This window comes from Pseudomonas kitaguniensis, from assembly GCF_049199985.1.
Taxonomy (GTDB): domain Bacteria; phylum Pseudomonadota; class Gammaproteobacteria; order Pseudomonadales; family Pseudomonadaceae; genus Aquipseudomonas; species Aquipseudomonas kitaguniensis.
The window spans coordinates 1-57,671 of the sequence record NZ_JBLZPT010000009.1; the positions used below are offsets into that span (position 1 = coordinate 1).

Consider the following 57,671-nt stretch of genomic DNA (forward strand, 5'->3'; position numbering starts at 1 on the left):
GGCTTGCTCGCGATGGCATCAACCCGGCACGCCTGATGGTCCGAGCCGCACGCATCGCGAGCAAGCCCGCTCCCACAACAGCGCTTTTGATCCAATCCTTCGCGGCGGCTGACAACTAAAGATAACGCGCCATGATCTCGTCGATCACGCCGTCTTTGCGCAACCTGGCGGTGCTGGAGCGCGAGTTACCCAAGCTGGATTGATATTAAGTTGATGATCAGCGTGCGCAGTAATCAGGCCATGGCAAGAACGGTATTTACCGCTAAATCAAGACAACCAAGACCAATTACCTCATCGCAAACCGAACGCGGTCAACTGTGTGCGGGCTTGCTCGCGATGGCATCAACCCGGCACGCCTGATGGTCCGAGCCGCCCGCATCGCGAGCAAGCCCGCTCCCACAACAGCGCTTTTGATCCAGCCCTTCGTGGCGGCTGACAACTAAAGATAGCGCGCCATGATCTCGTCGATCACGCCGTCTTTACGCAACTGGTCCAGCGCGGCCTGAAGCTTGGCCACTTGTTCATCCGGCACATCCTTGTTCAGCGCCAGGTAAAGCTGGGCGCTGTTAAAGCGCAGCACGGTTTTGAGCCCGGTGACGCCAACCTGACGCGCCAGGTAACGCCCGGCAGGATCGCCGGTGGCCCACAGATCAATCTGGCCATCCACCAGCTTTTGCGCGTTGTCCTGGTCGCGTAACACCACCAGCGGGTTGAGGCCTTGTTTCTCGAGGGTCTCGGCGATGGCGTCGCCCTTGTAGGCGCCGATCTTGTAGCGGCGCGCTTGTTCAAGGTCGCTCAACTGGATCGTGCTGTCGGCTTTTGCCAACAGCACCCAATCGTCCGGGCCGATGGGGCCGACCCATTTGAACAGCGCTTCACGGTCCGGCAGCCGGGCCATCACGAACACGCCGTAACCGGGCTTTTCCAGGGCGAGTTTGTAGATTCGCGCCCAAGGAAAACGCAGGGTGAGGTTGTAGGAAATGCCTGCACGCTTGAAGGTCTCGCGCACGATGTCCACGGCGATGCCTTCGATGTTCTCGTCCTTGGCGAAGTTCTTGCCGTTTTTCGCCATGTTGTAGGGCGGGAAGTTTTCCGTCAGCAACACCAGTGACGCGTCGGACGGTTCTTCGGCATGCGCCGAACCTGCGAAAAGAATGGAGGCACTGGCGAACGCGAGCAGCAGGTGTTTGAACATGAAAGTTACCGGAGTCCATGGCAAGCGCAGAGAGTGCCGCGCGCCTGCCATGGTGTCCAGCAGCGTTTAGCGAACGACGATACCGCGCGCCGCCATGTAGGCCTTGGCTTCTGGAACGGTGTATTCGCCAAAGTGGAAAATACTCGCCGCCAGCACCGCGCTAGCGTGGCCTTCGATCACACCGTCGGCCAAGTGCTGCAGGTTACCGACACCGCCGGACGCGATCACCGGAATGCCCAGCGCGTCGCTGATGGCGCGGGTTACGCCCAGGTCGAAGCCGTTTTTCATGCCGTCCTGGTCCATGCTGGTCAGCAGAATTTCACCGGCGCCCAGGGCTTCCATCTTCATCGCCCATTCCACCGCGTCCAAGCCGGTCGGCTTGCGACCGCCGTGAGTAAAAATCTCCCAGCGCGGCGTTTCGCCGGGGCCGGAGACTTTTTTCGCGTCGATGGCGACCACGATGCATTGCGAACCGAAGTGCTGCGCAGCTTCGCCGACGAACTCGGGGTTGAACACGGCCGCGGTGTTGATCGAAACCTTGTCCGCGCCCGCGTTAAGCAGGTTGCGGATGTCTTGCACAGTGCGCACGCCACCGCCCACGGTCAGCGGGATAAACACCTGGCTGGCCATACGCTCGACGGTATGCAACGTGGTATCGCGGCCGTCGACGCTGGCAGTGATGTCGAGAAAGGTAATCTCGTCGGCACCTTGCTCATCGTAGCGCCGGGCGATTTCCACCGGGTCGCCGGCGTCGCGGATGTTCTCGAACTTGACGCCCTTGACCACGCGACCGTTGTCGACGTCCAGGCAAGGGATGATGCGTTTGGCTAACGCCATGGACTTAATCTCCGATTAATAGCGGCAAGCGGCAAGCTACAAGCCGCAAGCCGCAAGCCGCAAGTAGAAGCAAATCCGCATTTACTTGCAGCTTGTAGCTTGCCGCTTGCAGCTGTTACCTGCCGTAACTGTCGCAGTAAGCCTGAGCTTCGGCGACGTCCAGGGTGCCTTCGTAAATCGCGCGGCCGGTAATGGCGCCGATGATGCCGGGCGCCTTGGCGTCCAGCAGCGATTTGATGTCGCCCAGATTGTGGATACCGCCGGAAGCGATCACCGGAATCCTGGTGGCCGCCGCCAAAGCCGCGGTGAAGGGTACGTTGCAGCCCTGCATCATGCCGTCTTTGGCGATGTCGGTATAAACGATGGCAGACACGCCGTCGGCTTCGAACTGCTTGGCCAGGTCGATCACCTGAATGGTGCTGATTTCAGCCCAGCCGTCAGTCGCGACGAAACCGTCTTTAGCGTCCAGGCCGACGATGACTTTGCCCGGGAAGGCGCGGCAGGCTTCGGCGACGAACGCCGGGTCTTTGACCGCCTTGGTGCCGATGATCACGTAGCTCACGCCCGCTTTGACGTAGTGCTCGATGGTTTCCAGCGAGCGAATGCCGCCGCCGATCTGGATCGGCAGGTTCGGGTAGCGCTTGGCGATCGCGGTGACCACTTCGCCATTGACTGGCTGGCCTTCGAAGGCGCCGTTCAAGTCCACCAGATGCAGACGACGGCAGCCCCCTTCCACCCATTTGGCAGCCATGCTCACCGGGTCATCGGAGAACACGGTGGAGTCTTCCATGCGGCCTTGGCGCAGACGTACGCAGGCGCCGTCCTTGAGATCGATAGCGGGGATGATTAGCATGCTTTTCCTTCGTCAAAGAGCTGCAAGCTGCGAGCTATAAGCTGCAAGCAAGCACGCGTATTAAGTCTTGCAGCTTGAGGCTTTCAGCTGCTTTTTTCTAAAGCCCACAGGTCGCTTTCGAGGCTTTCGAACCTTTCTTTAAGGAGCGTCTGCGTGTCGAAAATCGCCCTGTTGTAATAGTGCGGCGCAACTTCGGTGGTGAACAGCTCAAGCAGCTCGGCGACCTCGAACGAGCCCAGCGTGAGCTCGAAGCGGTCCTGCATGAAGCGCTTGATCTTGAGCGTAGCCTCACGTTCCTGTTCGGGCGTGAGGCTCAAGATCGGCGGCTTCGGCTGCTTCGCCATTTACCAGCGGCCATCCCACGCGGCGAAGTTCTGCAGCAATTGCAGGCCATGGGTATGGCTCTTCTCCGGGTGAAACTGCACGGCAAAGCGCGAACCATCGGCCAGTGCAGCGGCGAAATCGACGCCGTAATGCCCGCCACCCACTACGTGGCGCGGGTTGCCGGCGGCGATGTAATAGCTGTGCACAAAGTAGAAGCGCGCCAGGTCCGGCACGTTGTGCCACAACGGGTGATCCACGCTCTGGCGCACCTCGTTCCAGCCCATGTGCGGGACTTTGAGGTGTTCACCGTCTTCATGCAGGCCCTTGCCGAAGAACTTCACCTGGCCAGGGAACACGCCGATGCAATCAACGCCGCCGTTCTCTTCACTGCTGTCGAGCAAGGCTTGCATGCCCACGCAGATGCCGAGAAACGGGCGGTCCTGGCTGACTTCACGCACAAGGCTGTCAAAGCCCAGACGGCGGATCTCGGCCATGCAATCGCGGATCGCGCCGACGCCCGGAAACACCACCCGGTCGGCTTCGCGAATCACCTTGGCATCGCTGGTGATCAGCACCTTGCCTGCACCTACGTGCTCAAGGGCCTTGGCCACCGAGTGCAGGTTACCCATGCCGTAATCGATAACCGCGACCGTCTGCATTACAGAACGCCCTTGGTCGACGGCATTTGCCCGGCCATGCGGTCATCCAGCTCCACGGCCATACGCAGCGCGCGGCCGAAGGCCTTGAACACGGTTTCGATCTGGTGATGAGTGTTGGTGCCGCGCAGGTTGTCGATGTGCAGGCTGACGAGTGCGTGGTTAACGAAGCCCTGGAAAAATTCCTGGAACAGGTCGACGTCGAAGCCGCCCACGGTGGCGCGGGTGTAGGGCACGTGCATCTGCAGGCCTGGGCGGCCAGAGAAGTCGATAACTACGCGCGACAGCGCTTCGTCCAGCGGGACATAGGCGTGGCCGTAGCGACGGATGCCTTTTTTGTCGCCGATGGCTTTGGCAAATGCCTGGCCGAGGGTAATGCCTACGTCTTCCACCGTGTGGTGGTCGTCGATATGCAGGTCGCCCTTGCTGACGATATCCAGGTCGATCAGCCCGTGACGGGCGATCTGGTCCAGCATGTGCTCAAGAAAAGGAACACCGATATCAAATCGGGCCTTTCCGGTGCCATCCAGGTTAATCGAGGCTTTGATCTGGGTTTCCAGAGTGTCGCGCTCGACGGACGCCTTACGTTCGGCCATCACCAGCTCCGCAAAATCATTGGGCGAAAAAGGCAGCCATTATAGGGGCGCGGGCGCTAAACAGAAACATCGAAGGGGATAAGACTGATGGAGTGTCGGCGATAGACATGTGCATACAACTGTGGGAGCGGGCTTGCTCGCGATGCAGGCACCTCGGTCAGTCATTTAGGCCGAGGTGATGCAATCGCGGGCAAGCCCGCTCCCACACTGGGTTTTGCAGTATTAGTGGAACAGCACTGCGGTTTTCTGCAGGGTCACCCACACACCCCACGCCAACGGAATACCCACCACCAGCCAGGCCGCAATCGCCAGCGGCTTGCTGCCGGGCGCTGCTTTCCACTCCAGCACAGTGCTGGCGTCGGCGCCTTTGTCATGGCCCAGCGCCTGTTCGGCAGCCAGCTCGGCATCGGTCATGAAGTACTTGTCGGCCACCGGGCGAACCAGCAGGTTGCAGATGAAACCCAGCACCAGCAGGCCCGCGAGGATGTACAAGGTGATGTCGTAGGCCGCAGCGCGGTCAACGCCGATGCTCAACTGATACTCACGCAGGTAGTTCACCAGCACCGGGCCCAACACGCCCGCCGCCGCCCATGCGGTCAGCAGACGACCATGGATCGCGCCGACCATCTGGGTGCCGAACAGGTCGGCCAGGTAAGCCGGAACCGTCGCAAAACCACCGCCGTACATCGACAGAATCACGCAGAACGCCGCCACAAACAGCGCCACGTTACCCAAGTGCCCCAGGTTCGGGATCAGCGCATACAGGGCAAAGCCCAATGCGAAGAACACGAAGTAGGTGTTTTTACGGCCCAGGTAGTCGGAAAACGACGCCCAGAAGAACCGCCCACCGATATTGAACAGGCTCAACAAACCAGTGAAGCCTGCCGCGATGGCCGCGATGGAGGCCAATTGCCCGGCATCCAGTTGGCCAAACGGCACATCAACACCCAGCAGCTTGCCGCCAAACACTTCCTGCAGCAGCGGCGAAGCCATGCCGAGGATGCCGATACCCGCAGACACGTTCAGGCACAGCACCAGCCATACCAGGCGGAATTGCGGGGTTTTCCACGCCACGTTCACGTGCACGTGACGATGAGTGATCATCGCGTTACTGGCTTTTTTCGCCGGTGCGGTCCAGCCCTCAGGCTTCCAACCGGTCGGCGGCACGCGGTAGGACAGTGCACCACCGATCATGAACACGAAGTAGATCGCGGCCATCACGGCAAAACTCTGCCACACGCCCACGCTGGTTGGCGAAGCAAAATGCCCCATCAGCGCTGCCGCCAAAGGTGCACCGACCATTGCGCCGCCACCAAAGCCCATGATCGCCATGCCGGTAGCCATGCCGCGCTTGTCCGGGAACCACTTGATCAGGGTCGACACCGGCGAAATGTAGCCAAGGCCAAGGCCGATACCGCCAATAACCCCGGAGCCGATCCACATCAGCCAGATCTGGTGGGTATAAATACCCAGCGCCGAGATCAACAGGCCGCCGCACCAGCACAGGGCCGATACAACACCCGCCTTACGCGGCCCGGCATGTTCCAGCCAACCACCCCAGATCGCTGCCGAGCAGCCCAGGAAGATGAAGAACAAGGTGTAGATCCAGCCCAGCATGGAGATGGGCCAGTCGCACTGGGAAGAAAAGACTTGCGAGATAAAACTCATGTCCGGCGCACAGGCAACCGGTTTGGTAATGCCCAATGCTTTGGACAGTGGTAACCAAAACACCGAGAAGCCGTAGGCCATACCGATGCAAAGGTGAATGGCCAGGGCGGCCGGTGGAACCAGCCAACGGTTGAACCCTGGCTTGGCGATAATGCGCTCCTTGGACAGGAACGCAGGCTGCGCGGCGGTAACGCTGGCCGCAGTGCTGGTGCTCATTGGTGTTTCCCCCAGTTATTAGTATGTGTCCGTCAGGCACTCTCTCCCTCGGCCTTGCACGCAAAGCGTTGGCCGTTAGTGTTGAGTAAAGCTCCATTCAAGCGCGACGATGTGTCGCATACGACAGACGAACATGCGCAGATTAGCACCAGTGGATGACAGAAAAACCAAACTGACATCACCTTTTTCAAGAAACCTGATTTGCTTGACGTCAAGATCCCGTTTTGCTGGTGCTGGATACAATGTAACGATGCATGAACTGACGCACGCCGTCGGGCGTTATACTCTGCGGCTAAATTTTGAAATCGACATACAAGGACTCGCCCATGAAAGCGTTCGGCAAAATCCTGGGTCTGGTACTTCTCGGGCTGTTGCTGATCATTGTGGCCTTGGGCTTTGCCCTGACCCACCTCTTCGATCCCAACGATTACAAAGACGAGATTCGCCAGATAGCCCGAGACAAGGCCCACATCGAGCTGACGCTCAATGGCGACATCGGCTGGAGCCTGTTCCCCTGGCTTGGCCTTGAGTTGCACGAAGCCACGGTCGCCACCATGACCAACCCGAGCCAGCCGTTTGCCGATTTGCAAATGCTCGGCCTGTCGGTGCGCGTGCTGCCGCTGCTGCGCCGCGAAGTGCAGATGAGCGACGTACGCGTCGAAGGCCTCAACCTGCGCCTCAACCGAGACATGCAAGGCCATGGCAACTGGGAAGATATTGGCAAGAACGTCACCGAAACGCCTGCCGGCACCCCCGCCGCCACTGCCGTGGAGCAGCCTGCCGAACCCGAACCGGAAAAACCGCCGAAGCCGATCCGCCTGGACATCGACAGCCTGACCATCAACAACGCCCGCGTTGAATACAACGATGAGCAGACCGGCAAGCAGTACAGCGCCGAAAGCATCCAGTTGAGCGCCGGTGCCGTACACGAAGGCGCGAGCATTCCGCTGAAACTCACCGCGTTCCTTGGCAGCAACCAGCCGCTGATGCGCGTCAAAACCGAGCTCAACGGCAACTTGCGCATTCAGCGTGCCCTCAAGCGCTATCAGTTCGAAGACATCAAGCTCAGCGGCGAAGCCACCGGCGAGCCGTTGCAAGGCAAGACCGTAACCTTCGCGACGCAAGGGCAATTGTTGGTGGATTTGGCGGCTAACATCGCCGAATTGACGAATATCAAGCTGTCGGCCAACCAACTGCGCGCCTTGGGCGAGCTGAAGGTCAACGACCTGAACAAAACCGCGCAACTGAGCGGCGCCGTGTCGATTGCCCAGTTTGACCTGGCCAAGTTTCTCGACAGCGTCGGCCACCCGCTGCCGCCTATGGCCGCGGGCAGCTTGAGCAAAGTCGAGCTGGTCAGCCGCCTCAAGGGCACACCGACCAGCGTGGCGCTGGAAGACCTGAACCTGAAACTCGATGGCAGCGCCTTCACCGGTCGCGTCGCCATCGACGATTTCGCCAAGCAATCGCTGCGCGTTCAGCTCAAGGGCGACACATTCAACGCCGACAACTACTTGCCGGCCAAATCCGAATCCGCCAAAGGTGTAGCGGCGGCACGTCAGGCCGAAGTGCAAAACAGCGAAGCGGGCGCCATGGCCGCCGGTGGCACCACGCCGTTGCCCGAAGCGCCGACCAAGGCCGCCTGGAGCACCGACAAGTTGCTGCCGCTGACGCGCCTGCGCACGCTGGACGTGGATGCCGACCTGGCCTTCGGCCAACTGACCCTGAGCAAGCTGCCGATTCAGAATGCCGTGCTCAAAGCGTCCGGCATCGATGGCCAACTCAAGCTCGACAGCCTCAGCGGCGGCCTCTACAACGGCACCTTCCAGGCTAACGGCACACTCGATGTGCGCCAGGACATTCCGCTGCTGGCGCTGCAAACCCGCATCAAGCAAGTGCCGGTTGAACGTATCCTGCAAGCCCAAGGGCAAACCCCGCCGGTGAGAGGCCAGGTCACCCTGGACAGCAACCTCAACGGCCGTGGTAACAGCCAAAAGGCGCTGATCGACAGCCTCAACGGCACCGCCAGTTTTGTGATCAATAACGGCGCGTTGCTCAACGCCAACATTGAGCAACAACTGTGCACCGGCATCGCCCTGCTCAACCGCAAAACCCTGAGCAACACGCCACAAGGCAAAGACACGCCGTTCCAGGAACTGCGCGGCAACCTGACCTTCGTGAACGGCGTGGCGAGCAACCCTGACCTGAAAGTGCGTACTCCGGGGCTGAGCGTCAACGGCAACGGTGATGTGGACCTGCGCGTGCTGGGCATGGATTACCGCGTTGGCATCGTAGTCGAAGGTGACCAGCGCGACGTGCCGGACCCGGCCTGCCAGGTCGGCAGCAACTTCCAGGGCATCGAAGTGCCGCTGCGCTGCCGTGGCCCGCTGGAACTGGGCGCCAAGGCATGCCGCCTGGACAAGGACGGCTTGAGCCAGGTCGCAATCAAAGCGGCCGGTAACAAGCTCGGCGAAAAACTTGAAGAGAAACTCGACAAGGTTAATCCACAATTGAAAGACGCTCTGAAGGGCCTGTTCAAGCGATGAGAAACGAGCAGTTTTCACAGGCGGTGCTGGACTGGTACGACCGCCACGGCCGCCATGACCTGCCCTGGCAACAGGGCATCACGCCTTACCGGGTGTGGGTGTCGGAGATCATGCTGCAACAGACCCAGGTCAGCACCGTGCTCAATTACTTCGACCGTTTCATGGCCTCCCTGCCAACGGTCGAAGCGCTGGCCGCCGCGCCGGAAGATGAAGTGCTGCACTTGTGGACCGGCCTGGGTTACTACACCCGCGCGCGCAACCTGCAAAAGACCGCGAAAATCGTCGTCGCCGAGTACGGCGGCGAGTTTCCCAAGGACGTCGAAAAACTGACCGAACTGCCCGGCATCGGCCTGTCCACCGCCGGTGCAATCGCCAGCCTGAGCATGGGCCTGCGCGCGCCGATCCTGGACGGCAACGTCAAACGCGTACTGGCGCGCTTTACTGCGCAAGAAGGCTACCCAGGCGAACCCAAGGTCGCCAAGCAGCTGTGGGCCACTGCAGAGCGCTTCACGCCCCACGACCGCGTCAACGCCTATACCCAAGCGATGATGGACATGGGCGCCACGCTCTGCACCCGCAGCAAACCCAGTTGCCTGCTGTGCCCGCTGGAAAAAGGCTGCGAAGCCCACATGCTCGGCCTGGAGACGCGTTACCCGATCCCCAAACCGCGCAAGACCATCCCGCAAAAACGTACGTTAATGCCGCTGCTGGCGAATGCCGAGTGCGCGATTCTGCTGTACCGCCGCCCTTCCACGGGCTTGTGGGGCGGTTTGTGGAGCCTGCCGGAACTCGACGACCTCGACGACCTGAAACACTTGGCCAACCAGCACGCACTGGAACTGGGCAAGCCACACGCCCTGCCGGGGCTGATCCACACCTTCAGTCACTTCCAACTGGCCATCGAGCCCTGGCTGGTGCACGTCGAGGAATCCGCCCATCACGTGGCCGAGGCCGACTGGCTCTGGTATAACCTCGCCACCCCGCCGCGCCTGGGCCTTGCCGCCCCCGTTAAAAAACTGCTGAAACGCGCAGCCGAAGTATTGAACGCAGGAGTTCCGTCATGACCCGCACCATCATCTGCCGCAAGTACCACGAAGAATTGCCCGCCCTGGAACGCGCACCGTTCCCCGGCGCCAAGGGCCAGGACATTTTCGATAACGTCTCCGCCCAAGCCTGGGCCGACTGGCAAAAACACCAGACCCTGCTGATCAACGAAAAGCGCCTGAACATGATGAACGCCGAAGACCGCAAATACCTGCAAGGCGAGATGGACAAGTTCTTTTCCGGCGAGGATTACGCCAAGGCCGACGGCTACGTGCCGCCTGCTGAATAATTGATCAAATTCCGGGGTTGGCCCGTAAGCGACGGTAATAATTAAATATTTTTTGAAAACTTGCTTGACGACCCCCTGAAAAACCAGTTTAATGCGCCCCGTTGCCCAGATAGCTCAGTCGGTAGAGCAGGGGATTGAAAATCCCCGTGTCGGCGGTTCGATTCCGTCTCTGGGCACCACTCATTAGTTTCAGGTGGTGCAAACGTCATCTGAAACACACAAAAAACCCGCCTGGTGCGGGTTTTTTGCTTTCTGCAGTTCCCAGCCGTTGCCTTCGTGGCCGATCGCCTCGTGACCGCGTCACGAGGCGCCTGGCTGTGGCTAGTTAAATCTTGAAACGCGCAACCATGCTCTGCAAATCACTGCCCAAGCGTGCCAGCTCGACAGTCGATGCGGCGCTCTGCTCGGTTGCGGAGGCGGACTGTTCAGCAATGTCACGCACGCTGAGCACGCTGCGATTGACTTCATCGGTCACGGCGCTCTGTTGCTCTGCAGCGGCGGAAATCTGGTGGCTCATCTGTTCAATCGTGCCGATGGACTGATTGATTTCAACCAATGCCTGCTCAGCCTGACGAGCCAACACCACGGTGCCCTCGGTGCGTTGCAGGCTGGCATCCATCAGCACTGATGCTGCGCCTGTACCCTGTTGCAGGGTCTGAATCAGCGCTTCGATTTCAGTCGTGGAGTTCTGGGTACGCTGGGCCAGCGAGCGCACTTCATCGGCCACTACGGCAAAACCGCGACCTTGCTCACCGGCGCGTGCTGCCTCGATGGCGGCGTTAAGCGCCAGCAGATTGGTCTGCTCAGCGACGGCCTTGATCACGTCAATCACGCTGCCTATTTTGCTGCTGTCTTCGGTCAGGCGCTGCATGGCGGCGCCCAACTGCTTCACTTCACCGGCCAACTGGCCAATTTCCCGCGTGGCGTGCTGCACCACACTGCTGCCATGCGCCGCACGTTCGCTGGCCTGGTTGGCAGCCTGCGAAGCGTCTTCGGTGTTACGCGCGACTTCCTGTACGGTCGAGGCCATTTGGTTCATGGCGGTGGCGACCTGGTCGACTTCGCTTTTTTGCAGGGTGACGCCCGCACTGGTCTGCTCGCTGACAGCCGACAACTGCTCGGCCGCTGTAGCGATCTGCGTGACACCGTTGCTGATGCCGCCAATCAAGCCGCGCAGGGAAACGGTCATGTGCTGCATGGTGTTCTGCAGCAATCCCAGTTCGTCCTGACGGGTCGTGAGGGTGTCCTGGGTCAGGTCACCGTCAGCAATTCGGCGCGCGGCAATGACCGTATCGTTCAATGGAAGGGTTATCTGGCGGGTGATAACGAACGCAGCAAAAATACCCATCAGCAAGACCACCAACGCGACACTCAACAACTGAACGACAGCGGTGTTCTGTTCTTTTTTGGCACTGACCATCTGCTGCGCCGCCAAATCATCGGCTATGACAGCGGTTGCAACGGATTGCTGTTGCAGTTTGCCGCGCACCTGATCGGCCTGCTGCAGCATTTCCGAGATCGACGCCATCAGCACCTTGTACTGTTTGAGCGCGTTCAGCGCGGTGTCTACCGCGGCGTTCGCCTGGCTTGGCAATTCGCTGCGAGCCGCCGCCACCTGTGCGATCAGCGCGTCGGCCGAGTTATAGGTCGCTTGACGGTTATCGGTTGACGGCACACTCAGATAGCGGCGAAACACCAACCGGAAGTTGGTCATGCCGTTACGCAAGTCGCCAGCGATCTTGACTTGCTTGATGCCGGCTTCATCCGGGGCACGCACGGTGTCGTCAATGGTCTTTTGCAGCAGGTTTTCGAACGTGGCACTGACCTCGTCCGAAACCTTGATCAAGGGCTTCAAGGCCTCATCGATTTTCTGATTGATGCTGACCAATTGATCGAACGTCTGCTTAAGGCCACCAACCTGCTCTTTGATGTCACGCAGCTTGGCCAGGTTGCTCGACACGGAGAACACCCCAATGCCTTCATCGACACTGCGGCCCAGCGTATCCAGCGCACCGCTGTAGGCTTGCACGCCAGCAGCACTCGGCCCGGTGGCGTAAGCCTGGGCGACGATGCGGGCATTCAGCACATGCGCCTTGATCTCGGAGACCTTGCCACTCTTGCCAAGGCGCTCGATCAGCAGGTTGGTGCTGGAGTAACCGATGGCGGTGACGGTCAGCACACCCAGCAAAATAGCGGCGAAGCCCAGCCCGAGCTTCTTGCTGACGTTCAAATTATCCAACCACTTTGCGCTCATTACGTGTGTGCCTTTGATTTTTCGGGATGCCCGTGAATCGGCGCTTAATCGATTAACTTGATAGTTAGTGCGATAAAAATAAGCGCGCAAGTTAATGGTAAAAACCAACGAAACCCCGTATTAACGGGGCTTCAGCCCTCATTAGTGGTTATTTGGCTTTGCTCCGCGCCCCTTTTTCCCGATGACCGGCGCCCCGAGGCATGATGTCGAGACACTGAGCCAACTGCTTACTTGAGTAGAAACACCATCAGCGGATTGTCGTTCAGCCGCCCTTCAAAGCGTGGCGCCTGCTGCTCCATCGGCGTGCCCTTCAGCAGCGCAGTCTCCTTGCGCGACACAATCACCCAGGACGGCCGTGGCAACGTGTCCAATTTCTCCAGCTCACTGCCCGTAACAAACAGCGGCTGTTCATCGTGGTCCAGGTTCATCATGTAGCGCACCGCCCAGGTGTCACGGCCGAGGTTGACGAACACCAGCGGCCCTGGCTGCGAGTCACGCAGCGCCTCCACTTGGCTGACGAACTTGCGCGTGTCGAATTGCAGGTCTTTGGCCGGCTCGATCACCGTCACCAGCAACAGCCATTGCGCCGCCAGTGCGATCAGGCTGAGCCATACCAGGCGCAGCGTATTGCGCCAGGCGATCAACGCCGCGACTTGCAACACCAGAAGCGCGCCGATCAGCAGCGGCAATGAAACCTCGGGCCAGTAGCCGTGTTTCTGCCAGGTGTGTCGGCAGATAAACAGCACCACCACGCACAATGCCGGTAGCGCTGCCACAAGCCATTCGTAACATCTGCGCACGCCGACAAGCCAGCTTTGCGCCTGGAGCAGCCCATAGGCGGCGACAGCAGCAAACATCGGCACCATGGGCAGAATGTAATAAGCGCGTTTGAAGTGCGGCACCGACAGGCCGAGCAAAATCATCAGCCCGCAGGCGCCGAGCCGAGCCAGCAGTTGCACGTCGTCATCGACCCAACGCTGCGACCAGCGATGGCGCAGCGCAACCATCGTCGCCAGCGCCAACGGCACCACGGGGAAGTAACGGTACAAACTCAGCTGGAAGTAGAAGTAAAACGGCTCGCCGGACTCATCGAGGCGCCCGCCGACCTGCATCTTGAACACTTCATCGGCAAACGCATCGCCGCCGCTGATTCGCGCCAACTTCATCAAGACCCACCAGCACGCCGCGAGCAACACCAATCCCGCGAAACCATGGATCAACACCTGCTTGACCCGCTCACCTGGCCGACCCAGCGCCCAATACACGCACACCACGCCGCACACCTCAATCAGCCCCAATGGCCCACGAATCGCGAAGGCCAGCACCCACAGCGGGAACACGGCAAGCTGCCTGACCCGTGAACCGAGACGCTCACCGCTGTGCAGCAGGTAGAAGCTGCCTATGCACAGCAACGCGACCATCTGGTCGAGGCACACCGAGCGCGACTTTTCGAGCAATTGAGTGGTGAGCAACGTGAGCAATACCGTCAGCAACGCCCAAGGGCGACTCGACGGCGCCAGCAGGCGGTAGATCAGCGCGACCACGCCCGCCGAAGCGAGTGCGGTCGGCAGTACGTTCGCCAGGTGGTTGGGCGCGTCAAACAGCCTGGCGAACACAAAACTTGCAAACGTCGCAGTGCCGGGATAGTCCGGGTACGGCTGGCCGTAAGTGGTAGGAAAAAGACTCGCGCCATGGCGAAACATTTCCTGCATGAACAGCGCCCAGCGCCCGTCAAACCCTTGGGGTTGCTCATCCCAGATACCCAAGGTGAACAGCAGTAAAGCGATCAGGAAAATGCCCAGCGACTCCAGGCGAAAACGGCTGCGGTGATCCATCGAATGTCCTTCAGGTAGGCGGGGCCGGCTCCATGGTGCCGACTGCATGCCTGAATAACGCCTGAACAAATCCGAATATTTATGCGCCTACCGGCCAGTGCGCCACACCAGCGCCGGGATCAGCCGGATATAGAGCAGTTCGCCAACCAGCTCCAGCAGGGTTTGCAGAACCACCGCAATCGCGGCCAGCCCGCGCACGTCTTCGGGCAAGGCCAGCGCCAGCGGCAGCACCACCAGCGAGTTACGCGTCGACGCGCTGAACGTGACCGCCCGCGCCGCGCCTGCGGGCAACGCGAACAGCCGTGCAGCCAACGCGCCAACCAGCGGCGCCAGCAACAGGAAGCCTGCGTACACCGGGATGACCGGTAACAACAGCGCGACGTCGCGCAGCACTGCGGTGATCTGCGAGCCGATCACCACAAACAGCACCCACGCCATCGCCGGCACCGGCAACCAGGCCCAGGCGTTGCTCCAAAGGTTGACCACGCTTGAGCGCCGCGCCAGGGCCGTCGTCAGTACCGCCAGCAGCATCGGCAGCATAATCAGCAGCAGGAACGCCTCGACAAACGGCCCCACCGCCACCACCACGGCGGATTGCGCGCCCAGCATAAAACTCAGGTACACCGGCAACAGCGCCAGTTGCAGCAACAGCAGCACCGGCGTGGCCGCCAGCATCAGCCGCGAATCGCCCTTGCCGATATGGGTAAACACCACCACGTAATCGATACACGGCGTCAGCAACACCAATAACGCGCCGACCAGCAAGGCCGGGCGCTCCACCAGGCCACGAGTCAGCGCCCACACCAGCAAGGGCACCAGGATGAAATTGGCCAGCAGCAATGCGCAGATAAAGCGTTTGTTGCCGAGGCCTTGGCGCAGGTCCAGAAACGGAATCTGCAGGAGCATCGCGTACATCAACAGCGCAATCGCAGGCGTCACCAGTACGCCGAGGCCTTGGGCTGATAAGGGTGCGAACACACCGAACGCGGCCGCCAGCAGGACGGCGACGAAGTAGATTGCGATCTGGTTGTGTTCGAGGGTGTCGCGGGTCATGGGCCGAGCCTGACTGATCAAAGGAGCGTAAGCCTATGCACCCAGCGCGATAAGGTCGAGCATCGTGGCAATTGCTGCGCCCTTGGCGCAATAAATTTGTTAGTTTCGACTGCCTATAAAAGCGCACGGCCCACACCCCAAGCGCTGGAAACGAGCCGACCTATGAAACTGCCCACTCGACCTGCCTCAGAAGCGTTCCGCGAACCCGCCGCCGACGGCTACCTTATCGGCGGCTTTAGCTGGCGCCATATCCGAACCGACCCCGCACGCGCGGTGGTGATCATCAACGCCGCCACGTCCGTGCGCTGCCGCCACTACTCACGTTTCGCCGACTACCTGTTTGCCAACGGCTTCGACGTGATCACCTACGATTATCGCGGCATCGGCGAATCACGCAGCGGCTCGCTACGGGGCTTTACGGCCTCGTGGTCGATGTGGGGCGCGCTGGATTTCGAGGCGATGTTGCAGCGTGCACAGCGCGAATTTGCCGGGCAGCCGATTGATGTGGTCGGCCACAGTTTTGGCGGCTGTGCAGCGGGGCTGGCCGCGTCAGGCGCGGTGATTCGGCGAATAGTCACGGTGGGCGCGCAGTTTGCCTATTGGCGCGATTACCAGGCAAAAGGCCGCTGGCGGATGTTTGCCAAGTGGCATGTGGCGATGCCGCTGCTGACGGCGCTGTGCGGCTACTTCCCTGGCAAGCGCTTGGGTTGGCTGGAGGATACTCCGGCGGGCGTGGTGCGCGACTGGAGCACGCTTGCGCCCGGGTATGAAAAGCGCCCCAGCGCACGCGATTTGGGTGATTTGCCGTTTGGCAGCGTAAAGGCGCCGATGCTGGCCATCAGTATCAGCGACGATCCGTTCGGCACGGTGGCGGCGATTGAGCGGTTACTGCGCTATTTCGACGGCAGCGAGCGCACTCATCTGCGCATTGCACCGGAAGACATTGGTGAAAAGGCTGTCGGGCATTTCGCATTTTTTCGCAGTGAATATGAGGATCGGTTGTGGCCTGTCGCACTGGCGTGGCTGCTGCACGGCAAGTTGGCGCAAGGCACGCCCGGCGAGTGCGTGACGTAACACGGCTGGAATCCCTTGGGATTTCTACAAAGCTGCGCTTCAATAGACCCTCCAGATTCTGAACCAAGGACGTGAGCCCATGGCCTCGCCGAACAAACAGCAAAAACGTGCCCAGCGCGCAAAGACCAAGGCCAAGCAAAACCGTACCCAGCGCAGCGTCGCGGCCAAGCCGGATGCGTTTGCCGGTGACGACAGCCGCATTGACCTTGAGTCGGTGGATTTGACCGAGCTGTTTGTGGAAATGCGCGCCGCCGGCGAGATCAGCCAGGTCGCGTTGTGCGGGGTATTTTTGGCGCACCCGCTGCTGGCATTGGTGCTGGAGCAGGAAGGCGAAGAAGAAGCCACCGATTTCATCTTCGCAGCGCTGATCGAGTATCGCCAGTGGGCGACGGATACCGATGATGAAGCGGCAGCACTCGCCTGGATCGAGTCGCCCGAGTTCCAGGCGGATTACGTAAAAGCCTCGCAGGCACTCGCCAACTTGCAAGACTGAAACTCACTGTGGAAAGGGGCTTGCTCCCACAGTGGGACAGCAGCGCATTCAGCAGCGCGCTCCTTCAGGTTGATCGCAGGTATCGGGACCTTCGCCTACAGCCCAAAGCACTCGCCAACTGCCAAGACTGGCGTCAAAACCAAATCTGGGAGGGGGCTTGCTCCCGATGACGGTGTGTCAGTCGCCAAATGTGCCGACTGACCCACTGCCATCGGGAGCAAGCCCCCTCCCACAGTTGGACAGCAGCGCATTCAGCAGCGCGCTCCTTCAGGTTGATCGCAGGCATCGGGGCCTTCGCCTACAGCCCGAAGCACTCGCCAACTGCCAAGACTGGCGCCAAAACCAAATGTGGGAGGGGGCTTGCTCCCGATGACGGTGTGTCAGCCGACAAATGTGCCGACTGATCCATTGCCATCGGGAGCAAGCCCCCTCCCACATTTGGACAGCAGCGCATTCAGCAGCGCGCTCCTTCAGGTTGATCGCAAGTATCGGGACCTTCGCCTACAGTCCGAATCACTCGCCAACTCGCAAGACTGGCGCCAAAAGCAAAAGTGGGGGGGGGCTTGCTCCCGATGACGGTGTGTCAGCCGACGAATGTGCCGACTGATCCACTGCCATCGGGAGCAAGCCCCCTCCCACAGGTGAATATCAATTCAGGACGGTAGCGCCAGCCCTTTGCGCCTTGCGGCGGCTCGCCACAAACAACCCTGCCGCCACCACCAGCAAGCTCAGCACTCCGGTCGCGATGATCTCGACGCGGTGCGCTTCCTGGAACAGCATGATGGTCAGCGTACCGACGATGAACACCATCACCGCGTAGGTCAGGCCGGGAAACAACCACATCTTGAACACGATCTTCTCGCCCGCCGCCGTACGCTTCTGGCGCATGCGCAGTTGCGACACCGCAATCACCAGGTACACCAACAAGGCGATGGCGCCGGAGCTGGCCAGCAGGAATTCGAACACGGCCGCCGGTGCCACGTAGTTGGCGAATACCGCAAGGAACGCTGCACCGGTAGACAACAGCACCGCCCAGTAAGGCGTGCCGCTCTTGTTGGTGCGCTTGGCCACAGCCGGTGCGTCACCGCGACGGCCCAGCGAAAACAGCATGCGCGACGCGGTGTACAGCGCCGAGTTGAGGCAACTGGTCACGGCAACCAACACCACCAGATCAACGATCAGCTTGGCGTTCGGAATGCCCATACGTTCCAGCACGGTCTGGTAGGAACCTACCGCAGCCAGCGTCGGATCGTTCCATGGCACCAGGGACACGACGATGAAGATCGACAGCAGGTAGAACAAACCAATCCGCCAGATTACCGAGTTGGTCGCCTTGGTGATTTGCTGGCCCGGGTTCTTCGATTCGGCCGCCGCGATGGTAACGATCTCGGTGCCCATGAACGAGAACATGGTGGTCAGGATCGCCGCCAACACCGCGCCCATGCCGTTGGGCATGAAGCCTTGAGTGTCAAACAGGTGCGAAACGCCGCTGACCTGGCTGGTTGGCAAGAAGCCGAAAATCGCCGCCAGGCCGAGAATGACGAACGCCACAATCGCCACGACTTTGATCAGCGCAAACCAGAACTCGAATTCACCGTAGTTCTTCACGCTGAACAGGTTGGTCGCTGTCAGCAGCAAGGTGATGATCAGGGTAAACGCCCAGATCGCCACGTCGGGGAACCAGGCATGAAGGATGGTCGCGGCGGCGTTGGCTTCCAACGGAATTACCAGCACCCAGAACCACCAGTACAACCAGCCGATGGTAAAACCGGCCCAGTGACCGATCGCACGGTCGGCGTAAGTGGAGAACGAACCGGTGTCCGGCGACGCCACCGCCATTTCGGCGAGCATGCGCATCACCAAAACCACCAGCGTACCCGCTGCGGCGTAAGCCAGCAGTACTGCAGGGCCGGCGGCAGCAATCGCGTGGCCCGAGCCGACAAACAAACCGGCACCAATCACGCCGGCAATCGACAACATGGTGACGTGACGCGGTTTGAGCCCCTGTTCGAGGTCATTGGAGCTTTGCGTACTACTCATTGACACACCTTTACGAGGAATTGCGAAAACGGTCCGCCCGACCTGCGAGGTTTCTCGTGTAGAGAAACCAACGGGGCGTTCTTTATTTTTTACGCAAGATTTGCGCCAAAATGTTACAGAGCCTTGATCGGCGCGGCCTGCAAGGCAAACCCACAATCGTTGCAAGTCATTGAGAACAATGGCATTCCGCTATGGCGTTACCGTGCGACCCACTTCCATAACGATTAAGTGCACCAAAAACACACACAAAAAGTGCGTAGCGCTCCATAAAGGGGCTGATGTGTACCGTTTGCCCGGTTAACCCTTCCAACGTCCGGCCAAAGCTGGCACCATCGCGCCCTTTTTTACGCGAAACCTGCGGATTTCCGGGTTCAATCGGCTGCCGGGTTGTTGATAGCGCGACACGCTGCTGCGCTGATGCGACACCCTGCCGCACACCCCCGATTAACCCTGCGCAGCGCTGTTGGCTGGCATCCGAACGCTATGCTAGCTTGGCGCCTCGCCAGGAAGGCGGCCCAGCAGCAGAAACGCAATGAACACAATGAGGACCGCACATGGCCGAGGCCGCGCCCGCGCTTGAAATCCGCAACTTGCATAAACGCTATGGTGAGCTTGAGGTACTTAAAGGTATCTCGCTGACCGCCCGCGACGGCGACGTGATCTCGATCCTGGGTTCTTCCGGTTCCGGCAAGTCCACATTCCTGCGCTGCATCAACCTGCTCGAAAACCCGCACCAGGGGCAGATTCTGGTCGCCGGCGAAGAGCTCAAGCTCAAGGCTGCAAAAAACGGCGAGCTGATGGCCGCCGATGGCAAGCAGATCAACCGCCTGCGCAGCGAAATCGGTTTTGTGTTTCAAAACTTTAACCTGTGGCCGCACATGAGCATCCTCGACAACATCATCGAGGCGCCCCGCCGTGTGCTTGGCCAAAGCAAGGCTGAGGCGATAGAAGTGGCCGAAGCCCTGCTGGCCAAGGTCGGCATCAGCGACAAGCGCCACGCCTACCCCGCGCAATTGTCGGGTGGCCAGCAACAGCGCGCGGCCATTGCGCGCACCCTGGCGATGCAGCCCAAGGTCATCCTGTTCGACGAGCCGACATCGGCGCTTGACCCCGAAATGGTTCAGGAAGTACTTAGTGTGATCCGCGCACTGGCCGAAGAGGGCCGCACCATGCTGCTGGTTACCCATGAAATGGGGTTTGCCCGTCAAGTTTCCAGTGAAGTGGTGTTCTTGCACCAAGGCCTGGTCGAAGAGCAAGGATCGCCACAGCAGGTGTTTGACAACCCGCTTTCGGCGCGCTGCAAACAATTCATGTCCAGCAACCGCTAACGGAGCAACCTTGCATGCAGAACTATAAAAAATTCCTTCTGGCCGCGACCGTTTCGATGGCATTCAGCGCCACGGCCATGGCAGAAACCTTGAAAATGGGGATCGAAGCGGCCTACCCGCCCTTCAACAATAAAGACGCCAGCGGCAACGTGGTCGGCTTCGACAAAGACATCGGCGACGCCCTGTGCGCCAAGATGAAAGTCGAAAAGTGCGAAGTGTATGTGTCCGACTGGGACGGCATCATCCCGGCCCTGAATGCCAAGAAGTTCGACTTCCTGGTGTCCTCGCTGTCGATCACCGACGAGCGCCAGCAGGCTGTCGACTTCACCGACCCGTACTACTCCAACAAACTGCAATTCATCGCGCCCAAAGCCACCGCAGACTTCAAGACCGACGCGGCTTACCTGAAGGGCAAGATCATCGGTGCACAACGCGCGACCCTCTCCGGTACTTACCTGGAAGACAAACTGCCAGACACCGAAGCCAAGCTTTACGACACCCAGGAAAACGCCTACCTCGACCTGACGTCGGGCCGTTTGGATGGCATCCTCGCCGACAAATACGTGCAGTACGAGTGGCTCAAGAGCAAAGACGGTTCGGCCTATGAATTCAAAGGCGAACCGGTGGTTGAAAGCGACAAGATCGGCATCGCCGTACGCAAAGGCGACCCACTGCGCGAGCGCCTGAACAAAGCCCTGGCAGAGATCAAGGCAGACGGCACCTACAAAAAAATCAACGACAAGTACTTCCCGTTCAGCATCGAATGATCTGAACCACCTGCCCTGCGCGCTCGCTTGAGCGCGCAGGCTTTAGCATTGCCTGCCGCGATATGAAAACACCATGAATTTCAATCTCTACGGATTCGGCCCGGCGCTCGCTGCCGGCGCGCTGATGACCGTCAAACTGGCGCTCACGGCACTTTGCCTGGGGCTGGTGCTGGGCCTCGCCGGCGCCTTGGCCAAGACGTCTGCCTATAAACCACTGCAATGGCTTGGCGGCGCGTACTCGACCATCGTTCGCGGCGTGCCGGAACTGTTGTGGGTGCTGCTGATTTACTTTGGCACGATCAATCTGATGCGCAGCGTGGGTGAGCTGCTCGGTATTGCCGACCTTTCGCTCAGCGCCTTTGCGGCTGGCGTGATCGCTTTGGGCCTGTGTTTTGGTGCCTACGCCACCGAGGTGTTACGTGGCGCAATCATTTCTATCCCCAAGGGCCACCGCGAAGCCGGTGTGGCGCTGGGCTTGTCGAAGTTTCGTATTTTCAGCCGCTTGATCATGCCGCAGATGTGGCGCATCGCCCTTCCGGGGCTGGGTAACCTGTTCCTGATTCTGATGAAAGATACCGCGCTGGTCACGGTCATCGGCCTTGAAGAAATCATGCGCCATGCGCAGATCGCAGTCACCGTCAGCAAACAGCCCTTCACCTTCTACTTAGTCGCCTCGTTCATCTACCTGGGCCTGACGTCACTGTCGATGGTGGCGATGCACTTCCTGGAAAAACGCGCCGCTCGCGGCTTCGTGAGGACGACGTAATGGAATGGGAAGTCATCTATAAGTGGCTGCCGAAGTTTATTCAGGGCGCCACGCTGACCCTGGAACTGGTGAGCATCGCCGTGATTTTGGGGCTGATCCTCGCGATTCCGTTGGGCATCGCACGCTCGTCCAAGCGCTGGTATGTGCGCTCGTTACCGTACGCCTACATCTTCTTCTTTCGCGGCACACCGCTGCTGGTGCAGTTGTTTTTGGTTTACTACGGCTTGGCGCAGTTCGATGCCGTGCGCGCAAGCTTCATGTGGACTTACCTGCGCGATCCGTTCTGGTGCGCCACCGCCACCATGACACTGCACACAGCGGCCTACATCGCCGAAATTCTGCGCGGCGCTATTCAGGCGATTCCGCCGGGTGAAATCGAAGCCGCCCGCGCGCTGGGCATGTCCAAGCCCAAAACGCTGTTCTACATCATCCTGCCGCGCGCGGCCCGCATCGGCCTGCCGGCCTACAGCAACGAAGTCATTTTGATGCTCAAGGCCAGCTCCCTCGCGAGCACCGTGACCCTGCTGGAACTGACCGGCATGGCGCGGACCATCATTGCGCGCAATTACCTGACCGTAGAGATGTTCTTCACCGCGGGCGTGTTCTACCTGGTGATCTCCTACCTGCTGGTACGCGGCTTCAAACTGCTGGAACGCTGGCTGCGCGTCGATGCTTGCCAAGGACGCTGAAGCACGCTTTGCGGCGCTGAATGCGTTTCTGATCGAGCACCAAGGGCTGTGGCGACCACGGCCCTTTACCCACCGGCAATTACCCTGGGAAACCCAACACCCCGAGCTTGCCCAGTGGCTGCGCCAGCGCTCGCTGGCCGATGCCGAAGCCAGCCACAACCAACCACATGACGTGCCTGCGCCCGCGCCTTTTGCACAACTGGCCGCAATGGCGCAGCAGCTCAGTGCTGTGGATAAGTTACCGGCACGCGCGCTTGAAGCCGCCCGCCCTCGGCTGAACGTCGACGTACCCGGCCGCAAGTGGCAACAAATCGAAGCCTTCGGCGCAGCGCTGCAGTTTGCGCAAACGCCGGCGCATTGGCTGGACTGGTGCGCCGGCAAAGGCCACCTTGGCCGCCGCCTGCTGCAACCCGGCCAACAACTGACCTGCCTGGAATACGACCCGGCGCTGATCGCCGCCGGCAAAGCCTTGAGCGACCACCACGGCGTGCCCGCCATCCATTGCCTGCAAGATGTGATGGCGGACGTAACCATCAGCCCCGACCACACACCCGTCGCCCTGCATGCGTGCGGCGATTTGCATGTGCGACTGCTGCAAGTGGCCAGCGCGGCCGGCTGCAAGCAACTCGCGCTGGCGCCCTGCTGCTACAACCGCATCAGCGCCGATCACTATCAAGCATTGTCGGCTGCCGGGCGCGCCTCGCGCTTGCACCTGTCGATTGATGACCTGGGCCTGCCGTTGAGCGAAACCGTCACCGCCGGCAACCGTGTGCGCCAGCAACGCGACACCTCCATGGCCCGGCGCCTCAGCTTTGATCAACTACAACGGCAACTGCGCGGCTGCGACGAGTACCTGCCCACGCCTTCCCTGCCCGCCAGTTGGCTGGCTAAACCCTTCGCCGACTACTGCCGCGAACTGGCAAGCCTCAAAGGTTTATCCACAGGCGAACAGGATTGGCCAGCGCTGGAAGCCCACGGCTGGCGCCGCCTGGCCGAAGTGCGCAACCTGGAGTTGGTGCGCGGCCTGTTTCGGCGCGCATTGGAGATGTGGCTGGTACTCGATCGGGCACTGTTTCTCGCGGAACAGGGCTACAGCGTCCAGTTGGGCACCTTCTGCGAACCCACGCTGACGCCGCGCAACCTGATGGTGCTGGCCGAGCGCGATTAAGGGGCAAATTGCCTCGGCGTGCCCTGTGGATAAGTCTGTTGATGAATTCTTTACAGAACCTGTAGTCATCAACAATACACGCCAAAAGCCACGTTGGTTATTTTTTGCTCACCCCAATAAAACGCACGCAAAACAGGCAGTTGCGGTGTGTTGAGAGCGATTCCAAAAAATGGCGATTTCGTGACAGCGGCAACCAACCAATTGTGCATAAGCATCTGGCGTCAGCGTATAAATGGCGCATTACGCGGTTTTTTTGCGGCCTTCAATAACTGGCAAATCTGGTTGAAACCCTCACTCGCCAGCCGCATCGCCAGGCACTCCTGCGGGTCGACAGAAAACGCGAACGCCTCGTTGATCACCCTCTCGCGACGTACCTTAAGCGGCGCTTTGCCCAGACGCTGCTTTAACGCCTCAAGCATTTCCAGGCTGAACGCATTGCCCTCATCCACCTGATTCACCACCACATGCACAGCCGGTGCGCGCTCGCCCTTAAGGTGCGGGGCGAGCAACACATCCAGATGATCAAGCGTGCCAAGGCATGCCGCGTCGGGCTGCACGACCACCAGCACCACATCGGCGACACTTAGCGCTTGATGGAAATACACGTTATTACCGGCGGGCGTATCGATAATCACCGTCTGCCGCTCGCTCAAGCCCATCGACGCAAGGCGCTGCGCCAGCCACGTCGGCTCGCGCTTGAGCCAGCGTTCAAGGTTCTCCTGCTGCTGCAGGTCAATATCGCCGAAGGTCAGCACCTGGCAATCGGCAAACCCGAGCTGCTGCAACGGGCTCCACGGCCCATGCTCCAGGCTGGTACGGCCGATACCGGGCACCGCCGCATTGACGCCGAAGTAATGGTGCAAAGCATTTTGCGGGTCCAGATCCAGCGCCACCACCGATTCACCGTCGCGCTGCAAACCGCTGCTCAACGCCGTGACCAACGTGCTACGACCCACACCGCCATTCATCGACACCAACGCCACCACGTTTGGGCGCAGCGCAGCGGTATCAGTCACTTGGGAAGGCGTGGGAGCCTCGGTAGGCACAGTGCCGAAAAAGTGCATGCGCGCATTGATGCCTTGAGCATCACGGGTGACGTTTTTACCGAACAACGCCAGTAGTTCTTCGCTAAGGCTCATAACCAGCTCCACACGACGCAGCTTAAAGACGTGAAAGGTCGGCAAGCAGCACTTACCGCAGGTCTTCTTGTGGGCGTCACAGTTGACGCATCATGTGGGAACACTGGCCAAGTGTCATTATCTTGAGTTTTTTGCGGGTTTATTTTTAGACAAACGGTAAATGGTCAATTTAATGACGCGTGATTGATTGACGCCTCTGCGCCATCAAGGCACGGCACAGAGCATTTACCTGCTGGCAGCCGACGCTATTGAGCGCAGGGTCGAGCGGGTCTCGTCCATACGCCCGCGCCTGACTGATAGCCCGGTCGCAATGCACCTCACCCAACACCGCATCGCCCAAATGCAACCTGAACACACCCGCCATGTCCTGACTGAACGCACAACCGCCATCCACCTGGTTAATCACGTAAAACCGTTGCGCTGGCGACTCGCCCGCAGAGTACGGCGCGAGCACCTCGTCCATCTTCGCCAAACGACGAAACGACGCCGCATCCGGCCGAACCACCACCAGCACCGCATCCGCCACAGACATCGCCTGGCGCAAATACACCGTGTTGCCCGCAGGCACATCAATAAACACCGTGTCCTGGCCATTCAGGCCAAGCCCGGCCAGGCGCTTGCCGAGAAACTCAACATCCTGCCCAAGCCATCGATTCAGGCTGTGTTGCTGCGCAAGGTCGGTCTCGCCAAAAGCGATCACACGGCACCCCGCGAAACCGCGCCGGGGTAAGGCCTGCCAGCTTTGATTGAGTAAGCTCGTGGCGCCGATACCCGGCAGATCAAACCCCGGGCACAAGTGATGACGCAACGCGTTTTGCGGGTCCAGGTCCAAGGCCAAGGCGGGGTGCCCTTCACGCTGCAAGCCACTCGCAAGGGCGGCCGCTAACGTACTGCGCCCTACGCCGCCGGTGGCGGAAACCAGCACCACAACAGTGGGTGACTGCGTGTTCGAATACACCTCGCCGCGCGGGCCTTCGACCAGCTCGGGCGGGTGGAGATGGTTCGCCTCGCCTTGGCTGCGTTTGTGCAGCAAACGCTGCAAGGGCTGCGCAGTGAATTCGTCGCTCGCACGCGGCAGGCTTGAGGAGTGCGCACCCAGCGCGGCGCTTAGTTTTGCAATGTGTTCTGCACGCGCCACTGAATGCCTCTCCCTGACGGAACGTGGTGTTAATGAAGCGTGCATTGTGTGATATCACGCTGTTGGTGTCAGTAATTTGGTCTTTTTCAGTGAGCTATTTTCTGACGAGCGGTTTGACGTCATTTTTATGGCTTTTTGTTTAAGTACTTCTGTTAAATCAATGCGCCAGGGCAGCGGCGGGTGTTTTTTGATCAACACTTGCTGAATCATGCCAATCGAGAGGTGACTTTCGAGATTCAGTGACAATCGCGCGGGTGGTGATTGAGCGGGTTTGACGGGGCCTGACACGTGCAGATGCGCGGCTATAAAGGGGAGTTGAGGGGAGGAAAAAGCGGGGATCGCGAAAAAACCTTCACTTTCGCAAAAATAGTCAGAATTCAGGGGTTTACAGATGCTTTGCAATCGCTATAATCGTCGCCCTAACACGCCGGTATAGCTCAGTTGGTAGAGCAACTGACTTGTAATCAGTAGGTCCCGGGTTCGACTCCTGGTGCCGGCACCATATCTCAAAGCCCCGCAATGCGGGGCTTTGTGGTTTCTGGGGTTTAAGAATTCTCAAAGGCTCGGCATGCCGTTTTGGCGAAAATGCTCAAAAAGTGCCCACACTTGAAAATCCCCCGCTACTCGCCTCAGCCCCGATCTCGACTTCTAAGGGCAAGCGGATCATGGATGGAATCCGCCCCCCTGCCCCATAAGACAATCCCGCTATGGGAGGATGCCGATAACTTCAGGGGTTAAAATCTGAAGCCCAATCGCCGACAGCAAACTCGTACCCAGCAAAAAGAAAGCGACTTTCAACGCCAAGCGAATACCACCGCCGAACCCTTTATAACGCGATAGGTAATAGGCAACGATCTTCCTGTAGGCATCACCGTGGCTAAACGCATAGGCGATCGCCACCGCGAGGGCAAACCATGCAGCGCGCTCAGGATGAGGCATTGTGATTATGGTCAACGCCAAACCAACACAAACAAAACCAATGCTATTCACTTTCTTGAAATAGCGCTTGGCGATGGCTTCGTCTTCATCATCCACAAAAAAATTCGGTCTCATTGGTATGCTCCTTTTGAGATCGCAGTGCCAGTCACCGCGTCATCAAGTCACAGATTAAGAGGTCGCTCTGGCCGTTTCCACTCAATGCAGGCGCGTTACTCCCGCAAATCGATAGAGCAGGCTCTAAAAATTCGAGCCTTGATATAACGCTTACGCCACACCGTGGTGGTTCTCCCAAAGTGCAATTAGCGTCCAGCGGCTCGCACGGTCACAGCGATGTGATGGATGCCTACTTTTACCAGTTTGCCCACTGCGGCAACTCATCCCCTTGCATAGCTGCGCTGCAGCAACCTATCCGCTTGGCCATTTCCTTGCGCCAACCTGCGGCCTCTCTTTCTCCCGGAAAGAGACGGGCGCTCCTACCGCTGCTGCAGGCCGCCTCGTACAAGGCTTTGCGGCATTCCCCCTCGTGACAATCGGCGTGACAAACACCGAAGTCACCAGCAACAGCGGTGCAGATGGTGGTGCCGCAGCCCAGGGAATGGGCTGCACCTGACTGGCAGTCAGGTATGCCCCGGTCATCGCATCATTGCCTTCACCTGACTCAGGATCTCGCCGCATTGGTCTCGTCAGCCAATGCAGCCTCCACCCGCCCACTTCTTCGGAAGTGTTCAGGAGGCCAGATCATGAAATGCCCAAGCTCCCGGTCGTAAAGAGCCGACAGTGCCGCGTTAGTGGACAACCCTCACAGGTCGCAGGGGCCTTGATCCCTGATAACACTCAGCATTCTTGGCGGGATGAAGTGGGGAAAATTTCAAGGGTTTGGCTTCGAGAGGAGTTTGATCATGACATTGGTCGGTAGACAGAATGGGCGCAATTCTGGATGGGGCCGGCAACTGAGCTATGCCGGGCCGCAGGCATTGAAAGACATGTTCGGCGGCGGACACTACGGCACGGTCAAGGCGCACAGTGATCGCTGGCAGGCTTTCGTGCGCTGGTGTTGTTCGGAGGATAGGCCGGGCTTTAACGATTCGCGGCAGATTGATCGGCAGACCTTACTGGATTACGCAGGACGTCTACGTCAGCAGGTTGAACAAGGCGCTATCGGCATCGCCACCGCGCAAAATCGGTTGTCCAGTGTGAACAGAACCATGGCCGCGCTTCGTGGTGATCAGTATGTGAAAGTGCCGAGTCCGAGCAAGGCGCTGGGGATGCAGCGCACCAGTGTTCGTCGCTCGATACCGCAAGGCCAAGACCGCGAACATGTGAAGCGGATCGTCGACGCGCTCTGCGAACACCAAATGCCGCGCGCCGCGGCCATCGCTCAATTGGCGCGAGCCACCGGCATGGGATGGAACCGCATGACGAAGATGGATTTGTGATCATCACGGCTGCGAGTGATTCAGGGATGGTCGACATTCATGATCGCTGGCCGTTGGTGCTGACGACGGAGCATGCTCGGGAGTGGATTGAGCCTGGATTGTCGGCAATGCGGTCTGAGGAGATGGCAAACGAGTGCTGCAGTCCCGTCGATGACTTTGAGTGGTTTGCAGTAGACAAACGGGTTGAAAACGTCAACAGCCAAGGGGCGAATTTGATAGTTCCGGTGACGACACCCCCAAGTGGAGCGGCGCCCAGGCTATGACACAACATGCTTCAAGAAAAAAAACGATCAAAAACTGATCATCGTCGACCCGAAAAATGGTCACAAACGTGCAGAAAGGGTTTCGAGAGGATTTTTTTGAGAATTTTTAGCTGCCAGTTGGCCGCTAAGTGAATGAATCTAGGAATTCAATTTTTCATTACCTACTTTGGGCGTAGCTTCCCTAGGGAGCCCTAACCTGTAGGTCTTGAGTGGAGGTGGATTTGGGATGGTCCACGCTTCGGCGCCATAGTGCCATCACCTCTGAACTCTGGCAACCCTTCAAGATGCCTGAGAGACATGATTATCTACTAAGCATTTGCGCAAAAAAACGACAAACACTCCTGCACGCCTTGCTGGGCAAGGGCTACAGGAATTCTTACATTATAAAAATAGGTATTTTCATCCTTGCAAAATCAAACACTCTAACAGCCGCTTCTTATTTGAAAGTGCACTTCATACAAAAACAACAACTATCAGAAACTTTTGAAAATCTCATTTTCAACAACCAAAAAAAATCAAAGGACAACTAAGGGGTACAACTTGATCACTCAGAGTTCCCCACGCCATCAAGACCAACTTCCGCTACAAACTAACAAACAAGCAATCACACATTGAAAAATCGACAAAACCCTTTAAAACCGGGGCCTCCAGAGGCTCACAGATACTAACAAACCCAACTTTAAGGCGGTAGTCGTCGCATAGGATTGCCCCAACTAAAATCGCAAGGGAGGATTGACGACTATTCAATGACATCATAATCTTAGGCCCAACGAAGCAACACGCCGTAAACCGTCGACTTTTCCTAGAGAATTCGAATGCGGATCTCGTCGACCTAAAGAAAGTGGGAGGCTACAAGAGACAAAAAAATGGCAAAAAAAAGCTGAAGGGGTGGAGCCCTTCAGCTAGCTGTAACCAGAAAACAACCGTAATGGCTTGGCGATGAGGCATTACCATCCCAGAAAATTTGCTGACTACAGATTCTTGCAGATCGAAAAGTAGCATAAATGGCGGGAGGGGAGCCACAAAGCTAGGGATAGCAGGTGACCAGAGGCATTTCAAAAATGCCCAAGCGTCTCCTCTGAATAGGAGAAAAGCGAATGACGCCTTTAGAATTAGCGTGGGTCTTTGCGATTGAGGTTGTGCGATTGCTTCAGATCGTATTGTCCTAATCCCGTGGTAAGGATGCCGGAGCATATGCTCCGGCATTTTTGTTCGTGGCACAGTAAAGATTCCTAGAAAAGCCAGCCCTCAAATGCGGAAGACTCCCAACTCATGTTCACCAGCTCTCCACTCACATCAGCCTGCCCCTGCCGCTGGTTGCCCGTGGTGTACCTGATGTCCAGCACCTCAAAATGAAATCCCTCAAACACCCGCCGAATGTCCGGAGGTCATTGATACTCACCATCACCTTGCCTTTGCACCGTCGCATGAAGTCGGCCATCCGCTCGTAATTCTCGAACGGAAAGTCGACGCCGTAGCCAACCCTCACAGGTCGCAGGGGCCTTGATCCCTGATAACACTCAACATACTTGGCGGGATGACGTGGGGATTGGCTTTAAAGGTTTGGCTTCGAGAGGAGTTTGATCATGGCATTGGTGGGCAGGCGAGATGGACGCAATTTTGGCTATGGTCGGCAGTTGAGCTATGCCGGGCCGCAAGCGCTCAAAGATCTTTTTGGCGGTGGCCATTACGGCACGGTCAAAGCGCACAGTGATCGGTGGCAAGCGTTCGCACGGTGGTGTCGATCAGACGATGGGCCAGGGCTCAACGACGCGCGGCAGATAGATCGGCAGACCTCGTTGGATTACGCCAGACATCTTCGAAGCCAAGTTGAACAAGGTGAGCTGATCATCGCCACCGCGCAAAACCGACTCTCAAGCGTCAACCGAACCATGGCCGCGCTTCGTGGTGATCAGCACTTAAGGGTGGCGAGTCCGGGCAAGGCGTTAGGAATGCGGCGCACCAATGTTCGCACCGCGGCTCCGCAAGGACAGAATCGTGACCAAGTGATGCGGATAATCAATGCACTCCGCGAACATCAACTACCGTGCGCTGCGGCCATTGTGTACCTAGCACGAGCCACCGGTATGCGTTTGCGCGAGGCCATCTTGGCCGATCTTCCACGCCTGCAACGAGAAGCCGAGCAATATGGCAAGATCAACATTCAGGATGGCACCAAAGGTGGGCGCTCGGGCGCATCAGCATCTCGCTGGATTTGGGTTAATGATCATATCCGCGAAGCGCTCAGCCAAGCCAAGCCGGTCTCCCCCGTCGGTAGCCGCAACCTGCTGGCTCCGGACGAAACCTTCCTCGATTTTCAACAGCGAATCGTCCGCCCCGCCCGAGACATCTTTCATACGCACAACCTCAAAGGCTTCCACGAACCGCGAGCGGCCTATGCGTGCGAACGCTATGAGCAGATCACCCATTACCTAGCCCCCATCAACGACGGCAGATGCAGCCAGCTCAATCTGCGTCTTGATCGAGAGGCACACTTACAAATCAGTTATGAACTGGGGCACGGTCGAATCGACGCGGTATCCGCCTACATCGGTGGTCGAGCATGAACAAGCCAGTCGATATGGAGCTTTTCCTATCTGGAGTGCTGACTGGAGCGCATGCCACTCGCGAACGTCATATACGCTAGGCCAAGGCAATTCAAGCCGAAATTGTTGAGCGCTGGGATCGAGACAATCCATGGACTTGGCAGCGAAAACATCTCGCTTGGTTTTTAAAGAAAAAGAAAGAAAACAAATCGAATTCCACTTATTACTATTACACTTTAACTGTAAAACTAATCAATATTCGCTTAAAAACCAAACACAAAAAAATCGGTCAATCCACGGTGAAAATCAAGAAACAACAAGAAATCAAAGCTTCAACAAAAAAACGAAGCAATCTTAATCATGCCGACTAAATTGAATCGGCACGATCAACATTTCACTATAGTTTAGCAATAGCTACTTTCGAATGCCGCTCGAATCTTACTAGATAACTCTGCACCTTTCATAAACACCCCAAGCTCTCCATAAATATCACCCGCTGAAGATGCCGACAACCAATTCATGCTGGTGATCACAACGTTATCCTCATCCCACGTCATAACTTTCGCGTGTATCTGAGGATCATCTGCCTTTATAACCTTAAAGCTCAGCGAAGAAAGCTCTTTATTCAAAACGTTAGCCTCTGAAGTACGCATACTTCCGCTTGATCTTCCATAAGCAACCCGAATAGAGAGACTCGGATCATCCCGTAAAGCAGCTTTAAACGGCGTCAGTACCGGGCGATCGCCTGCATAACTAATACGGTGACTGCATATAAAAATATCGTCAACCGCTTCATCACTGGCTTTCTTACAAAAGGAATGATGCTCTGCCGCAGAAATCAATTGAACCTTCATGAGATCCGCCTCGCCTTTAAGTTTATCAACAACTTTTCGCTTAGATAGAATTGTCGACTGAACTGCCAACTCTCGGCTCAACTCGTTGGAAAGCCCCTGTTTGCCCATTGCCAAATGTGAAGCGATACTTAGAGCATCGGCTACCACAAGCGGGTCACAAATCTGCACCGATGCCTCAAAACGGTTAAATCTTGATGAAAGCCAGTTGCATGAACCTATAGTAACAGCCCATTCGCCAGAAGGTGTATCAACGATAACAAACTTAGCGTGGGACTGAGTAGGAGTTCGGTGAAATCTAAATTGAGTACCAAGCCCTTCTCCGTCAATAGTTTTTTGAAGTTGCTCAAGCTTATCTACGACAAACTTAAAGGCTTGAACTTTTCGCGGATCATCTGGTTCAGTCTGCCCCCACATAACGTCTACCTGTACCGAGCGACGAACAGCATCCAGAAGTGAAGGTAACATCTCATCAACGCAGTCCGCATTGATGAAGGTAGAGTGAAGCACTATCCGTGAATACGCGCTTTCAATTAACTGGTAAATATGCTGCGCGTGCTCCTCTGCCCCTAGAATAAAAGTAACACTTTTGGGTTCGACATGATGTACAGGTAAAGATCGGGGCGATACACGCGCCTCGTAGTAACCCTGTCCTATTTCAGTTTTACCCAACTGATCTCCGAGGAGGCGTATTTTTTCTCGTTGTAAATTCGCTGCGGCGAGAATGGCTTCCTTTAGTTCTTCTGATATTTCGGGAACTCCTGAGATATCATCCTCAGCACTAACCGAAGCGATCGCATACTTCAATGAGTCAGAATAGCTCCGCCTTACAACTTCTTCTTCAAACCCGTTGACATCCTCATCGTCATTCGCGACACAGTTAAAAATATCCACTAACTCAGGCGAGAATGTAGAAGATGTCTGTATTTCTGTAGTATGCCCCTTGTACTCACCGAGTAAGCTTTGAGCACGCCCATAGTTATAGACCTGATAAGTTTGCTTTTTCTTTTTCCGTTCGAAGCGATAGCATTGCTCCGTTATCGGGTCTATTAGAAAGCTACGAACCCGTAATAACGGCTCACTATCGACCGGCAAATCTTCAAAGGTCGATATAGCAATACCTCTGATCGTAGCCTGAAAAATGAAACCTTCAAGACTATTACTTATTTCAACCCAACCTACTTGCATTAGAGAAATTAGAATCTCAACGACTAACTGCCTTGGCAAACCTGACATGTCCGCCAATTGTTGAGATGTCGCAGGCCTCTGGGCTAACGACTGCAACACTAACTGGTCAATAGCCCCCCATCGTTTAGCCTTAACTATTTTGAAACGGTGAGTACCAGAACCAAAAGGAATCTTCACATAGATACTAGGAGCGTTCATGCTGTAAGTCCTATTTCCTTATAATTTTTAGGCTTTCGTATAATTTTTGCGCTTCTTTTTCCCTGGCTTAACCACACCTCGTAATATTTCTTGGTGGCCAATCCGCTTCATCACGCCTTCGGCCTGATATCTTTCTAAAACCTCCACTAATTTAACAACAAAGCGGTTATTTTCTAATCCTTTACCAAGCTCTTCTCTTCTGATCTTATCGGACCAATTCTTAAGAAACTCTAGAGAACCAACAATAATGAGCTGGTGCTTTGCACGACTAAGCAGAACGTTCATACGCCGACTATCCAGTAGAAACCCAAGCGCACTCAAAGAATATGAAAAGCTATTATTTCTGACCATTGAAACTATCACAGCATCAGCTTCAGCGCCCTGAAATCCATCAACAGTACTACAGTATGAAATATGATCATCAGGCTTAGCAAACAGATCGAGATTTCTTAAGTAATTCGAGCTAGATATTTTCCGCTCGATATCTTTAGCCAGCTTTTTAACTTGCTGAGCATAGGGCGAAAGTATTGCAAGCTTCGGCTTATCCTTACTTTCCGGGGAAGCTACTCTGAGCTTACCAAGTAACTCTATAATTACCTCTCGCTCAAGAGAGTTATGCCAGCGAGGTAGTTCCTCACCCGCATGAAAATTTCTATTTGCCTGAATATCAGGAATGTCAATCCACAAAATGGCTGGAGTGTCTTGTAGTACAGCCAAATTGCAGAAGTCAAAGGGTCTTGTAGTAGGTATGGCTCGGTAATACGCTTCTCTATTGGGCGCAGTCTTCAATGCGTCGTCATAAAAGACTTCAGAAACAAGCTTCGCAATATCAGGGTGCATCCGATGCTGAATGGATAACATGCTCGCTATTGGTCGATGTTTTACATCAGAGCCATAAAATTCGATAGAGCTCCTCTTTGCCTCCTCCTCTTCCAGTATTAAACTTTCAAAAAGCAAATGTAATCGCAAAGATTCACGAGCAAGGCTGTTCAGGTTTGCTTCCGACAAATCCTGGACATACTCATCAGTAAAACGAGCCTTAATTACTTCTCCTTTGATTGAGTTATTGTAAACATCCACTGCTATTTTTAAAGCACTGTGAAGGCTCTCTTTATTCTGCAGTATTTGTCTCATTTTTTCCGATGCATAAGGAGGGAGCTGCTTATGATCGCCAATCATAAGCCTCCTGTATGACAATAGTAATGGACTGAGCAACTCAATACCTGTGACCTTTCCAGTCTCCTCCATTATTGACCAGTCAAATTGAGAGCGAGCTTTAATTAGTTCTTCTACCTGACGCGAGTTCGTAGTAGCAAAAACCATATTGGCTGCCTTCAACAACTGACTGATCAGGGAGTAACGGCCTGACCGAGCGTTATCGTTACACATCGCTATTATTTTTTCTTTTGCAGATACTGTGCCCGACTCCTCAAATAACATGCTTTTGGTCAATGAGATCAGATATTCTTTGGCTAAAGAGTCCAGCTCGCTTAAAGAATCAGTATCGTTACTTTGAGAGTTAGCCTTAATACAACTGACTATCAATGGTTCATCTTGACAGTCCATACTTAGCTTTAATGAATCGACAACCTCTTTATATAGATGCTGAACAGTGGAGTGGCTTTGCGCTGTCAGAAGAAGTCGGCTATCTGGTTCATGAGTAAAAATCTGCTGCACCAAAGTTGTAACCAAATACGTTTTTCCGACGCCTGGCGGGCCTTGTACTAGATAAAGCGGTAAAGTACTGGTAATACGTTTAAACACTTCTTGCTTTGAAGCATCCAGAGCATTGAATGCGGCATGCTCCGAATGTTTATCTTGTGAATTGGTTATCGAGGCATAGGGATTGGCCAACATATTTACCAACTCGATATGATTATTAAGGGCGTCTATCGCCCCGGCACGCCGACTTAACTGACTAATGGTTCCTTGTACAGAACTGGAGATAATGAAGTAGTTATCATAATCCGGGTCTAACGACGTAGTTGTAAACTGATAATGGATCACGCCATCTGGTTGCTTCTCTAGCTTCTGAAAATCAAGCACAGTTTCCTGTTCTTCATCTGAGAAGTTTGTATTACCGACAAGAATCCAACTACCAGAATCGTTCAATTCATTTGCAAGCAATTCATTCAACCGAGTGGCAGCTGGCTTAAGCCCGAGTGCTCTTGATATTTCTTGAGATTCAGAGTCTGAGCGACTTGTCAAAGTCACCGTACTAAGTGAAAGATCTATCTCATCTTTTTGATACGCTATCAATTCCATGGGATAAATTTCGGATTTTGCATACGCAATTTCCGTGAGGTGATAAGCAGAGAAACCATCAATTATATTTTGGTTTGCGAGGTCTCCATCTTCCTCCTCCTTAAGATTTAGTATTATATTTTCCCATGTCGCCATTTCCATTTTATCGCGAGTCTGCTTAAACTGCGGCGACGACATACAGTGAATTTTGTTGCCACTTAATTTACACGAACGATTTGAACTATTAATTCTTTTGGGCGGCTCTAAATACGCCGAGTGACAAAATGCCGCTGACCAACTACCTTCAATATCCCTTACACTTTCTTTATTTTTATTAAGTACATAAGTCAGCCTATCGCCCACCAAAAGTACTTCTTCTTCCATGTTATCAGCGGCTGGTAGGAAAATCAGCCGCGGGTCATTACGTAAATCCTCCTCAACAAACTTGATGCAATCATCAAAATTATCTTCCCCTAGCGTAATTCCATGGAGCTCTTGGAACCTAGTTTGAACTGCACTAAAAACGGAGGTTTTACGATGTGCCTTACCTATATCACCTTTTTTCTGATTAAAATGAAAAATCAAATAATACTGATCTACCTTTCGCGCATTCATAGAGCGCAATGAACTTATTATTGATTCGATTTTCTTTACAATGGCTCCCCCATCCATACCCTCTTTGGGAATGTTGGCATTCAATTTTATACGCCCTGTCAAGCCTCGTATGAAAATCAACTCATCTAAAATCAGACCACTTTTGGATACCAGTTCTTTGATCGGAGATACTAAGTCATCCAAATCATCAGCATCAATTTTTAGAATTTTTGCTATCAGCACTCCTAAATCGGCCCAGTCAGTTAGGAATGAATATACACGTCCGATAGTAGAATTGGTTGTGGAATGACTAGGCTTTCCCCCTCCAGAAATATTTTGTACTCGAACAGACCATTCAAAACCAGTTAATTGAAAGTCATGCCCAGAATGAGAAAGATCCGTCAATATTGAATCTTCATCAAGATGCCGATGGAGTAATCCCTGAGAGTGTAGTAGTTGAATTGCTTTGACGATTCTTATTATGTTATACCAGAATTTTATTCTAACCTCTGGATCTTTGAGCTTTTTGATCCAAGGTTTATGATAACTTAGGATCTTAGAGTCTAGCAATGCGTGTGATAATGGAACCCGCATCCCTACATCCAGGACTAGATAAAATCCGCTACTATCTTTACCCGAGTCAACAAGCGCGGATATAAACTCACCTAACCCGGGGTATCCTTTGAGACGGTGCAACTGCCTTATCTCATACAACCAAATATCTTCTAGAACATTTGATTGATCATTTTCATATCTAGGCCAATACTTTATCAGCACCGGTTTATCTTGAAACTCTGCATTTATTAATAGCGGCTTACCATTCTCAGGCTCGTCAACTGACAGAACCTCTACTTCATCATATTTTTTTAGAAACAACTCGGTCCCTGATAACATAAAAACTCCCTAAACAAAAATTTAAACTTTCTACGATAATCTGTACAAACCAAACACATGAATTTACGTATAAACTTCAGCAGAACTTATGCTATTTGATTTTAATCTTCTGAAGCCAACATCCTCGATTGAATCAAAGCTCTATACAGTCATTAGGCCATCATGCCGTCAACTGTATGGATTTGAAAGCGTTTGATGCAGCAAATTAGAGCGATCGAATCATCAGCTCGATGGTTGCCCATGCTGTCTAGGATAGAATTAGGGATAAAAAAAACGACTAGCTAGATAAAACCAAACAAAAACAATAGCTTAAATAATGATTCGACTCCTGGTGCCGCGATCTCAAGGCATCATGCAGGCATTTGTAGTCTTAGGGGATAGAGATTTTTCGACAATCTGGCATGCCGATTTAACGAAAATACCTCTAATTAAAACCCACCAATCCACTTTCCCGATTGCTCGCCCACCCCCCACCACGCTACCCTCCCCCCGTCGCTGCCAATTCAGCGACCGGGCCTGAGAACCCGTTCCGATGCAGGCGCCCTAGCGCCACGCATTCGTTTGAATAACGAACGTGGTAGCTCTCACTCGATATGGGAGTTCCACCGATGACCGCTCCAATTCCACCTGCGTTAACCACCCTCGGCGTCACCCCTTTCTCCTTTCACTCCGACCAGCCTCTATTCCGCGTCAACAGCGGCGTGCCCCTGCTCGAAGCCTTGCACCACGTTTCCGACTTGCTCCACGTCGCCAAGCTGCTCGCAGAGGATGCGGCGATGACCAAGCAGACGGACCGTTACGCCTGGGCATCGCATTATTTGCAGGAGATGAGCAAGGCGGTGATTGATGATGTGGTGAAGGTGTTGGAGGCGCCTTGTACTAGTGAGTAGTCAGTAAGGCGCCGCGATCTGGCTTGATTCCGGCCATAAAAAAACCCCGAAAAATTCGGGGTTTTTTATCGCCTGGCATCAGGCGCTACGCCGGATCAATTAGAAAACGTTGATCGGGTAGTCGGCGAACAGGCGTACTTCGTTGCCGCCTACGTTGTAGTTGCTGGCGTTGTTGGAGACGCGCAGCCAAGAGGCGCGGGCGCGCAGGCTGAGGTCTTTGGCTGGGCCGCTTTGTACGACGTATTTGAACTGGTTGAAGATTTCACGCTCGGTGCCACTGCCGCGGTTGGTGCCGTCGTCAATGTTGGTGCCGCGCACGTAGGCGATGTTGTAGGTCAGGCCAGGCACGCCGAAGGTGCTGAAGTCGAGGCCGTAGCCGGCTTGCCAGGAGCGCTCGTCTTTGCCGTTGAAGTCAGACCAGTAGGAGTTGGCCAGCAGGATGGTGTTGCCGCCGTCGCCGATGCCGCTGCCGCTGGTGTTGTTGCGGTAGCCGCCGTAGAGGTAGCCGGTGTCGCCGGTGCTGCGTTGGTGCGCGACGGTGAAGCTGTGCGGGCCGACGGCCCAGGTAGCGCCGAGGCTCCAGATTTTGTTGTCGCGGGCGTCAGAGTCGCCTTGGGTGAGCTGGGCGAAGTCTTTGTCGAGCTTGGTTTTGTAGCCGTTGAAGTCGAAGGTCAACGATTGTTTTTCTGGCAGGGCCAGCACGTAGTTGACGTTAACGTATTGCTTCTTCAGCACGTCTTGCATGTCGGATGCGTACAGCGCGGCCGACAGGCTCTCGGTGAATTTGTAGCTGCCGCCGATGTAGTCGATGTTTTTCAGCAGGCCGCTGTCGGTGCCTTCAGCGCCTTTTTGGGCTTGTTTGGTGAAGTGACCGGCATCCAGTTGCAGGCCGGCGATCTCTTTGGAAACGATCGAGGTGCCGGTGTAGGTTTCGGACAGCAGGCGCGAGTTGTCGTATTGCAGCACCGGCACGGCCGGGAACTGGTCACCGTATTTGAGCACCGTGTTGGAGACGCGGAACTTCACGGCCGCGCCGCCTTTGGCCAGGTCGTGGGCTGCTTCGCCGCTGTCGCCTTGCTTGAAGAAGTTGATGCCGCCAGCGCCGCTGCGGCCTTTACCACCGTCCAGGCGGATGGCGTATTGGCCGATCACGTCCACGCCCACGCCGACGGTGCCTTGGGTGAAACCGGATTCGAATTTGCCGATGAAGCCTTGGCCCCATTCAGCTTTGTCTTGCTGGCCGTTTTTGTAGTCACGGCTGATGTAGGCGTTACGTGCAGCGATGTTCAGGTGGCTGTCTTCTACAAAACCCTTGGATTGCTCCTGGTCGTTTGCCATTGCCTGAGTAGCGCTCAAAATCCCCAGAGCGATCAAACCCATCCGTTGCTTCAACATTTCTTATATTCCTTATTACTGGTTGAGTACGCGCTATGACACCAGGCTCCGTGTTGCTTTTCTGGTGTCTACTTTTTCCGAAAAAAAGAAGGCCCGCGGACGACTGAACTGCCGCGGGCCTTTTTTATTGGATGAGTTATGGCGGTTAGCCACAGGCGTTGGGCGCAATCCTATGCGCGGGTTGAACTATGTGTCAATTTCGTGAATCGTCTGTATTTAGGCGAAAAAAGTCTAAGGGGAGCCGTTCAGGGCGTGCGCGAGTGTTCATAAAGATGTTCAAAACACATCGCGTTACACTTTTCACAAGCCAAACTTTTGGGAATAGATAACGCGCGCAAATGCAAAGCATTACCATTCACGCGCATTTTTCTTTACTCACTTTTTGGATACATTTCTTGATGCCTGCCTCTCGCCTGACGCCCATCACTTTTGGGCTCTCTGTTCTGCTGTCTGCTGGTTTTGTGGGTGCTGCCACGGTGTTGCCCGAGACTTCGATCAGCGCCGAAGCTGACGAAGACGACCCGCGCGTCAAAGAGACCAATACCGCCACGCGCACAACCACTGCGGTGCGGTATGTGCCCCAGGCCATCGATTCAGTCAAAACCGAAAACCTGCGCTCCTACGGCACCAACGATTTGGGCCAGGCGTTAAGCGGCATTCCCAACGTGAGCAGCGGCGCCGACACGCGTTTTGACAGCCTGCGTATTCGCGGTTTTGACGCGAGCAATGACTTCTACCTGGACGGTATTCGCGACGACAGCCAGTACGTGCGCGACCTGCATAACATCGAGCGCATCGAAGTGCTCAAAGGCCCGGCTGCGGTGCTTTACGGGCGAGGTGGCCAGGGCGGTATCGTTAACCGCGTGAGCAAACTGCCGCAGGCCGGGCGCAGTTCCAGCATCGAAGCGCAAGGCGGCAGCAATGATTTGCGCAGCCTGTATGCCGACCTCAGCACCGACCCCAGCGATAACATCAGCCTGCGCTTGAACATGGGCAACCAGGACAACAACAGTTTTCGCGATGGCGTGAGTGGCAGCCGCCAACTGTTTGCGCCGTCGATGAGCTGGCAACTGACGCCCGAACTCAATTGGTTGGTGCAATACGAATACAGCCGTTACAACCGCACGCCAGACCGCGGTATTCCAGGGGTTAACGGTCGCCCGGCGGACGTGAGCCGCAGCAGCACCTATTTTGACAGCCGCGATTACATCGACGACAAGTCCCAGTCGCTGCGTTCCAAGCTCGCCTATGAACTCAACGACAACTGGCAACTGCGCCACACACTCGGCGTGTTCAAGCTCGACAGCGATTTCGACAACACCTACCAAACCGGCTACGACGCCAGAACCCAGCAAGTCACGCGCCAGCGCTGGCAGCAAGACCTGACCACCCGCAACGTCTTCAACAACCTTGAGCTGGAAGGCGGCTTTGATACTTTCGGCCTGGAACACCGCTTGCTCAGCGGGCTTGAGCTGGGCAGCCAGCGCCGCGATCCGAAGCTGTATACGGCCACTGCCGTGAACCGTGGTGGGCAAGCGGTGCCGAGCCTGAACCTCAATCAACCCAACCGCCACTTGAGCCACACCGGGCGGATGAGTGCGTCGAGTAACAACCACACCGAAGTCGAAAGCCGCGCGCTGTATGTGCAGGACCAACTGCGCCTGAATGATCAATGGCAAGTGCTGGCCGGCTTGCGCTACGACGATTTCGAAGTCGACACGACCAACAAGCTGCTCAACACCGAGCAGGCAGTCAAGAGCCACAGCACCAGCCCGCGCGTGGGCCTGGTGTGGACGCCGCTTGAAAATCACTCGTTCTATGCCTCGTGGAGCAAGACCTTTTCGCCGGCGGGCGGCGGCTTGATCGGCATCACTCCGAATGCGGCAGGCAGCGTCAATGACTTGAGCCCCGAGCTGACCAAGCAAAAGGAAATCGGGGTAAAAAGCGACTGGCTAGACGACCGCCTCAGCACCACGCTGGCGGTGTACGAATTGGAACTGTACAACCGCCGCACCAGCGACCCGCTGGACCGCACCATCACCCTGCTCAGCGGTTTGCAACGCTCACGCGGCGTTGAGCTGACGGCCACCGGCAAGCTGGTGGGTAATTGGTCGGTGCGCGGTGGCATTGGCCTGCAAGATGCCACGGTCGTAAAGGACAACAACGGCTTTGAAGGCAAGCGCATCAGCGATGTGGCCAAACGTAATGCCAGCCTGTTTGTCACCTGGAAGCCAGAAATGGGCTGGTACGCGGAAACCGGTTTGACCCTGGTGGGCGACCGTTATGCCGACAACCTCAACACCGTGGTGCTGCCAGGTTACGGCCGCTGGGACGCGCTGGCCGGTTTCCGTCAAAAGGCATTGGATGTGCGGGCGGCGCTGAATAACATCGCCGATAAAAACTACTACGCCTCAGCAACCAGTGCGGCACAAATTCAACCGGGCGAACCGCGCAGTTTGGTGGTGACGGGCACTTACAGCTTCTGAATTTTGAAGCGATAAATTGGCCAGCTGCTGAGCGGGGCGTGTGTGCAGACTGGGCTTTGTGTGCAGATCGGGCTTTTGTGGCCAGCGGGCTTGCTCGCGTTGGGCTGCGTAGCGGCCCCAAAATCCTGGGAGCGCTGCGCACTCCAACGCGAGCAAGCCCGCTCGCCACATAGAGCCCGCTTTCCACATAGAGCCTGCTTTCCACACAAAGCTCAGCTTGCCACAACGGCACTAATACTTGGGATGCGGGTTAGTTTTTCATCAGCTCGCACAACACGCTGACTTCATCCTCGCTGAACAACCCTGCGGGGTAACGTTCACTGAACACGCTGCGCAATTCCGGCTCCCTGACCCTTTTGGAGCCGTTAGCTTTCAACCAGAGCGCCAGCGCGTGGATCTCATCACCGTTAAGCCGCGCCGGGTGGAACGGGCGCGTGTAGATCGGGTTGGTATCGGCATTCATTTGCGCGCTCTCTCCTGCTGCGTGAGCGGCTAACTTACTCAAGGTTTGTGACAGAACTATGCAGCCGTCGCCTTGGGTCACTGTGGTAAATCCGATACAAGCACTGTGCCAGTTTCACGTGTTTATAAGCATTCACCCACAAAAAAGCCCGCAACCTGGCTGGGCTGCGGGCTTGCTGTGAGCGCTACACATACTTGGCGCTCAGGTATCGCTCAAGCGCTGTTACAACTGCACTCAGTTTTTGTGCGGAGCAGGTTGTTGTTGGGTCAGGCAGTGGATATTGCCGCCGCCCAGTAACAGTTCGCGCCCCGGCACCATCACCACTTCGTGTTGCGGGAACAGGTTCTGCAGGATCTGCTGGGCCTGGCTGTCCAGCGGGTCGTCGAAGCTTGGCGCGATGATGCCGCCGTTGACGATCAGGAAGTTAACGTAGGAACCGGCCAGGCGCACGCCAGGGTTACGTTCCTGGCTGCCGTCGACCAGGTCGACACCGGCGCACTCTTCCTCGGTGGCGTACAGCGGCCCCGGAATCGGCATTTTATGCACTGTTAACGCGCGGCCCTGGGCGTCGGTGCTGTTTTGCAGCACGTCCATGGCGGCGTGGCAGCGCGCGTAGTTCGGGTCTTGCGGGTCGTCGGTCCAGGCCAGCAAGACTTCGCCGGGGCGCACGTAGCAGCAAAAGTTATCCACATGGCCGTCGGTTTCGTCGTTGAACAGGCCGTCCGGCAACCAGATGATCTTATCCACCGCCAGGTTGGCGCTGAGCACTGCTTCGATGGCCGCACGATCCAGGTGCGGGTTGCGATTGCGGTTCAACAGGCATTCTTCGGTGGTGATCAGCGTGCCTTCGCCGTCGACGTGAATAGAGCCTCCTTCGAGCACAAAACCTTCGGTGCGATAACGCGGCGCGCGCTCAAGCTCGAGGATCTTGCCGCCCACCTGCGAGTCGCGGTTCCACGGCGCATACAGGCCGCCGTCAAAACCGCCCCAGGCATTGAAGTCCCAGTTTACGCCGCGCACTTCGCCGCTGTTGTTGATCACGAAGGTGGGGCCGGTGTCGCGGACCCAGGCATCGTCGCTGGCCATTTCCACCACGCGAATATTGGGCACGTCGAGGCGCGCGCGGGCGTTTTCGTACTGGCCGGCAGAAACGCAGACCGTCACCGGCTCAAAGCGCGCAATGGCTTTGGCCACCGTCACGTGGGCGGCCTGCACCGGCTTGCCGCCCAGGCGCCAGTTGTCCGGGCGCTCGGGCCAGATCATCCAGGTTTGGGTTTGGGGCGCCCATTCGGCGGGCATGTAGAAGCCATCGGCGCGAGGTGTGCTGTGCAGGGTGGTCATGGCGATCAAGGCTCCGAATGGGGTGAAGGCCGACTTTATAACGGATAAAAATCGGCTTTAAAAGCAATAAAAACAGATGACTCTTAAAATTCACAATAGAAAGCCGATAATAATCGACTATCTATGACGAGTTATTCAACACCTCCGACAACAAGCCGACGAAGAAGTCCACAGTGCGTCGGCAAATCACCCTCGGCGACGCGCTCGCACCGGCATGTTTTCAGAACAAACCGGCCTCCGCTGGTGTCAGTCAGTGACGCTGCTCACGCAATTGCGTCGCCTGCTGAATGCTCATCTGTGGGCCAGGCAAACCGGCACTATTGTGACGACTTCTGCGTGTTCAGGCGTCTATATCGCCATTGTCAGGGGCCGTTAATCAAGCCCTCACTCTCTGCGCACTTGCATCGGCCCGATTCACAACTCAAGCTATGCTTAATTCGCCCTGTGTCCGTCTAAGGAAAAGGCTCTCGACATGCGCATTCTCATCACCGGCGGTGCCGGATTCATCGGCTCTGCCCTGATCCGCCATCTGATTCAACACACCGAGCACGAAGTGCTCAACCTGGACAAACTCACCTACGCTGGCAACCTTGAGTCGCTGGCGAGCATCGCGTCTAACAGCCGCTATGAGTTCGTGCAGGCCGATATTATCGACCAGGCCACCGTCAGCGCTGTGCTGGCGCGCTTTGAGCCCCAGGCGATCATGCACCTGGCCGCCGAGTCGCATGTCGACCGTTCCATTGACGGCCCGTCGGATTTTATCCAAACCAACATCGTCGGCACTTACAGCTTGCTGGAGGCCACCCGCGCCTATTGGCAAACACTGGCTGAGCCTGCCAAGAGCGCGTTCCGCTTCCACCACATCTCTACCGATGAGGTGTACGGCGACCTGCACGGTGTGGACGACCTGTTCACCGAAACTACGCCTTACGCGCCAAGCTCGCCGTATTCGGCCAGCAAAGCGGCGTCCGACCACTTGGTCCGCGCCTGGCAGCGCACCTATGGCTTGCCGGTGCTGTTGACCAACTGCTCGAACAACTACGGGCCGTTCCACTTCCCTGAAAAGCTGATCCCGCTGGTCATCCTCAACGCCCTCGCAGGCAAGCAATTGCCGGTTTATGGCGACGGTTTGCAGGTGCGTGACTGGCTGTTCGTCGAAGACCACGCCCGCGCACTGCTGAAGGTAGTGACCGAAGGCGTGGTCGGCGAGACCTACAACATCGGTGGCCACAACGAACAAAAGAACATCGACGTCGTGCGCGGCATTTGCGGCCTGCTGGAAGAACTGGCGCCGCAACGCCCGGCTGGCGTGGAAAAATTTACCGACTTGATCACCTTCGTCAAAGACCGTCCGGGCCACGACCAGCGCTACGCGATCGATGCCAGCAAGATCGAACGCGAACTGGGTTGGGTCCCGCAAGAAACTTTTGAAACCGGCCTGCGCAAAACTGTGCAGTGGTACCTCGATAACCTGGAATGGTGCCGCAGGGTCCAGAACGGCAGTTATCAGGGCGAACGATTGGGCAACACAGACAGCAAGGATTTGATTGCATGATGAAGGGAATAGTATTGGCCGGCGGTTCCGGTACCCGTTTGCACCCCATTACTTTGGGTGTGTCCAAGCAGTTGCTGCCCGTGTACGACAAGCCAATGATTTACTACCCGATCTCGGTGCTGATGCTGGCAGGGATCAAAGACATTCTGGTGATTTCCACGCCGGTGGATTTGCCGCAGTACCGCAACCTGCTGGGCGACGGCAGCCAGTTTGGCGTGCGTTTCAGCTACGCCGAGCAGCCGTCTCCGGATGGTCTGGCGCAAGCGTTTATCATCGGTGAAGAATTCATCGGCAACGATCCGGTGTGCCTGATCCTCGGCGATAACATCTTCCACGGCCAGCATTTCGGCGACCAACTGCGCAGCGCAGCGCAACGCTCGTCCGGCGCCACCGTATTCGGCTACTGGGTCAAAGACCCGGAGCGTTTCGGCGTGATCGATTTCGACAAAGAAGGCCGCGCCCTGTCGATCGAAGAGAAACCGACGTCGCCTAAATCCAGCTACGCCGTGACCGGTCTGTACTTCTACGACAACGACGTGATCAGCATCGCCAAGGCGGTCAAACCTTCGCCACGCGGCGAGTTGGAGATCACCGATGTCAACAACGCCTACCTCAAGCGCGGCGACCTGCATGTTGAGCGTTTCGGCCGTGGCTTTGCCTGGCTCGACACCGGCACGCATGACAGCCTGCTCGAAGCCTCGACCTACGTGCAGACCATCGAACACCGTCAGGGTTTGAAAGTGGCTTGCCTGGAAGAGATCGCCTACGAGAACGGCTGGATCGACCGTGATTACCTGCTGGAGCGCGCCAAGTACTTCGGCAAGACCGGCTATGGTCAGTACTTGTACTCGCTGGCCGGAGACAACAAGTGAATGTAGTTGAAACCACATTGCCCGGTGTGCTGATCCTCGAACCTAAAGTGTTCGGTGACGAGCGCGGCTTTTTCTACGAGAGCTTCAACGCTCGCGCCTTTGAAGAAGCCACGGGGCTTAAGCGTGATTTCGTGCAGGACAACCACTCACGCTCGCAAAAGGGCGTGCTGCGTGGGCTGCATTATCAGCTCGAACACACGCAGGGCAAACTGGTGCGCGTGAGCGCCGGTGAAGTGCTGGACGTGGCCGTAGACATCCGCCGCAGCTCGCCGAACTTCGGCCAGTGGGTGGGTGTGCGTCTGTCGGCGCAGAATCATCGCCAACTGTGGGTGCCGGAAGGTTTTGCTCATGGTTTTGTGGTGCTGAGCGACTACGCCGAGTTCCTGTACAAGACCACCGACTACTACCAGCCGAGCGCCGAACGCAGCATTCTGTGGAATGACCCGACGTTGGCCATCGACTGGGAACTCACCGAAGCACCGCAGTTGTCCGCCAAGGACCAAGTGGGTAAACCTTTGCTGGAAGCCGACCTGTTCCCATGAAAATCCTCATCACCGGCCAACATGGCCAAGTCTCGCGCGAGCTGCAACAGCGGCTCCAGGGCCTCGGCGAACTCGTGGTGCTGGGCCGCGACCAGCTTGACCTGGCCAACGTCGAGCAGATTCGCCAGCAAGTGCGTGCGCATCGCCCAGGTTTGATCATCAATGCCGCGGCCCACACCGCGGTCGACCAAGCCGAAAGCGAGCCGGACGCGGCGTTTGCGATCAACGCGATTGCCCCTGGTGTGTTGGCCGAAGAAGCCAAGGCGCTGGGCATCCCGCTGATCCACTACTCCACCGACTACGTGTTCGACGGCAGCAAACCTGCGCCCTACACCGAAGCCGATGTGCCGAACCCGCTGGGCGTGTACGGCCAGAGCAAGCTGGCGGGCGAAAAGGCGATTGCGGCGGTGGGCGGCGACTACCTGATATTGCGCACCAGTTGGGTTTACTCCAACCACGGCAAGAACTTCTTGCTGACCATGCAGCGCCTGCTGCAAGAGAAGCCGCACATGCGCATCGTCGCCGATCAAATCGGCGCGCCGACGTGGGCAGGCACGATTGCCGACAGCACACGCGCGTTGATCGAACGCTGGCAGGCAGGCCAGGCCGGTGAATGGGGGGTGTACCACCTGACCGCGCAGGGCGAAACCTCCTGGTTCGGGTTTGCCGAGGCGATTGGTCAACACCTTCGCAGCCAAGGCAAAGCCTGCGCCGAGCTGGAAGCGATCCCTTCCAGCGCGTACCCGACGCCAGCCCAGCGCCCGCTGAACTCGCGCCTGGACTGCAACCGCCTGCAACAGCACTGGCAGGTCGGCCAACCGCAGTGGCAAGACGCATTGCGCGAGTGTCTTGCACAGCCGCACTAGGCATAATGCGCCTGTCCCCACAGGCGCACGACTCCCATGACTCCACCCCTTCCGCGACGACCCCGCTGGCGCAGCCTGGCATTGCTGGCGCTGTGCCTGGCTCCGCTGCTATGGCCGCTGGAGCATTTGGCCGAGCGCTATTACCGCAGCGAACTGGCCGGGCAAAACCGCCAAACGCTCGACCTGTACGTCGCCAACCTGCTAGGCACCCTGCACCGCTATGAGGTGCTGCCGCAAATTCTCGGCGACTTGCCAGCCCTGCGCACCGCGCTGGACGCGCCGCACGTCAGCACCAACCTGACCAACGCCAACGTGCTGCTCAAGGACGTCGCCGCCCAGGCCGGTGTGGAAGTGATGTACCTGATGGACACCACCGGCAAGACGCTCGCCGCCTCCAACTGGGACAAACAAGACACGTTTGTCGGGCGCAATTTCTCGTTTCGCCCGTATTTCAGCGAAGCCATGGCCGGGCGCCTGGGGCGGTTTTTCGGGCTGGGCACCACGTCGGCCAAGCGCGGCTACTTCTTCGCCGCCGCTGTGCGCGATGGGGACAAAATTATCGGCGCGCTGGTGGTCAAGGTCGACCTGGACCACACCGAAAGCCTGTGGGGCAACACGCCCGAACAATTGCTGGTGACCGATCACAACGGCGTAGTCATCCTGACCTCGCGCCCGCAATGGCGATTTCGCGCTACGCGGCCGCTGACCCCGGAAGAACGCCAGGCGATCATCGCGATCCAGCCCTACCCGACTCGCGACCCGCAGCCGCTGGCACTCAGCACCACGGCGTGGCTGCGCCAGTCCTCGGCGATTGCCGAGACCGGCTGGAACGTGGAAATTCTCGCGCCCAAATCGTTGATCAATCGCCCGGTGCGCACGGTGGTCGCGGTGGGTGGCGCCACGCTCTTGGTGTTGATGCTGTTGCTCGGTTTGATGATGCAACGCCGGCGCCATTACCTGGAGCGCATTGCCTTCGAAGCCAAGGCGCGCCGCGAGCTGGAGATGCGCGTGGTCGAGCGCACCAGCGACTTGGAAGGCCTCAACCGCCGCTTGAAACAGGAAGTGCTGGAGCGCGAAAATGCCCAGCAAGAACTGGTGCGCGCACAAGACGACCTGGTGCAAGCGGGCAAGCTGTCTGCGCTGGGGACCATGTCGGCGAGCATCAGCCACGAACTCAATCAACCCCTTGCGGCGATTCGTAGCTACGCGGAAAACGCCGAGATTTTGCTCGACCATGAGCGCACCAACGATGCACGCGGCAACCTCAAGCTGATCAGCGAACTGACCGGGCGCATGGCCTCGATCATCGCGCACCTGCGCGCGTTCGCCCGGCGCGACCGGCATGCCCCGGAAAGCGTGGCCCTGCAACCGGCGCTGGACGACGCGCTGGCGTTGCTGGCCAAGCGGCGGCGGTCGATGGAAGTCGAGCTGATCCGCGACTTGCCCGAGGCGACCTTGTGGGTGCAAGCCGGCGAAACCCGGCTGCGCCAAGTGCTGGGCAACCTGCTGGCGAACGCCCTGGATGCGCTCACCGAAAAAGGCCCGCCGCGCAAACTCTGGCTGAGTGCGCAAACCACCGAGCAGGGCGTCAACCTGACCATTCGCGACAACGGCCCGGGCTTTTGCATGGAAGCCCTGGGCCGCGCCAGCGAGCCGTTTTACACCACCAAGACGCGCACGCAAGGCCTGGGTTTGGGCCTGGCGATCTGTGACACCCTGATGCGTGCGTTTGGCGGCGAATTGTTGTTCGCCAACCACAAGGAAGGTGGCGCGCTATTAACCTTGAAATTGCGTGCCGGCTCGCCGGGCGTCAGTCTGCAACCGTCCGAGGACCGCAGCGTATGAGTATCGATAACCAGATTCAGGTGGTGTTGATCGACGACGATCCACACCTGCGTCAGGCCCTGTGCCAGACCCTGGACCTGGCCGGGCTTAAAGTCCTGACGCTGGGCGAAGCCAACGGCCTCACCGCGCGCTTGTCACGCGATTGGCCTGGCGTGGTGGTCAGCGACATCCGCATGCCCGGCATGGACGGCCTGGAGCTGCTGGCCGCATTGCACAGCCAGGACCCGGAGCTGCCGGTGCTGCTGATCACCGGCCACGGTGACGTGCCGCTGGCGGTGCAAGCCATGCGCGCGGGAGCCTACGACTTTCTGGAGAAACCTTTCGCCAGCGACGCGCTGCTCGACAGCGTGCGCCGCGCGCTGGCCCTGCGTCGCCTGGTGCTGGATAACCGCAGCCTGCGCCTGGCCCTCAGCGACCGCCAGCAATTGAGCACGCGCCTGGTGGGCCACTCACCGCAAATGCTGCGCCTGCGTGAGCAGATCGGCGCACTGGCCGCGACGCGTGCCGACGTGCTGATACTCGGCGAAACCGGCGCCGGTAAAGAGGTCGTGGCGCGCGCACTGCACGACCTGTCGAGCCGACGCAACGGGCCGTTTGTGGCGATCAACGCCGGCGCGCTGGCAGAGTCGGTGGTCGAGAGCGAGCTGTTCGGCCATGAGCCCGGCGCGTTTACCGGCGCGCAGAAACGCCGTATCGGCAAGTTCGAATTTGCCAACGGTGGCACGCTGTTCCTCGATGAAATCGAAAGCATGAGCCTGGATGTGCAGGTCAAGTTACTGCGCCTGTTGCAAGAGCGCGTGGTTGAGCGTTTAGGCGGCAATCAGTTGATCCCGCTGGACATCCGCATCATCGCCGCCACCAAGGAAGACCTGCGCCAGTCCGCCGACCAGGGCCGCTTCCGCGCCGACTTGTATTACCGGCTCAATGTGGCGCCGCTGCGCATTCCGCCGCTGCGCGAGCGTGGCGAAGATGCGTTGATGCTGTTCCAGCACTTCGCCGACGAAGCCAGCAGCCGCCACGGCCTGCCGCTGCACGCGTTGCAACCGGGCCAGCGTGCGCTGTTGTTGCGCCATAACTGGCCGGGCAATGTACGCGAACTGCAAAACGCGGCGGAACGCTTTGCCCTGGGCCTGGAGCTTGCCCTTGATGCCACGGCGGACAACCCTGCCGTCGGCGTGCTGACCTCCACCCCAGGCGGCTTGAGCGAACAGGTTGAGCAGTTCGAAAAAAGCCTGATCGCCGCCGAACTCACTCGCCCGCACAGCTCGGTACGCAGCCTTGCCGAAGCACTCGGCGTGCCGCGCAAAACCCTGCACGACAAACTGCGCAAACACGGCCTTAACTTCGCCGACAGCGGCAACCACAGCGCAGACGACGAATGACCCCGCCCAACCGCCAAGAGGCCACCATGAGCCGCGACAGCCGTTACCTGGAATCCATCCTCCACCACGACATTCCGCTCACGCGGGAAATGGGCCTGAAAGTGCTCGACTGGCAACACGGCCAATTGCAGCTGCACCTGCCGTTACAGGCGAATATCAACCACAAGAGCACCCTGTTCGGCGGCAGCCTGTATTGCGGCGCGGTACTCGCCGGTTGGGGCTGGCTGCACCTGCAGTTGCGCGAAGAAGGTATTGAAGACGGGCACATCGTGATTCAGGAAGGGCACATCAGTTACCCGTTGCCGGTAACGCGCGATGCGACGGTGGTGTGCCAGGCGCCGGAGCAGAAGCTGTGGAAGCGCTTTGTGGCGACCTATAAGCGTTATGGCCGGGCGCGCTTGGCGCTGCAGACGTGGGTTGTGAATGAGGGCGCTGAGGAGCACGCAGTGGCGTTTACTGGCCAATACGTGCTGCACCGCTAGCCCAAAAGCCTCAGCCCTCGGCTCTGGCTAAGGTCAGCAGGCGCTCGCGCCATTCGGCCTTGGCGGGCAGCGCCAAAAAGAACGGGTTCAGCAACGATGCCCGCGCCGGATAGCTGAACGGCTCACCGCTCAATTCCAGCACTTCGCCGCCCGCGCCTTCCAGCACGCCCTGTGCTGCAGCAGTGTCCCATTGCGAGGTGGGCGCCAGGCGCGGGTAGCAATCGGCGCTGCCTTCGGCCAACAGGCAGAACTTCAGCGAACTGCCGATATTCGCCAGCTTCAGCTCACCCAAACCCTGGCTCAAACCGTCGAGCAAGCGTTCCTGCTCAGGGCTGGTGTGACGACGGCTGGCAACCACGGTAAACGCCTCACCTGCCGCAAGGGTTTGGCGCACCTGAATCTGCTTGGGCGCTTCGTTAACATCTGAACGCCACGCCCCCAAGCCCGCGCCACCGAAATAGCAGCGACCGCTGGTGGGCATCGAGACCACGCCAAACACCACGCGGCCTTGCTCGATCAAGGCGATATTAACGGTAAATTCTTCACTGCCGGCGATAAACTCCTTGGTGCCATCCAACGGGTCCACCAGCCACCAGCGCTGCCAGCCGGCGCGCACGCTCTGGTCAATATCAGCGTCTTCTTCAGACAGCACCGGGATGCTTGGGTCGAGCGCGGTGAGGCCTGCAAGAATCAGATGGTGCGCGGCCAGGTCCGCGGCCGTCACTGGCGAATCATCGGCCTTGGAAGTCACGGCCACATCGGCACGCCAATACGGCAAGATCACTTCACCGGCCTGGCGCGCCAACTCAATCACCGGGGCAATAAACGGGTGGCCCAAAAACAGTTCGCTCATGCGCTGAACGCTCCACGCTGGGTCAGCAGGTCGCGCACCAGGTACAGCGCCGCCAGAGCGCGGCCTTCGCTGAACTGCTCGTGTTGCGCCAGTTGCGACAGCTCACGCAGGTTGACCTTGTCTACACGCATGGGCTCGGGTTCATCGCCTTCAAGGCGTTCTTCGTACAGATCAGTGGCCAGTACCACCTGGATTTTCTGGCTCATGTAACCCGGCGACAACGACAGTTCGGTGATGTGTTCCAACTGCCGTGCGCCATAACCCGCCTCTTCCTTGAGTTCACGGTCGGCGGCCGCCAGCACGTCTTCGCCGGGCTCGATCAGCCCTTTGGGCAACGACAACTCGTATTCGTCCGTGCCGCCGCAGTACTCTTCAATCAGCAACGCGTGATCTTCATCGATCATTGCCACAATCATCACCGCGCCGTAGCCGGCACCACGGCCTACCAGGCGCTCGTAGGTCCGCTCAACGCCATTGGAAAAGCGCAATTGCACTTCCTCCACGCGGAACAAACGGCTACTGGCGACTATTTCGCGGGCGAGGACGGTGGGTTTCTGGCGCATAAGCGGCTCCTTGGCGTGATCGGGTTACTATACCGTGGCTTTTCCGATTGTCTGTGTCGGATATTTTTACTTACATGAGACCTCCGCATGCCCTCTTTGCCCTGGCACGCCATCGACACTGTCCTGCTGGACATGGACGGCACCTTGCTCGACCTGCACTACGACAACCATTTCTGGATGGAGCACCTGCCGCAGCGTTACGCCGAGCTGCACGGGGTGAGCCGGGCCATGGCCGAAATGGAATTGCAGCCACTGTTTGAACGTAACGCCGGACAGTTGCAATGGTATTGCCTGGATTTCTGGAGCACCGAACTTGCGATTCCAGTGCGCGAACTCAAGCTGGAAACCGCCCACCTGATCGCCCTGCGCCCGGACGCGGATACTTTTCTGGCGGCGATCAAGCAGGCCGGCAAGCGTGTGATCCTGATCACCAACGCGCACCGCGATTCGCTGTCATTGAAGTTGGAGCGCATTGAACTGGCGCCGTATTTCGAGCGACTGATCAGCTCCCACGACTATGGTTTTGCCAAAGAAAGCCCGCAGTTTTGGGATGCCCTGCAAGCCGACATAGGCTTTGACCCGGCGCGCAGCCTGTTTATCGATGACACCTTGCCGATCCTGCGCAGCGCTCGAGAATTTGGCGTGGGGCATTTGCTGGCGGTGAAAGAGCCGGACAGCAAAAAAGGCCCAAAGGACACCGGGGAGTTTGCAGCGGTAGGCGATTACCGGGAGCTGATTGTCGGCCTGTAATCAACTGTGGGAGGGGCGTGCCCCTCCCACAGTGTGTTCGACGTGTTACTCAGGAATACGCAACGTCTGCCCTGGGTAAATCTTGTTCGGATCTTTGAGCAGCGGCTTGTTGGCCTCAAAGATTTTGTTGTACTTGTTGGCGTCGCCATACACCGTTTTAGAGATCGCGCTCAATGTGTCGCCGCTCTTCACCACGACAAAGCGCGAGGCCACAACCACTGGGCCAGAAACGGTAATCTGGTCATCCACGGTTTTAATACCGGCAATATTACCCGCCGCCAGAAGGATTTTTTCTTTCTCTTCCTGGCTCGCCACTTCACCGGTGATCGTCACCTTGTCACCGTCTACGGTGGCGTGAATATTCGGGTTACCCAGACCTACTGCCTCGATATGCTTTTTCAATTCGTCGCCGGCATTCGCGTTGCCCGGCGTCAACAGGTCGATCAGCTTTTCGCCTGCTTCCTTCACAAAACTTAAAAGACTCATGTTGCGCTCTCCTTGGGATTTAAATTCCAGACACCCAAGACTAGACCAGCCTGACAACACTGGGTTCCAGCCCGACCCAAGACCCAAACGCGCTAGAATCCCACAGCCATTGGAATTAGCCCGGAGCGAAGATGGACATCAAGCAGCTGAAATTCCTCATCGCCCTAGACGAGACCCGCCACTTCGGCCAGGCAGCGGCGCGCTGCCATATCACTCAGCCGACCCTGTCGATGCGCTTGCGCAACCTCGAAGAAGAACTCGACCTGCCGTTGGTCAACCGTGGCCAGCGTTTTGAAGGGTTTACCGCGCCGGGCGAGCGGGTATTGGCGTGGGCGCGCACCGTGCTGGCGGCCTATGACGGCCTGCTGGCCGAAGCGGCCGCCTGTCGTGGCAATTTGGTCGGCACGTTGCGCCTGGGCGTGGTGCCGCTGTCGAGCTTTGACCCTTTGGCCTTGATGCAGCAACTGCATAAAGAGCACCCGAGCCTGCGCTTTGAGCTGTCGGCATTAAGCTCCGAGCAAATTCTGGAACAACTCGCGAGCAACCGCCTGGACCTTGGCGTGTCCTACCTGGAGCGCCTCGACACTGAGCGTTTCGACTCGCTGGCCTTGGGCGAAACCCGTATGGGGCTGCTCTACGACCAACGATTTTTCAGCTTTGGCGATACCCCTTTGAGCTGGGAAGCGCTGATCGAACTGCCGTTGGGCATGCTCACCAGCGGCATGCACTTTCGCCAATCGATCGACCATAACTTCCACAGCCGTGGGCTGAATCCGCAGCCTTTGTTACAAACCGATGCGGTGCATCAATTATTGCAAGCCGTGCACGGCGGGCTGTGTTGCGCAGTCATGCCGCTGGAAGGTGGGCTTGACGCGCTCACCGAGCACCTGCGCCTGCAACCCATTGAGGACGCTCACACAGTGGCGCGCCTGGGGTTGATCATGCGCCGCGGCGCACCCCGCTCGGCACTCGCCGAAGCGTGTTTTGCGCTGTTTCAAAAATCGCAGCAAGAGCCTTGATCGACGCCATCTATCGATAGATCAGTACTGACGATTAGACGCGACGCTTTGTCGCGCCTAGTCTGAACATTGATCAATCCGCCGGTGGTACTGCCCCATGAACGCCAAGCGCCCAGCTTGCGCGGCGCCCGCCCTCGAAACGCTCGCGCCGGCCGCCAGCCAGAGCTACCAGTTTTGCAACCTCGAACACACTGAAGTCGCCAGCACTGCGTTGGCCGAAGAAGTGGCGTTGGCGATTGCCTATAACGACATCAGCCAGGCCGTGATGCTGGTAACGCCGACCGACCTTGAAGACTTCATTGTCGGCTTTAGCATCGGCAGCGGCATTATCCCCGACGTTAGCGACATTTATGACCTTAAACTCAGCGGTTCTGGCTCGGCCCAATACGCTCAGGTGCAGATTTCCAGCCGTGCGTTCTGGAACCTCAAGCAGCAGCGCCGCCAGTTGGCAGGCACCAGCGGCTGCGGTTTGTGCGGCGTAGAAGCGGTTGAACAAGCCTTGCCAGACCTTCAAGTATTGCCCGGTGCGCCCTTGCCGCCCGCCGAATGGCTTGAGGGCCTGCGCCAACGCATCAGCGCTTTCCAGCCCTTGGGCCAGTACAGCGGCGCGGTGCATGCGGCGGTATTTATGAACAACCAGGGCGAATTGTTGATGGGCCGCGAAGACATCGGCCGGCATAACGCGCTGGATAAATTGATCGGCGCACTGATCCGCCAAAACATTCCGACCGACGGCGGCCTGGCGATTGTCACCAGCCGCTGCAGTCTCGAATTGATTCAAAAAGTTCTGCGCGCGGGCATCCAGACCCTGGTTAGCCTGTCGTCGCCCACCGGCCTGGCCCTGCAATGGGCGCGTCGGCACAACCTTAATCTCATCCACCTGCCGCAGAAAAGTGCGCCGCGGGTTTACAGCCCTGCGATGGAGAAACAGCCGTGAGCAATCATCATCAAGCCGACCAAACCCCGACCCCGCGCTACAAGCCCTACAAAGGCCCAGCCGGCGGATGGGGTGCACTGATCAGCGTGGCGCAAGCCTGGCTGACCAGCGACAACGCGCTGAAAAACCTGCGCATGATGCTCAAAACCAACCAGAACGGCGGCTTCGACTGCCCCGGCTGCGCGTGGGGCGACTCGCCGGAAAGCGGCATGGTCAAGTTCTGCGAAAACGGCGCCAAGGCGGTCAACTGGGAAGCCACCAAGCGCCGCGTGGACGCTGCATTCTTCGCCAAACACAGCGTCACCGCGCTGCTCGCGCAGAGCGACTATTGGCTGGAATACCAAGGCCGCCTGACCGAGCCGATGCGCTATGACGCACAGACCGACCACTACGTGCCGGTCAGTTGGGAAGCGGCGTTCGACCTGGTGGGCAAGCACCTCAATGCATTGCCGAGCCCGGACATGGCCGAGTTCTACACCTCGGGCCGGGCCAGCAACGAAGCGGCCTACTTGTATCAGTTGTTTGTGCGCGCGTATGGCACCAACAATTTCCCGGACTGCTCGAACATGTGCCACGAGGCCAGCGGCGTGGCCCTGGCGCAAAGTGTGGGCGTGGGCAAAGGCACCGTGACCTTTGATGACTTCGAACATGCCGATGCGATTTTCGTGTGGGGCCAGAACCCCGGCACCAACCACCCACGCATGCTGGAGCCGCTGCGCGAAGCGGTAAAACGTGGTGCTCAAGTGGTGTGCATCAACCCGCTGAAAGAGCGTGGCCTGGAGCGCTTCCAGCACCCGCAACACCCGCTGGAAATGCTCACCAACGGCGATAAGCCGACCAACACCGCCTACTTCCGCCCGGCGCTCGGTGGCGACATGGCCATCTTGCGCGGCATGGCCAAGTTCCTGCTGCTGTGGGAGCGCCAGGCTCAGGCCGAAGGCAAAGAAGCCGTGTTCGACCACGACTTCCTCAACGAACACACGACCAACGTGCTGGATTACCTCGGGCAGATCGACGACACCTCGTGGGATGAAATCGTCGCGCAGTCCGGCCTGAGCCTGATCGAGATCGAACAGATCGCGCGCATGTACGCCAAGGGCAAGAACGTGATCATGTGCTGGGCGATGGGCATCACCCAGCACCGCCACTCGGTGCCGACCATCCAGGAAATCGCCAACCTGATGCTGCTGCGCGGCAATATCGGCCGCCCCGGCGCCGGCCTGTGCCCGGTGCGTGGCCACAGCAACGTGCAGGGCGACCGCACCATGGGCATCAACGAGCGCCCACCGGCGGCGTTCCTCGACTCCCTTGAGCGCCGCTTTCAGTTCCAGGTGCCGCGTGACAATGGCCACAACGTGGTCGAAGCGATCCACGCCATGCTCGCAGGCCGCTCCAAGGTGTTTATCGGCCTGGGCGGCAACTTCGCCCAAGCCACGCCGGACAGCCCGCGCACGTTCGAAGCGCTGCGCAACTGCGACCTGACCGTGCAGATCAGCACCAAGCTCAACCGCAGCCACTTGATGCACGGTAAGGACGCGCTGATTCTGCCGTGCCTGGGCCGTACCGACATCGACATTCAGGCCGACGGCCCGCAAGCGGTGACGGTGGAAGACTCGTTCAGCATGGTTCACGGCTCCAACGGCCAACTGCAACCGCTGTCGAAGCTGATGAAATCCGAGCCTGCCATCGTCGCCGGCATTGCCGCTGCGACCCTGGGCAGTAAACCGGTTGACTGGAACTGGCTGGTGGCCGACTACGGGCGCATCCGCGACTTGATCGCCGACACCATCCCGGGCTTCAAAGACTTCAACGAGAAGATCAAACAC

47 protein-coding genes, 2 tRNA genes and 4 pseudogenes (1 of these 53 running past the window's edge) are annotated in these 57,671 nt (G+C 57.5%); 28 read left to right on the forward strand and 25 right to left on the reverse strand.

Features of this window, described 5'->3' with window-relative positions; all coding sequences use genetic code 11:
• Positions 1-439: 439 nt before the first annotated feature.
• The 7 genes from ACOZK9_RS13355 to ACOZK9_RS13385 all read right to left on the reverse strand — a co-directional run bounded on the left by ACOZK9_RS13355 (position 440) and on the right by ACOZK9_RS13385 (position 6,345).
• Positions 440-1,195, reverse strand: coding sequence for a substrate-binding periplasmic protein (locus ACOZK9_RS13355; RefSeq protein ID WP_122251984.1), 756 nt, complete (start codon positions 1,193-1,195; stop codon positions 440-442).
• A 66-nt stretch (positions 1,196-1,261) separates the two neighbouring features.
• Complete coding sequence (gene hisF, locus ACOZK9_RS13360) at positions 1,262-2,032, reverse strand: imidazole glycerol phosphate synthase subunit HisF (protein ID WP_017138643.1); 771 nt, start codon at positions 2,030-2,032, stop codon at positions 1,262-1,264.
• A 115-nt stretch (positions 2,033-2,147) separates the two neighbouring features.
• Positions 2,148-2,885, reverse strand: coding sequence for a 1-(5-phosphoribosyl)-5-[(5-phosphoribosylamino)methylideneamino]imidazole-4-carboxamide isomerase (hisA, locus tag ACOZK9_RS13365; protein ID WP_058413139.1), 738 nt, complete (start codon positions 2,883-2,885; stop codon positions 2,148-2,150).
• Positions 2,886-2,968: 83 nt separating this feature from the next.
• On the reverse strand, positions 2,969-3,229 hold the full coding sequence (locus tag ACOZK9_RS13370; RefSeq protein ID WP_152751557.1) for a DUF2164 domain-containing protein: 261 nt from the start codon (positions 3,227-3,229) through the stop codon (positions 2,969-2,971).
• Entirely contained in the window at positions 3,230-3,868 is a 639-nt protein-coding gene (gene hisH / locus ACOZK9_RS13375) for an imidazole glycerol phosphate synthase subunit HisH (protein ID WP_058413137.1), read from the reverse strand. It lies immediately after the preceding gene.
• Positions 3,868-4,461, reverse strand: coding sequence for an imidazoleglycerol-phosphate dehydratase HisB (gene hisB, locus ACOZK9_RS13380; protein WP_003218037.1), 594 nt, complete (start codon positions 4,459-4,461; stop codon positions 3,868-3,870). Before hisB ends, hisH begins: the two co-directional genes overlap by 1 nt.
• A 222-nt stretch (positions 4,462-4,683) precedes the next feature.
• Positions 4,684-6,345: an OFA family MFS transporter gene (locus ACOZK9_RS13385; RefSeq protein WP_058413136.1), complete on the reverse strand. Its 1,662-nt coding sequence runs from the start codon at positions 6,343-6,345 to the stop codon at positions 4,684-4,686.
• Between the two features lie 326 nt (positions 6,346-6,671).
• On the opposite strand from ACOZK9_RS13385, the gene ACOZK9_RS13390 reads away from it, so the two are divergent.
• The 4 genes from ACOZK9_RS13390 to ACOZK9_RS13405 all read left to right on the forward strand — a co-directional run bounded on the left by ACOZK9_RS13390 (position 6,672) and on the right by ACOZK9_RS13405 (position 10,400).
• Positions 6,672-8,888: an AsmA family protein gene (locus ACOZK9_RS13390; protein WP_421555988.1), complete on the forward strand. Its 2,217-nt coding sequence runs from the start codon at positions 6,672-6,674 to the stop codon at positions 8,886-8,888.
• A complete protein-coding gene (mutY, locus tag ACOZK9_RS13395) occupies positions 8,885-9,952 on the forward strand; it encodes an A/G-specific adenine glycosylase (RefSeq protein ID WP_421555989.1) in 1,068 nt (355 codons plus the stop codon). The genes ACOZK9_RS13390 and mutY overlap by 4 nt, the downstream gene beginning before the upstream one ends.
• Positions 9,949-10,221, forward strand: a complete 273-nt coding sequence (locus tag ACOZK9_RS13400) for an oxidative damage protection protein (protein WP_058413133.1) — start codon at positions 9,949-9,951, stop codon at positions 10,219-10,221. Before mutY ends, ACOZK9_RS13400 begins: the two co-directional genes overlap by 4 nt.
• A 103-nt stretch (positions 10,222-10,324) precedes the next feature.
• Positions 10,325-10,400: transfer RNA gene (locus tag ACOZK9_RS13405), tRNA-Phe, on the forward strand.
• A gap of 146 nt (positions 10,401-10,546) precedes the next feature.
• On the opposite strand, the gene ACOZK9_RS13410 is transcribed toward ACOZK9_RS13405, so the two are convergent.
• The 4 genes and pseudogenes from ACOZK9_RS13410 to ACOZK9_RS13425 all read right to left on the reverse strand — a co-directional run bounded on the left by ACOZK9_RS13410 (position 10,547) and on the right by ACOZK9_RS13425 (position 15,363).
• Positions 10,547-11,419, reverse strand: coding sequence for a methyl-accepting chemotaxis protein (locus tag ACOZK9_RS13410; RefSeq protein ID WP_421556066.1), 873 nt, complete (start codon positions 11,417-11,419; stop codon positions 10,547-10,549).
• Between the two features lie 33 nt (positions 11,420-11,452).
• A pseudogene (locus ACOZK9_RS13415) lies at positions 11,453-12,475 on the reverse strand (methyl-accepting chemotaxis protein); the annotation flags it as partial.
• 227 nt (positions 12,476-12,702) lie between these two features.
• The gene (locus tag ACOZK9_RS13420; RefSeq protein ID WP_421555990.1) at positions 12,703-14,310 is read right to left on the reverse strand and encodes an ArnT family glycosyltransferase; all 1,608 of its coding nucleotides are present in this window, start codon (positions 14,308-14,310) and stop codon (positions 12,703-12,705) included.
• A gap of 87 nt (positions 14,311-14,397) precedes the next feature.
• A complete protein-coding gene (locus ACOZK9_RS13425; RefSeq protein WP_421555991.1) occupies positions 14,398-15,363 on the reverse strand; it encodes an arsenic resistance protein in 966 nt (321 codons plus the stop codon).
• A 162-nt stretch (positions 15,364-15,525) separates the two neighbouring features.
• Between ACOZK9_RS13425 and ACOZK9_RS13430 the strand changes: the two genes are divergently transcribed.
• Both ACOZK9_RS13430 and ACOZK9_RS13435 read left to right on the forward strand, forming a co-directional pair.
• A complete protein-coding gene (locus tag ACOZK9_RS13430; protein WP_421555992.1) occupies positions 15,526-16,437 on the forward strand; it encodes an alpha/beta hydrolase family protein in 912 nt (303 codons plus the stop codon).
• A 79-nt stretch (positions 16,438-16,516) separates the two neighbouring features.
• On the forward strand, positions 16,517-16,930 hold the full coding sequence (locus ACOZK9_RS13435) for a hypothetical protein (RefSeq protein WP_122251991.1): 414 nt from the start codon (positions 16,517-16,519) through the stop codon (positions 16,928-16,930).
• A 648-nt stretch (positions 16,931-17,578) separates the two neighbouring features.
• Here ACOZK9_RS13435 and gabP read toward each other — a convergent pair.
• Positions 17,579-18,970, reverse strand: coding sequence for a GABA permease (gabP, locus tag ACOZK9_RS13440; protein WP_058413127.1), 1,392 nt, complete (start codon positions 18,968-18,970; stop codon positions 17,579-17,581).
• 554 nt (positions 18,971-19,524) lie between these two features.
• Between gabP and ACOZK9_RS13445 the strand changes: the two genes are divergently transcribed.
• The 5 genes from ACOZK9_RS13445 to ACOZK9_RS13465 all read left to right on the forward strand — a co-directional run bounded on the left by ACOZK9_RS13445 (position 19,525) and on the right by ACOZK9_RS13465 (position 23,688).
• Complete coding sequence (locus tag ACOZK9_RS13445; protein ID WP_058413126.1) at positions 19,525-20,298, forward strand: ABC transporter ATP-binding protein; 774 nt, start codon at positions 19,525-19,527, stop codon at positions 20,296-20,298.
• A 14-nt stretch (positions 20,299-20,312) separates the two neighbouring features.
• The gene (locus ACOZK9_RS13450) at positions 20,313-21,065 is read left to right on the forward strand and encodes an ABC transporter substrate-binding protein (protein WP_421555993.1); all 753 of its coding nucleotides are present in this window, start codon (positions 20,313-20,315) and stop codon (positions 21,063-21,065) included.
• Positions 21,066-21,138: 73 nt separating this feature from the next.
• Positions 21,139-21,831, forward strand: coding sequence for an ABC transporter permease (locus ACOZK9_RS13455; RefSeq protein ID WP_421555994.1), 693 nt, complete (start codon positions 21,139-21,141; stop codon positions 21,829-21,831).
• A complete protein-coding gene (locus tag ACOZK9_RS13460) occupies positions 21,831-22,520 on the forward strand; it encodes an ABC transporter permease (RefSeq protein WP_058413123.1) in 690 nt (229 codons plus the stop codon). Before ACOZK9_RS13455 ends, ACOZK9_RS13460 begins: the two co-directional genes overlap by 1 nt.
• Positions 22,501-23,688, forward strand: coding sequence for a methyltransferase (locus ACOZK9_RS13465; protein ID WP_421555995.1), 1,188 nt, complete (start codon positions 22,501-22,503; stop codon positions 23,686-23,688). The genes ACOZK9_RS13460 and ACOZK9_RS13465 overlap by 20 nt, the downstream gene beginning before the upstream one ends.
• 221 nt (positions 23,689-23,909) lie before the next feature.
• Here ACOZK9_RS13465 and bcsQ (ACOZK9_RS13470) read toward each other — a convergent pair whose 3' ends face one another.
• The 3 genes from bcsQ (ACOZK9_RS13470) to ACOZK9_RS13480 all read right to left on the reverse strand — a co-directional run bounded on the left by bcsQ (ACOZK9_RS13470) (position 23,910) and on the right by ACOZK9_RS13480 (position 26,367).
• Positions 23,910-24,827, reverse strand: a complete 918-nt coding sequence (bcsQ, locus tag ACOZK9_RS13470; protein ID WP_058413121.1) for a cellulose biosynthesis protein BcsQ — start codon at positions 24,825-24,827, stop codon at positions 23,910-23,912.
• Between the two features lie 169 nt (positions 24,828-24,996).
• Positions 24,997-25,965, reverse strand: a complete 969-nt coding sequence (gene bcsQ, locus ACOZK9_RS13475; RefSeq protein WP_421555996.1) for a cellulose biosynthesis protein BcsQ — start codon at positions 25,963-25,965, stop codon at positions 24,997-24,999.
• A 54-nt stretch (positions 25,966-26,019) separates the two neighbouring features.
• Positions 26,020-26,367, reverse strand: coding sequence for a hypothetical protein (locus ACOZK9_RS13480; RefSeq protein ID WP_421555997.1), 348 nt, complete (start codon positions 26,365-26,367; stop codon positions 26,020-26,022).
• 24 nt (positions 26,368-26,391) lie between these two features.
• Between ACOZK9_RS13480 and ACOZK9_RS13485 the strand changes: the two genes are divergently transcribed.
• A tRNA-Thr gene (locus ACOZK9_RS13485) sits at positions 26,392-26,467 on the forward strand.
• 203 nt (positions 26,468-26,670) lie between these two features.
• Here ACOZK9_RS13485 and ACOZK9_RS13490 read toward each other — a convergent pair.
• Positions 26,671-27,018 carry a hypothetical protein gene (locus tag ACOZK9_RS13490; protein WP_421555998.1) on the reverse strand — a complete coding sequence of 116 codons (348 nt, stop codon included), beginning with the start codon at positions 27,016-27,018 and terminating at the stop codon, positions 26,671-26,673.
• Between the two features lie 785 nt (positions 27,019-27,803).
• Here ACOZK9_RS13490 and ACOZK9_RS13495 point away from each other — a divergent pair.
• Both ACOZK9_RS13495 and ACOZK9_RS13500 read left to right on the forward strand, forming a co-directional pair.
• Positions 27,804-28,337 (forward strand): annotated as a pseudogene (locus tag ACOZK9_RS13495) (integrase domain-containing protein); the annotation flags it as partial.
• Positions 28,307-28,603: pseudogene (locus ACOZK9_RS13500) on the forward strand (SOS response-associated peptidase family protein); the annotation flags it as partial. The pseudogenes ACOZK9_RS13495 and ACOZK9_RS13500, both read left to right, overlap by 31 nt.
• A 1,232-nt stretch (positions 28,604-29,835) precedes the next feature.
• Here the strand turns inward: ACOZK9_RS13500 and ACOZK9_RS13505 are convergent.
• Positions 29,836-30,083, reverse strand: a pseudogene (locus ACOZK9_RS13505) (DNA adenine methylase); the annotation flags it as partial.
• 106 nt (positions 30,084-30,189) lie between these two features.
• Here ACOZK9_RS13505 and ACOZK9_RS13510 point away from each other — a divergent pair.
• Positions 30,190-31,170, forward strand: a complete 981-nt coding sequence (locus ACOZK9_RS13510) for an integrase domain-containing protein (RefSeq protein ID WP_421555999.1) — start codon at positions 30,190-30,192, stop codon at positions 31,168-31,170.
• A 383-nt stretch (positions 31,171-31,553) separates the two neighbouring features.
• Here ACOZK9_RS13510 and ACOZK9_RS13515 read toward each other — a convergent pair whose 3' ends face one another.
• Both ACOZK9_RS13515 and ACOZK9_RS13520 read right to left on the reverse strand, forming a co-directional pair.
• Entirely contained in the window at positions 31,554-33,386 is a 1,833-nt protein-coding gene (locus ACOZK9_RS13515) for a phospholipase D-like domain-containing protein (protein ID WP_421556000.1), read from the reverse strand.
• A 27-nt stretch (positions 33,387-33,413) separates the two neighbouring features.
• Positions 33,414-37,118 (reverse strand): AAA domain-containing protein, encoded by a 3,705-nt coding sequence (locus ACOZK9_RS13520; RefSeq protein WP_421556001.1) that lies wholly within the window; start codon positions 37,116-37,118, stop codon positions 33,414-33,416.
• A 608-nt stretch (positions 37,119-37,726) separates the two neighbouring features.
• Between ACOZK9_RS13520 and ACOZK9_RS13525 the strand changes: the two genes are divergently transcribed.
• Positions 37,727-38,008, forward strand: coding sequence for a DUF3077 domain-containing protein (locus ACOZK9_RS13525; RefSeq protein ID WP_421556002.1), 282 nt, complete (start codon positions 37,727-37,729; stop codon positions 38,006-38,008).
• A 99-nt stretch (positions 38,009-38,107) separates the two neighbouring features.
• On the opposite strand, the gene ACOZK9_RS13530 is transcribed toward ACOZK9_RS13525, so the two are convergent.
• Positions 38,108-39,403, reverse strand: coding sequence for an OprD family porin (locus ACOZK9_RS13530; RefSeq protein WP_058413113.1), 1,296 nt, complete (start codon positions 39,401-39,403; stop codon positions 38,108-38,110).
• A gap of 398 nt (positions 39,404-39,801) precedes the next feature.
• On the opposite strand from ACOZK9_RS13530, the gene ACOZK9_RS13535 reads away from it, so the two are divergent.
• Positions 39,802-41,889: a TonB-dependent receptor gene (locus tag ACOZK9_RS13535; protein WP_421556003.1), complete on the forward strand. Its 2,088-nt coding sequence runs from the start codon at positions 39,802-39,804 to the stop codon at positions 41,887-41,889.
• Between the two features lie 250 nt (positions 41,890-42,139).
• Here ACOZK9_RS13535 and ACOZK9_RS13540 read toward each other — a convergent pair whose 3' ends face one another.
• Both ACOZK9_RS13540 and aguA read right to left on the reverse strand, forming a co-directional pair.
• Positions 42,140-42,352, reverse strand: a complete 213-nt coding sequence (locus tag ACOZK9_RS13540) for a hypothetical protein (protein ID WP_421556004.1) — start codon at positions 42,350-42,352, stop codon at positions 42,140-42,142.
• 234 nt (positions 42,353-42,586) lie between these two features.
• Positions 42,587-43,693, reverse strand: coding sequence for an agmatine deiminase (aguA, locus tag ACOZK9_RS13545; protein ID WP_058413110.1), 1,107 nt, complete (start codon positions 43,691-43,693; stop codon positions 42,587-42,589).
• 472 nt (positions 43,694-44,165) lie between these two features.
• Between aguA and rfbB the strand changes: the two genes are divergently transcribed.
• Genes rfbB through ACOZK9_RS13580 form a run of 7 tightly spaced genes read left to right on the forward strand, consistent with a single transcriptional unit; the run spans position 44,166 to position 51,237 of the window.
• Positions 44,166-45,248 carry a dTDP-glucose 4,6-dehydratase gene (gene rfbB / locus ACOZK9_RS13550; RefSeq protein WP_122252009.1) on the forward strand — a complete coding sequence of 361 codons (1,083 nt, stop codon included), beginning with the start codon at positions 44,166-44,168 and terminating at the stop codon, positions 45,246-45,248.
• Complete coding sequence (rfbA, locus tag ACOZK9_RS13555) at positions 45,245-46,120, forward strand: glucose-1-phosphate thymidylyltransferase RfbA (protein WP_421556005.1); 876 nt, start codon at positions 45,245-45,247, stop codon at positions 46,118-46,120. Before rfbB ends, rfbA begins: the two co-directional genes overlap by 4 nt.
• Positions 46,117-46,662: a dTDP-4-dehydrorhamnose 3,5-epimerase gene (gene rfbC, locus ACOZK9_RS13560; protein ID WP_058413107.1), complete on the forward strand. Its 546-nt coding sequence runs from the start codon at positions 46,117-46,119 to the stop codon at positions 46,660-46,662. The genes rfbA and rfbC overlap by 4 nt, the downstream gene beginning before the upstream one ends.
• On the forward strand, positions 46,659-47,528 hold the full coding sequence (rfbD, locus tag ACOZK9_RS13565) for a dTDP-4-dehydrorhamnose reductase (protein WP_421556006.1): 870 nt from the start codon (positions 46,659-46,661) through the stop codon (positions 47,526-47,528). Before rfbC ends, rfbD begins: the two co-directional genes overlap by 4 nt.
• A gap of 36 nt (positions 47,529-47,564) precedes the next feature.
• Entirely contained in the window at positions 47,565-49,373 is a 1,809-nt protein-coding gene (locus ACOZK9_RS13570; protein ID WP_058413105.1) for a sensor histidine kinase, read from the forward strand.
• Positions 49,370-50,755 carry a sigma-54-dependent transcriptional regulator gene (locus ACOZK9_RS13575; RefSeq protein WP_058413104.1) on the forward strand — a complete coding sequence of 462 codons (1,386 nt, stop codon included), beginning with the start codon at positions 49,370-49,372 and terminating at the stop codon, positions 50,753-50,755. The genes ACOZK9_RS13570 and ACOZK9_RS13575 overlap by 4 nt, the downstream gene beginning before the upstream one ends.
• Positions 50,756-50,781: 26 nt before the next feature.
• Positions 50,782-51,237: a YiiD C-terminal domain-containing protein gene (locus ACOZK9_RS13580; protein ID WP_122252011.1), complete on the forward strand. Its 456-nt coding sequence runs from the start codon at positions 50,782-50,784 to the stop codon at positions 51,235-51,237.
• Positions 51,238-51,247: 10 nt separating this feature from the next.
• On the opposite strand, the gene cysQ is transcribed toward ACOZK9_RS13580, so the two are convergent.
• Positions 51,248-52,090: a 3'(2'),5'-bisphosphate nucleotidase CysQ gene (gene cysQ / locus ACOZK9_RS13585; protein WP_421556007.1), complete on the reverse strand. Its 843-nt coding sequence runs from the start codon at positions 52,088-52,090 to the stop codon at positions 51,248-51,250.
• Complete coding sequence (nudE, locus tag ACOZK9_RS13590; protein WP_099241031.1) at positions 52,087-52,653, reverse strand: ADP compounds hydrolase NudE; 567 nt, start codon at positions 52,651-52,653, stop codon at positions 52,087-52,089. Before nudE ends, cysQ begins: the two co-directional genes overlap by 4 nt.
• Before the next feature lie 87 nt (positions 52,654-52,740).
• Here nudE and yrfG point away from each other — a divergent pair, with 87 nt between their 5' ends.
• Positions 52,741-53,403 carry a GMP/IMP nucleotidase gene (yrfG, locus tag ACOZK9_RS13595; RefSeq protein ID WP_122252013.1) on the forward strand — a complete coding sequence of 221 codons (663 nt, stop codon included), beginning with the start codon at positions 52,741-52,743 and terminating at the stop codon, positions 53,401-53,403.
• Positions 53,404-53,448: 45 nt separating this feature from the next.
• Here the strand turns inward: yrfG and lysM are convergent, their stop codons facing one another.
• The gene (gene lysM / locus ACOZK9_RS13600; RefSeq protein WP_058413099.1) at positions 53,449-53,889 is read right to left on the reverse strand and encodes a peptidoglycan-binding protein LysM; all 441 of its coding nucleotides are present in this window, start codon (positions 53,887-53,889) and stop codon (positions 53,449-53,451) included.
• Positions 53,890-54,020: 131 nt separating this feature from the next.
• Here lysM and ACOZK9_RS13605 point away from each other — a divergent pair, with 131 nt between their 5' ends.
• The 3 genes from ACOZK9_RS13605 to ACOZK9_RS13615 form a co-directional block, all read left to right on the forward strand.
• Positions 54,021-54,908: a LysR family transcriptional regulator gene (locus tag ACOZK9_RS13605; RefSeq protein WP_122252014.1), complete on the forward strand. Its 888-nt coding sequence runs from the start codon at positions 54,021-54,023 to the stop codon at positions 54,906-54,908.
• 97 nt (positions 54,909-55,005) lie between these two features.
• On the forward strand, positions 55,006-55,845 hold the full coding sequence (fdhD, locus tag ACOZK9_RS13610) for a formate dehydrogenase accessory sulfurtransferase FdhD (RefSeq protein ID WP_421556008.1): 840 nt from the start codon (positions 55,006-55,008) through the stop codon (positions 55,843-55,845).
• On the forward strand, positions 55,842-57,671 hold the 5' portion of the coding sequence (locus tag ACOZK9_RS13615) for an FdhF/YdeP family oxidoreductase (protein WP_122252015.1). The gene runs 519 nt beyond the window's last position; the window shows 1,830 of its 2,349 coding nt (coding positions 1-1,830); the start codon lies at positions 55,842-55,844; its stop codon lies off the right edge, out of view. The genes fdhD and ACOZK9_RS13615 overlap by 4 nt, the downstream gene beginning before the upstream one ends.

Coding starts and splice junctions, on each gene's coding strand:
- ACOZK9_RS13355 (WP_122251984.1), bottom strand. CDS start 1,195: ATGTTCAAACACCTGCTGCTCGCGTTCGCCAGTGCCTCCATTCTTTTC.
- hisF (WP_017138643.1), bottom strand. CDS start 2,032: ATGGCGTTAGCCAAACGCATCATCCCTTGCCTGGACGTCGACAACGGT.
- hisA (WP_058413139.1), bottom strand. CDS start 2,885: ATGCTAATCATCCCCGCTATCGATCTCAAGGACGGCGCCTGCGTACGT.
- ACOZK9_RS13370 (WP_152751557.1), bottom strand. CDS start 3,229: ATGGCGAAGCAGCCGAAGCCGCCGATCTTGAGCCTCACGCCCGAACAG.
- hisH (WP_058413137.1), bottom strand. CDS start 3,868: ATGCAGACGGTCGCGGTTATCGATTACGGCATGGGTAACCTGCACTCG.
- hisB (WP_003218037.1), bottom strand. CDS start 4,461: ATGGCCGAACGTAAGGCGTCCGTCGAGCGCGACACTCTGGAAACCCAG.
- ACOZK9_RS13385 (WP_058413136.1), bottom strand. CDS start 6,345: ATGAGCACCAGCACTGCGGCCAGCGTTACCGCCGCGCAGCCTGCGTTC.
- ACOZK9_RS13390 (WP_421555988.1), top strand. CDS start 6,672: ATGAAAGCGTTCGGCAAAATCCTGGGTCTGGTACTTCTCGGGCTGTTG.
- mutY (WP_421555989.1), top strand. CDS start 8,885: ATGAGAAACGAGCAGTTTTCACAGGCGGTGCTGGACTGGTACGACCGC.
- ACOZK9_RS13400 (WP_058413133.1), top strand. CDS start 9,949: ATGACCCGCACCATCATCTGCCGCAAGTACCACGAAGAATTGCCCGCC.
- ACOZK9_RS13410 (WP_421556066.1), bottom strand. CDS start 11,419: ATGCAGCACATGACCGTTTCCCTGCGCGGCTTGATTGGCGGCATCAGC.
- ACOZK9_RS13420 (WP_421555990.1), bottom strand. CDS start 14,310: ATGGATCACCGCAGCCGTTTTCGCCTGGAGTCGCTGGGCATTTTCCTG.
- ACOZK9_RS13425 (WP_421555991.1), bottom strand. CDS start 15,363: ATGACCCGCGACACCCTCGAACACAACCAGATCGCAATCTACTTCGTC.
- ACOZK9_RS13430 (WP_421555992.1), top strand. CDS start 15,526: ATGAAACTGCCCACTCGACCTGCCTCAGAAGCGTTCCGCGAACCCGCC.
- ACOZK9_RS13435 (WP_122251991.1), top strand. CDS start 16,517: ATGGCCTCGCCGAACAAACAGCAAAAACGTGCCCAGCGCGCAAAGACC.
- gabP (WP_058413127.1), bottom strand. CDS start 18,970: ATGAGTAGTACGCAAAGCTCCAATGACCTCGAACAGGGGCTCAAACCG.
- ACOZK9_RS13445 (WP_058413126.1), top strand. CDS start 19,525: ATGGCCGAGGCCGCGCCCGCGCTTGAAATCCGCAACTTGCATAAACGC.
- ACOZK9_RS13450 (WP_421555993.1), top strand. CDS start 20,313: ATGCAGAACTATAAAAAATTCCTTCTGGCCGCGACCGTTTCGATGGCA.
- ACOZK9_RS13455 (WP_421555994.1), top strand. CDS start 21,139: ATGAATTTCAATCTCTACGGATTCGGCCCGGCGCTCGCTGCCGGCGCG.
- ACOZK9_RS13460 (WP_058413123.1), top strand. CDS start 21,831: ATGGAATGGGAAGTCATCTATAAGTGGCTGCCGAAGTTTATTCAGGGC.
- ACOZK9_RS13465 (WP_421555995.1), top strand. CDS start 22,501: ATGCTTGCCAAGGACGCTGAAGCACGCTTTGCGGCGCTGAATGCGTTT.
- bcsQ (WP_058413121.1), bottom strand. CDS start 24,827: ATGAGCCTTAGCGAAGAACTACTGGCGTTGTTCGGTAAAAACGTCACC.
- ACOZK9_RS13490 (WP_421555998.1), bottom strand. CDS start 27,018: ATGAGACCGAATTTTTTTGTGGATGATGAAGACGAAGCCATCGCCAAG.
- ACOZK9_RS13510 (WP_421555999.1), top strand. CDS start 30,190: ATGGCATTGGTGGGCAGGCGAGATGGACGCAATTTTGGCTATGGTCGG.
- ACOZK9_RS13515 (WP_421556000.1), bottom strand. CDS start 33,386: ATGAACGCTCCTAGTATCTATGTGAAGATTCCTTTTGGTTCTGGTACT.
- ACOZK9_RS13520 (WP_421556001.1), bottom strand. CDS start 37,118: ATGTTATCAGGGACCGAGTTGTTTCTAAAAAAATATGATGAAGTAGAG.
- ACOZK9_RS13525 (WP_421556002.1), top strand. CDS start 37,727: ATGACCGCTCCAATTCCACCTGCGTTAACCACCCTCGGCGTCACCCCT.
- ACOZK9_RS13530 (WP_058413113.1), bottom strand. CDS start 39,403: ATGTTGAAGCAACGGATGGGTTTGATCGCTCTGGGGATTTTGAGCGCT.
- ACOZK9_RS13535 (WP_421556003.1), top strand. CDS start 39,802: ATGCCTGCCTCTCGCCTGACGCCCATCACTTTTGGGCTCTCTGTTCTG.
- ACOZK9_RS13540 (WP_421556004.1), bottom strand. CDS start 42,352: ATGAATGCCGATACCAACCCGATCTACACGCGCCCGTTCCACCCGGCG.
- aguA (WP_058413110.1), bottom strand. CDS start 43,693: ATGACCACCCTGCACAGCACACCTCGCGCCGATGGCTTCTACATGCCC.
- rfbB (WP_122252009.1), top strand. CDS start 44,166: ATGCGCATTCTCATCACCGGCGGTGCCGGATTCATCGGCTCTGCCCTG.
- rfbA (WP_421556005.1), top strand. CDS start 45,245: ATGATGAAGGGAATAGTATTGGCCGGCGGTTCCGGTACCCGTTTGCAC.
- rfbD (WP_421556006.1), top strand. CDS start 46,659: ATGAAAATCCTCATCACCGGCCAACATGGCCAAGTCTCGCGCGAGCTG.
- ACOZK9_RS13570 (WP_058413105.1), top strand. CDS start 47,565: ATGACTCCACCCCTTCCGCGACGACCCCGCTGGCGCAGCCTGGCATTG.
- ACOZK9_RS13575 (WP_058413104.1), top strand. CDS start 49,370: ATGAGTATCGATAACCAGATTCAGGTGGTGTTGATCGACGACGATCCA.
- ACOZK9_RS13580 (WP_122252011.1), top strand. CDS start 50,782: ATGAGCCGCGACAGCCGTTACCTGGAATCCATCCTCCACCACGACATT.
- cysQ (WP_421556007.1), bottom strand. CDS start 52,090: ATGAGCGAACTGTTTTTGGGCCACCCGTTTATTGCCCCGGTGATTGAG.
- nudE (WP_099241031.1), bottom strand. CDS start 52,653: ATGCGCCAGAAACCCACCGTCCTCGCCCGCGAAATAGTCGCCAGTAGC.
- yrfG (WP_122252013.1), top strand. CDS start 52,741: ATGCCCTCTTTGCCCTGGCACGCCATCGACACTGTCCTGCTGGACATG.
- lysM (WP_058413099.1), bottom strand. CDS start 53,889: ATGAGTCTTTTAAGTTTTGTGAAGGAAGCAGGCGAAAAGCTGATCGAC.
- ACOZK9_RS13605 (WP_122252014.1), top strand. CDS start 54,021: ATGGACATCAAGCAGCTGAAATTCCTCATCGCCCTAGACGAGACCCGC.
- fdhD (WP_421556008.1), top strand. CDS start 55,006: ATGAACGCCAAGCGCCCAGCTTGCGCGGCGCCCGCCCTCGAAACGCTC.